The organism is Bradyrhizobium sp. JYMT SZCCT0180, from assembly GCF_018130165.1.
Lineage (GTDB): Bacteria > Pseudomonadota > Alphaproteobacteria > Rhizobiales > Xanthobacteraceae > Bradyrhizobium.
The window spans coordinates 1-57,671 of the sequence record NZ_JAFCLZ010000033.1 but is presented as its reverse complement, the minus strand read 5'-3'; the positions used below and the strand labels follow the sequence as shown (position 1 = coordinate 57,671).

At 63.3% G+C, this 57,671-nt stretch carries 46 protein-coding genes (1 of these 46 running past the window's edge); 16 read left to right on the top strand and 30 right to left on the bottom strand.

Annotated features, from left to right (window positions below; translation table 11 throughout):
* Both JQ641_RS34505 and JQ641_RS34500 read right to left on the bottom strand, forming a co-directional pair.
* On the bottom strand, positions 1–1,496 hold the 5' end (the start) of the coding sequence (locus tag JQ641_RS34505; protein ID WP_212001056.1) for an efflux RND transporter permease subunit. 1,693 nt of this gene lie to the left of the window's left edge; the window shows 1,496 of its 3,189 coding nt (coding positions 1–1,496); its start codon is at positions 1,494–1,496; the stop codon falls past the left edge of the window.
* Positions 1,497–1,630: 134 nt separating this feature from the next.
* The gene (locus tag JQ641_RS34500; protein ID WP_212001049.1) at positions 1,631–2,839 is read right to left on the bottom strand and encodes an efflux RND transporter periplasmic adaptor subunit; all 1,209 of its coding nucleotides are present in this window, start codon (positions 2,837–2,839) and stop codon (positions 1,631–1,633) included.
* Between the two features lie 179 nt (positions 2,840–3,018).
* Between JQ641_RS34500 and JQ641_RS34495 the strand changes: the two genes are divergently transcribed.
* Positions 3,019–3,621 carry a TetR/AcrR family transcriptional regulator gene (locus tag JQ641_RS34495; protein ID WP_212001047.1) on the top strand — a complete coding sequence of 201 codons (603 nt, stop codon included), beginning with the start codon at positions 3,019–3,021 and terminating at the stop codon, positions 3,619–3,621.
* Between the two features lie 170 nt (positions 3,622–3,791).
* Here the strand turns inward: JQ641_RS34495 and JQ641_RS34490 are convergent, their stop codons facing one another.
* The 9 genes from JQ641_RS34490 to JQ641_RS34450 all read right to left on the bottom strand — a co-directional run bounded on the left by JQ641_RS34490 (position 3,792) and on the right by JQ641_RS34450 (position 16,681).
* Positions 3,792–5,909, bottom strand: coding sequence for a S9 family peptidase (locus JQ641_RS34490; RefSeq protein WP_249151096.1), 2,118 nt, complete (start codon positions 5,907–5,909; stop codon positions 3,792–3,794).
* Between the two features lie 201 nt (positions 5,910–6,110).
* Entirely contained in the window at positions 6,111–7,826 is a 1,716-nt protein-coding gene (locus JQ641_RS34485; protein ID WP_212001044.1) for an ABC transporter permease, read from the bottom strand.
* Between the two features lie 140 nt (positions 7,827–7,966).
* Positions 7,967–9,034, bottom strand: a complete 1,068-nt coding sequence (locus JQ641_RS34480) for a substrate-binding domain-containing protein (RefSeq protein WP_249151094.1) — start codon at positions 9,032–9,034, stop codon at positions 7,967–7,969.
* 137 nt (positions 9,035–9,171) lie between these two features.
* A complete protein-coding gene (locus JQ641_RS34475; RefSeq protein ID WP_212001042.1) occupies positions 9,172–10,248 on the bottom strand; it encodes an ABC transporter substrate-binding protein in 1,077 nt (358 codons plus the stop codon).
* Positions 10,249–10,289: 41 nt separating this feature from the next.
* Complete coding sequence (locus tag JQ641_RS34470) at positions 10,290–11,351, bottom strand: ABC transporter ATP-binding protein (protein ID WP_212001040.1); 1,062 nt, start codon at positions 11,349–11,351, stop codon at positions 10,290–10,292.
* Between the two features lie 274 nt (positions 11,352–11,625).
* Positions 11,626–12,810, bottom strand: a complete 1,185-nt coding sequence (locus JQ641_RS34465) for a pyridoxal-phosphate-dependent aminotransferase family protein (RefSeq protein WP_212001038.1) — start codon at positions 12,808–12,810, stop codon at positions 11,626–11,628.
* Positions 12,811–13,012: 202 nt separating this feature from the next.
* Entirely contained in the window at positions 13,013–13,849 is an 837-nt protein-coding gene (locus tag JQ641_RS34460; protein ID WP_502755025.1) for an LssY C-terminal domain-containing protein, read from the bottom strand.
* 167 nt (positions 13,850–14,016) lie between these two features.
* Positions 14,017–14,712: a thermonuclease family protein gene (locus JQ641_RS34455; protein WP_502755024.1), complete on the bottom strand. Its 696-nt coding sequence runs from the start codon at positions 14,710–14,712 to the stop codon at positions 14,017–14,019.
* 232 nt (positions 14,713–14,944) lie between these two features.
* Entirely contained in the window at positions 14,945–16,681 is a 1,737-nt protein-coding gene (locus JQ641_RS34450; protein ID WP_212001034.1) for a hypothetical protein, read from the bottom strand.
* A 324-nt stretch (positions 16,682–17,005) separates the two neighbouring features.
* Between JQ641_RS34450 and JQ641_RS34445 the strand changes: the two genes are divergently transcribed.
* Positions 17,006–17,845: a caspase family protein gene (locus JQ641_RS34445; protein WP_212001032.1), complete on the top strand. Its 840-nt coding sequence runs from the start codon at positions 17,006–17,008 to the stop codon at positions 17,843–17,845.
* 118 nt (positions 17,846–17,963) lie between these two features.
* Here the strand turns inward: JQ641_RS34445 and JQ641_RS34440 are convergent, their stop codons facing one another.
* The 3 genes from JQ641_RS34440 to JQ641_RS34430 all read right to left on the bottom strand — a co-directional run bounded on the left by JQ641_RS34440 (position 17,964) and on the right by JQ641_RS34430 (position 20,882).
* The gene (locus tag JQ641_RS34440; protein WP_212001030.1) at positions 17,964–18,848 is read right to left on the bottom strand and encodes an efflux RND transporter periplasmic adaptor subunit; all 885 of its coding nucleotides are present in this window, start codon (positions 18,846–18,848) and stop codon (positions 17,964–17,966) included.
* Positions 18,849–18,956: 108 nt separating this feature from the next.
* The gene (locus JQ641_RS34435; RefSeq protein ID WP_212001028.1) at positions 18,957–19,826 is read right to left on the bottom strand and encodes an alpha/beta fold hydrolase; all 870 of its coding nucleotides are present in this window, start codon (positions 19,824–19,826) and stop codon (positions 18,957–18,959) included.
* 204 nt (positions 19,827–20,030) lie between these two features.
* Entirely contained in the window at positions 20,031–20,882 is an 852-nt protein-coding gene (locus tag JQ641_RS34430; protein ID WP_249151093.1) for a class I SAM-dependent methyltransferase, read from the bottom strand.
* Between the two features lie 254 nt (positions 20,883–21,136).
* On the opposite strand from JQ641_RS34430, the gene JQ641_RS34425 reads away from it, so the two are divergent.
* The 3 genes from JQ641_RS34425 to JQ641_RS34415 all read left to right on the top strand — a co-directional run bounded on the left by JQ641_RS34425 (position 21,137) and on the right by JQ641_RS34415 (position 23,650).
* Positions 21,137–22,744, top strand: coding sequence for a winged helix-turn-helix domain-containing tetratricopeptide repeat protein (locus JQ641_RS34425; RefSeq protein ID WP_212001016.1), 1,608 nt, complete (start codon positions 21,137–21,139; stop codon positions 22,742–22,744).
* A gap of 238 nt (positions 22,745–22,982) precedes the next feature.
* Positions 22,983–23,321 carry a type II toxin-antitoxin system RelE/ParE family toxin gene (locus JQ641_RS34420; protein ID WP_212001087.1) on the top strand — a complete coding sequence of 113 codons (339 nt, stop codon included), beginning with the start codon at positions 22,983–22,985 and terminating at the stop codon, positions 23,319–23,321.
* Positions 23,322–23,323: 2 nt separating this feature from the next.
* Complete coding sequence (locus JQ641_RS34415) at positions 23,324–23,650, top strand: helix-turn-helix domain-containing transcriptional regulator (protein ID WP_212001014.1); 327 nt, start codon at positions 23,324–23,326, stop codon at positions 23,648–23,650.
* A gap of 90 nt (positions 23,651–23,740) precedes the next feature.
* Here the strand turns inward: JQ641_RS34415 and JQ641_RS34410 are convergent, their stop codons facing one another.
* Positions 23,741–24,520 (bottom strand): calcium-binding protein, encoded by a 780-nt coding sequence (locus tag JQ641_RS34410; protein WP_212001012.1) that lies wholly within the window; start codon positions 24,518–24,520, stop codon positions 23,741–23,743.
* 965 nt (positions 24,521–25,485) lie between these two features.
* On the opposite strand from JQ641_RS34410, the gene JQ641_RS34405 reads away from it, so the two are divergent.
* Entirely contained in the window at positions 25,486–25,716 is a 231-nt protein-coding gene (locus tag JQ641_RS34405; RefSeq protein ID WP_212001010.1) for a hypothetical protein, read from the top strand.
* A 69-nt stretch (positions 25,717–25,785) separates the two neighbouring features.
* On the opposite strand, the gene JQ641_RS34400 is transcribed toward JQ641_RS34405, so the two are convergent.
* The 4 genes from JQ641_RS34400 to JQ641_RS34385 form a co-directional block, all read right to left on the bottom strand.
* Positions 25,786–26,052, bottom strand: a complete 267-nt coding sequence (locus JQ641_RS34400) for a hypothetical protein (protein WP_212001008.1) — start codon at positions 26,050–26,052, stop codon at positions 25,786–25,788.
* A 42-nt stretch (positions 26,053–26,094) separates the two neighbouring features.
* Positions 26,095–26,358, bottom strand: coding sequence for a hypothetical protein (locus JQ641_RS34395; protein WP_212001005.1), 264 nt, complete (start codon positions 26,356–26,358; stop codon positions 26,095–26,097).
* A 361-nt stretch (positions 26,359–26,719) separates the two neighbouring features.
* Positions 26,720–29,161 carry a cache domain-containing protein gene (locus JQ641_RS34390; protein WP_212001004.1) on the bottom strand — a complete coding sequence of 814 codons (2,442 nt, stop codon included), beginning with the start codon at positions 29,159–29,161 and terminating at the stop codon, positions 26,720–26,722.
* A 247-nt stretch (positions 29,162–29,408) separates the two neighbouring features.
* Positions 29,409–31,568 (bottom strand): AsmA family protein, encoded by a 2,160-nt coding sequence (locus JQ641_RS34385; RefSeq protein WP_212001003.1) that lies wholly within the window; start codon positions 31,566–31,568, stop codon positions 29,409–29,411.
* Between the two features lie 218 nt (positions 31,569–31,786).
* On the opposite strand from JQ641_RS34385, the gene JQ641_RS34380 reads away from it, so the two are divergent.
* On the top strand, positions 31,787–32,461 hold the full coding sequence (locus JQ641_RS34380) for a Crp/Fnr family transcriptional regulator (protein WP_192735671.1): 675 nt from the start codon (positions 31,787–31,789) through the stop codon (positions 32,459–32,461).
* 108 nt (positions 32,462–32,569) lie between these two features.
* On the opposite strand, the gene JQ641_RS34375 is transcribed toward JQ641_RS34380, so the two are convergent.
* The 4 genes from JQ641_RS34375 to JQ641_RS34360 all read right to left on the bottom strand — a co-directional run bounded on the left by JQ641_RS34375 (position 32,570) and on the right by JQ641_RS34360 (position 39,171).
* Positions 32,570–35,737, bottom strand: coding sequence for an efflux RND transporter permease subunit (locus JQ641_RS34375; protein WP_212001002.1), 3,168 nt, complete (start codon positions 35,735–35,737; stop codon positions 32,570–32,572).
* The gene (locus JQ641_RS34370; RefSeq protein ID WP_212001000.1) at positions 35,737–36,663 is read right to left on the bottom strand and encodes an efflux RND transporter periplasmic adaptor subunit; all 927 of its coding nucleotides are present in this window, start codon (positions 36,661–36,663) and stop codon (positions 35,737–35,739) included. The genes JQ641_RS34375 and JQ641_RS34370 overlap by 1 nt, the downstream gene beginning before the upstream one ends.
* A 157-nt stretch (positions 36,664–36,820) precedes the next feature.
* Positions 36,821–37,498 (bottom strand): OmpA family protein, encoded by a 678-nt coding sequence (locus JQ641_RS34365; RefSeq protein ID WP_212000998.1) that lies wholly within the window; start codon positions 37,496–37,498, stop codon positions 36,821–36,823.
* Positions 37,499–37,635: 137 nt separating this feature from the next.
* A complete protein-coding gene (locus tag JQ641_RS34360) occupies positions 37,636–39,171 on the bottom strand; it encodes a caspase family protein (protein ID WP_212000989.1) in 1,536 nt (511 codons plus the stop codon).
* 417 nt (positions 39,172–39,588) lie between these two features.
* Here JQ641_RS34360 and JQ641_RS34355 point away from each other — a divergent pair, with 417 nt between their 5' ends.
* Together JQ641_RS34355 and JQ641_RS34350 are read left to right on the top strand one after the other, a co-directional pair.
* Positions 39,589–40,392, top strand: a complete 804-nt coding sequence (locus JQ641_RS34355; RefSeq protein WP_212000986.1) for an N-acyl homoserine lactonase family protein — start codon at positions 39,589–39,591, stop codon at positions 40,390–40,392.
* A 12-nt stretch (positions 40,393–40,404) separates the two neighbouring features.
* Complete coding sequence (locus JQ641_RS34350) at positions 40,405–40,749, top strand: RidA family protein (RefSeq protein ID WP_212000983.1); 345 nt, start codon at positions 40,405–40,407, stop codon at positions 40,747–40,749.
* Positions 40,750–40,898: 149 nt separating this feature from the next.
* Here JQ641_RS34350 and JQ641_RS34345 read toward each other — a convergent pair whose 3' ends face one another.
* Positions 40,899–41,348: a MarR family winged helix-turn-helix transcriptional regulator gene (locus JQ641_RS34345; protein WP_349628670.1), complete on the bottom strand. Its 450-nt coding sequence runs from the start codon at positions 41,346–41,348 to the stop codon at positions 40,899–40,901.
* Positions 41,349–41,593: 245 nt separating this feature from the next.
* Between JQ641_RS34345 and JQ641_RS34340 the strand changes: the two genes are divergently transcribed.
* The 5 genes from JQ641_RS34340 to fahA all read left to right on the top strand — a co-directional run bounded on the left by JQ641_RS34340 (position 41,594) and on the right by fahA (position 47,361).
* Complete coding sequence (locus JQ641_RS34340) at positions 41,594–43,219, top strand: FAD-dependent oxidoreductase (protein ID WP_212000981.1); 1,626 nt, start codon at positions 41,594–41,596, stop codon at positions 43,217–43,219.
* A complete protein-coding gene (locus JQ641_RS34335; RefSeq protein WP_212000979.1) occupies positions 43,216–43,449 on the top strand; it encodes a DUF2783 domain-containing protein in 234 nt (77 codons plus the stop codon). Before JQ641_RS34340 ends, JQ641_RS34335 begins: the two co-directional genes overlap by 4 nt.
* Positions 43,450–43,575: 126 nt before the next feature.
* Positions 43,576–44,529 carry an MBL fold metallo-hydrolase gene (locus JQ641_RS34330; protein ID WP_192735661.1) on the top strand — a complete coding sequence of 318 codons (954 nt, stop codon included), beginning with the start codon at positions 43,576–43,578 and terminating at the stop codon, positions 44,527–44,529.
* Between the two features lie 84 nt (positions 44,530–44,613).
* A complete protein-coding gene (gene hmgA / locus JQ641_RS34325; protein ID WP_212000977.1) occupies positions 44,614–45,960 on the top strand; it encodes a homogentisate 1,2-dioxygenase in 1,347 nt (448 codons plus the stop codon).
* A gap of 129 nt (positions 45,961–46,089) precedes the next feature.
* Positions 46,090–47,361: a fumarylacetoacetase gene (gene fahA / locus JQ641_RS34320; protein ID WP_212000975.1), complete on the top strand. Its 1,272-nt coding sequence runs from the start codon at positions 46,090–46,092 to the stop codon at positions 47,359–47,361.
* Here the strand turns inward: fahA and JQ641_RS34315 are convergent.
* Both JQ641_RS34315 and JQ641_RS34310 read right to left on the bottom strand, forming a co-directional pair.
* The gene (locus JQ641_RS34315; protein ID WP_212000973.1) at positions 47,358–47,669 is read right to left on the bottom strand and encodes a DUF1272 domain-containing protein; all 312 of its coding nucleotides are present in this window, start codon (positions 47,667–47,669) and stop codon (positions 47,358–47,360) included. The two genes, fahA and JQ641_RS34315, sit on opposite strands and share 4 nt — an antisense overlap.
* A gap of 97 nt (positions 47,670–47,766) precedes the next feature.
* Entirely contained in the window at positions 47,767–48,243 is a 477-nt protein-coding gene (locus tag JQ641_RS34310; protein ID WP_192735657.1) for an Lrp/AsnC family transcriptional regulator, read from the bottom strand.
* Between the two features lie 121 nt (positions 48,244–48,364).
* Here JQ641_RS34310 and hppD point away from each other — a divergent pair, with 121 nt between their 5' ends.
* The gene (gene hppD, locus JQ641_RS34305; RefSeq protein ID WP_212000972.1) at positions 48,365–49,480 is read left to right on the top strand and encodes a 4-hydroxyphenylpyruvate dioxygenase; all 1,116 of its coding nucleotides are present in this window, start codon (positions 48,365–48,367) and stop codon (positions 49,478–49,480) included.
* 115 nt (positions 49,481–49,595) lie between these two features.
* Here hppD and JQ641_RS34300 read toward each other — a convergent pair whose 3' ends face one another.
* From JQ641_RS34300 to JQ641_RS34285, 4 genes are all read right to left on the bottom strand, one after another.
* On the bottom strand, positions 49,596–50,705 hold the full coding sequence (locus tag JQ641_RS34300) for a CaiB/BaiF CoA transferase family protein (RefSeq protein WP_212000971.1): 1,110 nt from the start codon (positions 50,703–50,705) through the stop codon (positions 49,596–49,598).
* A 157-nt stretch (positions 50,706–50,862) separates the two neighbouring features.
* Positions 50,863–51,663, bottom strand: coding sequence for an FAD binding domain-containing protein (locus JQ641_RS34295; RefSeq protein WP_212000966.1), 801 nt, complete (start codon positions 51,661–51,663; stop codon positions 50,863–50,865).
* Positions 51,664–51,677: 14 nt separating this feature from the next.
* Entirely contained in the window at positions 51,678–54,017 is a 2,340-nt protein-coding gene (locus tag JQ641_RS34290; protein WP_212000964.1) for a xanthine dehydrogenase family protein molybdopterin-binding subunit, read from the bottom strand.
* 85 nt (positions 54,018–54,102) lie between these two features.
* The gene (locus JQ641_RS34285; protein ID WP_212000962.1) at positions 54,103–54,588 is read right to left on the bottom strand and encodes a (2Fe-2S)-binding protein; all 486 of its coding nucleotides are present in this window, start codon (positions 54,586–54,588) and stop codon (positions 54,103–54,105) included.
* Between the two features lie 480 nt (positions 54,589–55,068).
* Between JQ641_RS34285 and JQ641_RS34280 the strand changes: the two genes are divergently transcribed.
* Positions 55,069–57,039 carry a methyl-accepting chemotaxis protein gene (locus tag JQ641_RS34280; protein WP_212001085.1) on the top strand — a complete coding sequence of 657 codons (1,971 nt, stop codon included), beginning with the start codon at positions 55,069–55,071 and terminating at the stop codon, positions 57,037–57,039.
* Positions 57,040–57,671: the final 632 nt, after the last annotated feature.

Here is a 57,671-nt window from a genome sequence, read left to right as displayed (position 1 = left end):
AGCAGCACGGCGGCCAGCGCCGGCGACAGCGTCAGCGAATTGAATGCCGAGATTACCGTCGAGATCGCGACCGTCAGCGCGAACTGCTTGTAGAATTGGCCGGTCAACCCGGTGATGAACGCCAACGGCACGAACACCGCGATCAGCACCAGCGCGATCGCGATGATCGGCCCGGTCACTTCCTGCATTGCCTGATACGCCGCCTCCTTTGGCGTCAGCCCCTGCTCGATGTTGCGCTCGACGTTCTCGACCACGACGATGGCGTCATCGACCACGATGCCGATCGCCAGCACCAGCCCGAACAGGGTCAACGCGTTGATCGAGAAACCGAACACATGCATGACGGCAAAGGTGCCGATGATGGAAACCGGCACGGCGATCAGAGGAATGATCGACGCACGCCAGGTCTGCAGGAACAGGATGACCACCAGCACCACGAGGGCAACGGCTTCCAACAGCGTGTGCACCACCGCCTCGATCGAGGCGCGAACGAATTGCGTGGGGTCATAGACGATACTGTAATCCATGCCGTCGGGCATGTTCGCCTTCAGCTCGACCATCATCTTGCGGACGGTGTCGGAGATCTGGATCGCATTGGAGCCCGGCGACTGGAAGATCGGCACCGCGACCGCGGACTTGTTGTCCAGCAGCGACCGCAGCGAATAGTCCGCTGCACCGAGCTCGATCCGGGCGATGTCGCGCAGCCTCGTGACTTCGCCATTGGCGCCGTTCTTGACGATGATTTCGCCGAACTCCTCCTCGGTCTGCAGCCGTCCCTGCGCGTTGATGGAAAGCTGCAAATCGAGCCCGACCTCGCTTGGCGACGCGCCGACCACGCCGGCCGCGGCTTGCACGTTCTGGGCGCGGATCTCGCGCACCACGTCGGAAGCCGACAGCCCGCGCTCGGCGACCTTCTGCGGATCGAGCCAGACCCGCATCGAATAGTCGCCGGAACCGAACAACTGTACCTGGCCGACACCTTCGATGCGCGCCAGCCGATCCTTGACGTTGAGCACGGCGTAGTTGCGCAAATAGGTCATGTCGTAGCGGCCATTCGGCGACAACAAATGCACCACCATGGTGAGATCAGGCGCGCTCTTGATCGTGGTGATGCCGAGGGTGCGGACTTCGGCGGGGAGCCGCGGCTCGGCCTGCGCCACGCGGTTCTGCACCAGTTGCTGTGCCTTGTCGGGATCAGTGCCGAGGCGGAACGTGACGTTGAGCGTCATCAATCCGTCTGTCGTGGCCTGGCTGCTCATGTAGAGCATGCCTTCGACCCCGTTGATCTGCTCCTCGATCGGCGTCGATACCGTCTCGGCGATGACCTTGGGGTTGGCGCCCGGATATTGCGCGCGCACCACCACTGTCGGCGGCGCGACTTCCGGATATTCCGAGATCGGCAACGCCGGCAGCGACAGCAGGCCCGCCACAAAGATCAGGGTCGACAGCACGCCCGCAAAAATCGGTCGATCGATGAAGAATCTGGAAAAATTCATGACATGGTCTCGCTGATATCAAGGGTTTTCGGAGCGCAAGGCTCCCGGCGCGGCCGACACGTGATCGGCCGCACTGATTCAATTCTGTTGTTTTTCGAAACTTGCCCGGTGCCCTTGCGAGCACCGGGATCAGATCAGCGTTGCGCCACCTCGGTTGCGGAGTTGGCAAAGCCCATCGCGACGACCTCGGGCGCGACCAGCGCACCGGGACGCACGCGCTGCAGTCCCTTGACCACGATGCGCTCGCCGGCGTGCAGGCCGCCGGTCACCACGCGCATGCCGTCGATCGATACGCCGAGCGCAACTTCGCGATATTCCGCCTTGCTGTCCTTGTCGACGACCATCACGAATTTCTTGTTCTGGTCGGTACCGACGGCGCGTTCGCTGATCAGCAACACCGGCTCGGCCTTGGGTTGTCCCATCAGCAGCCGCGCGAACTGGCCGGGCATCAGGCGTCCATCGGCGTTGTCGAATACCGCGCGCACGCGCACCGTACCGCTGCGCGCATCGACCTGGTTGTCGATCAGCTGCATCCGGCCCTTGTAGGGCGTGCCGTCGGAGGTGCCGGTCCCCATCTGCACCGGGATGCGCCCGATCTCGGATGGCGTCGATTCATCCGCCAGCGTTCGCAACGCCCGCGTCACCACCTGTTCATCGGCATTGAAGCTGGCGTAAATCGGATTGACCGACACCAGCGTGGTCAGCACCGGCGTGCCGGGTCCGGCGGCAATCAGATTGCCGACGGTGATCTCGAGCTTGCCGACCCGGCCTGTGACCGGGGCCCGTACTTCGGTATAGCCGAGATTGAGCTTTGCCGTTTGCAGCGTCGCCTCGGCCGCCTTCAGATTGGCTTCGGCTTCGCGGTAGGCGTTGACGCGACCGTCAAAATCCCGCTGCGAGATCGTGCGCGAATCCGCCAATTGCTGGCCGCGCTCGAAATCGCTCTTGGTGAGGATCAGGCGCGCCCCGGCCGCGGCGACCTGGCCCTCGGCGCGCGCCACATCTGCCGCGTAGAGCGACGGATCGATCAGGATCAACAGGTCTCCCTGTTTGACCAGCGCACCCTCCGTAAAGTGAATTTCCTGGATGGCGCCTGCGACGCGGGAGCGGATTTCGACCCGTTCGACGGCTTCAAGCCGGCCGGAAAATTCGTCCCAGGGCACGGTCTGCCGGGGTGCCACGACGGAGACCGAGACTGGCAGCGCCGCCGGGGCTGCTGCGGCCGCCTCTGCCTGCGCGCTACCGCCGCGACCGCTCAGGAAGGTCGCGCCGGCGGCGATCGCCAGCGCGGCCAGCACCAGTCCTGTTCCAACCAAACCTTTGTTTTTGATAATATTTTTCATGATGACCCCAGACATTCGGCGCCGTTCCCCGATTTGAACAGACTGGAGCGGGCACGACACCCGATCCATGTCTACGTTGCAGCGCACACATTCATAACGCTCGGTATAGATGGGCCATCGACATCCTCTGTCAAGTCACTTATCTAACGATCGGTAGGAAATTGGAGGAGGACCCCATCATGGCCATGGGACGGCCCCGCGAATTCGATGTCGACAAGGCGCTCGACCTGGCGCTCGAGGTGTTCTGGAGCAAAGGCTATGAAGGCGCGTCGATCGCGGATCTCACGGAAACGATGGGGATCACCAAGCCGAGCCTCTATGCCGCGTTCGGCAACAAGGAAGAACTGTTTCGCAAGGCGCTCGACAAGTATGTCGACGGCCCCGGCGGTTACTTTCAGGTCGCGTTGGCCAAGCCGAACATCCGCGCCGTGGTGGAGCACATGCTCTATGAAAGCGCCGACGCGGTCACCGGCCCCGACCACCCGCCGGGATGTCTGGCGGTGCAGGGCGCGCTGACCTGCGGCGATGCGGCCGAATCCATCAAGCAGGAATTGGTGGCGCGCCGCGCCAAGGGCGAACAGGATTTGCGCGAGCGCTTCGAGCGCGCGATCGCCGAAGGCGAACTGCCGCCGGGATCCGACGCTGCCGATCTCGCGGCCTATCTCTCCGCGATCCTGCAAGGCATGGCGGTGCAGGCGGCCGGCGGCACCACGCGCGAGCAAGTGCGCAAGATCGCCGAGATGGCACTGCGCACATGGCCGCCGCCACCCAGTTCTACATGACGGTGAATCCGTTCCCCGGACGCATCGCAGCGTGAAACGGTGCGCTGCAGAGCCGGGGTCCATATGACGGTGACGCAAATTTGGGTCCCGGCTCTGCGGAGCCATAGCGTGTCGAAGACGCGCGTAAACGCGCTAATGGCACGCTGCACCGCGTCCGGGACACGGCCTCCTCACGCCTCCGCGCTCTCGGCCAATCCCACCGCCCACAGCGCAAACGCATACACGATTGCGATTTCGTCGAGGCGGTTGAAGCGCCCCGACGCGCCGCCATGGCCGGCGCCCATGTTGGTCCGGAGCAGCACCGGGCCGCCGCCCTTCATGGTCGCGCGCAATCGCGCGATCCACTTTGCCGGCTCCCAATAGGTGACGCGCGGATCGGTCAGCCCGCCCATCGCGAGGATCAGCGGATAGTCCTTGGCTTCGATGTTGTCGTAGGGCGAATAGGACAGGATGGTGCGGAAATCCTTTTCGCTCTCGATCGGGTTGCCCCATTCCGGCCATTCCGGCGGCGTCAACGGCAGCGTGTCGTCGAGCATCGTATTCAGCACGTCGACGAACGGCACTTCCGCGACGATGCCGGCGAACAATTCGCAGGCGCGGTTGGCGACCGCGCCCATCAGCATGCCGCCAGCGCTGCCGCCATGGCCGACGATGCGCTTTGCGCTGGTGTATTTGGCCTCAATCAACGCACGGCCCGCCGCGGCAAAATCGTCGAACGTATTGGTTTTCTTTTCGCGCTTGCCGTCGAGATACCAGCCCCAGCCCTTGTCGGCGCCGCCCCGGATATGAGCGATCGCATAGACAAAACCGCGATCGACCAGCGACAGCCGGTTGGCCGCGAACGAGGCCGGCATCGCCATGCCGTAGGAGCCGTAGCCGTACAGCAGCAGCGGCGCGTTGCCGTCGCGCACGAGATCCTTGCGATGCAGGATCGAGACCGGCACTTTGGCGCCGTCATGCGTCGTCGCCATGATGCGGGTGGTGACGTAGTCGGCCGGGTTGTGGCCGGACGGAATCTCCTGCCGCTTGCGTAGAATTCGCGTTCGCGTCGCCATGTCGTAATCATAGACTTCCGACGGCGTCGTCATCGACGAATAGGAAAACCGCAAGTTCGTGGTTTCGAATTCATAGCCGCCCATGGTGTCGAGCGAATAGGCCGCTTCATCGAAGGCGATGGCGTGTTCTTCGCCTGATTTGAGATCGCGGATGATGATCGCGGGCAGCGCGTTGGCACGCTCCAGCCGCACCATGTGGCCGGCGTAAAGCTCGACATCGAGCACATAGATGCCCTCGCGATGCGGGATCAAGTCGCGCCAGTTGGCGCGCTCCGGCGCCGCCAGCGGCGCGCTCATCACCTTGAAGTCGATCGCGTCATCGGCGTTGGTGAGGATGAACAGCTCGTCGCCGCGGTCGGCGATCGAATATTGCACGCCTTCCTCGCGCGCCGCGACCAGCCGCGGCGGCGTCTCGGGATTGGCCAGGTCGATCAGGCGCTGCTCGGACGTTTCATGGTCGCCGCCGGCGATGACGCAAAACCGTCCGCTGGAGCTTTCATGCAGATGGGTGAACCATCCGGAATCCTGTTCCTCATAGATCAGCGTGTCGTCCGCCTGCCGGGTGTCGAGGCGATGCCGCCACACCTGCATCGGCCGATGATTGTCGTCGAGCTTGACGTAGAAGAAGCTTTGTCCGTCCGTGCTCCAGACCACGCCGCCATCGGTCTCCTCGACGAGGTCGTCAGAGTCCTTGCCGCTGGCCCAGTCGCGCACGCGAATTGAAAAATATTCCGAACCCTTGGTGTCCGCGCTCCAGGCCTGCAGCTTGTGGTCGGGCGAATGCCGCGCGCCGCCGAACTTGAAATAGCTGTGGGATGCCGCCAGTGCGTCGCCGTCGAGCACGATCTCAACGTCGCCGCCATCGCGCGAGGTGCGGCCGAACATCTCGTGCTGGCCGCCCTCGCGAAACTTGCGCAAATAGGCAAACGGGCCATCCGGCGATGGCACGCTGGAATCGTCTTCCTTGATGCGCCCGCGCATCTCCGCGACCAGCATTTTCTGCAGCGGCGAGGTGTGTCCGAGCAGGCTCTCGGTGTAGTCGTTTTCGCTTTCCAGATACTGCCTGATGTCGGCATCGAGGATCGAGGGATCGCGCAGCACTTCCTGCCATTTGGCGTCCTTGAGCCACGCATAATCGTCCGTCACCGAGATGCCGTGGGTGGTGAAGGAATGCGGGCGGCGCGGCGCCACCGGCGCCTGCAGTGAACGGCCTTTGGTCGTCGGTTGGGTCAAGCGATCCTCGTTTCAGTCGGCATTGCCACTTGCTCTATTGTCATGCGCGGGCTTGACCCGCGCATCCATCAAAAGAAAGCCTTCTTCAAGCTGATGGATTGCCGGGTCAAGCCCGGCAATGACGGCAAGAGGCTGTTGGGCATTATATCGGGTCGAAAGCGCCAATTGCCAGACGGGATTGCCTTGGTCAGGCGTTGTCGGTTAGCTATTCCTGAGCCTTGCAGCGGCGTTGCCGCCCGGGATGCGGTTGACGGCGAGCACCACCGCGAAGGTGATGATCAGCATCGCGATGCCGAGCACGGCGATCGCGGCAAGGTCGCCGCTTTCGTTGAGGTCGTAGATCAGCACCGACAGCACCTTGGTCTGCGAGGTAAACAACACGATCGCCGCCGACAATTCGCGCATCACGCCGATGAAGATGAAGCACCATGTCGCGATCACGCCGGTGCGCAGCAGGGGCGCGGTGATCTGGCGCAGCGACTGCAGCCGCGTCGCGCCGAGGATGCGGCTGGCGTCTTCGAGTTCGGGGTGGATGGTTGCGAATGCCGCCTGCAATTGCTGATAGGCCGACGGCAGGTTGATGGTGAGGAACGCCAGCAGCAGGATCCACAGCGTGCCGTACAGCACGAAGGGCGGCCGCGTGTAGCTCAGGAACAGGCCGACGCCGAGCACGATGCCGGGCACCGCGATCGGCGCGGTGGCGAGAAAGCCGAGAAAACGATGCCCCGAGATCACGCGCCTCGTCGTGACATAGGCGATGACCAGCGCCAGTAACGTTCCGATGGTCGCGGTCGAGGCGCCGAGGATCACGGTGTTCTTGAGCGCGAGCTGGGTCGACGACAATTCGGTGAACACGAACACGATGTTGTGCAGCGTCGCGGTCGCCGGTGTCACCAGCGTGGTCGCGTTCGGCGAAAAGGCGGCGTTGAGCAGCGCCAGATAGGGCAGGAACACGGGGTTGAGCAGCACGATCAGGCAGAACGCCAGCGCCACCCAGCGCCAAGCCTTCATTTCGATCGGGCGCGGCGCGCCATATTTGCCGCCCACCACAGAGTAGCCGCGGCGGCCGAGCAGGAATTTCTGGCCCTGCAGCAGCAGGATCGTCAGGAGCAACAGCGGCACCGCGGCCGCCGCGGCGAGTTCGGGCTTGGGCGGATACTGGAACAGGCTCCAGATCTTGGTGGTCATGGTGTGGAAACCGGCCGGCAGCGCCAGGATCGCCGGCGATCCGAACAGCGTCATCGCCTGCAGGAAGGCAATCAAGGCGCCGGCGACCAATGCCGGCAGCGCCAGGGGGATCGTGACGCGCCGCGCCGTGGTCCACGCCTTGCCGCCGAGAATGGCGGAGGCGTCCTCAAGTTCGCCCGGCATGTTGTCGAGCGCGTTGGCGACCAGCACGAACACGAACGGAAACGTGTAGCAGGAGATCACGAAGATGATGCCGGTCAGCGAGTAGATGTTGAACAGATGCACGTCCGATTCGGCGCCGGTCAGGAACCGATAGAGCTGGTTCAATAGCCCGCTGTTGGGCGCGGCCAGCAATTCCCAGGCTACCGCGCCGAGAAACGGCGGCGTCACGAACGAGGCGGTGACCAGCGCGCGGATGGTCTGCCGTCCCGGCATGTCGGTGCGCGACACCAGCCAGCCGATCGGGGCGGCGATGATGCAGCAGATCGTCGCCGACGTGGTCGCGATGATCGCGGTGGTCGCTAAGGGATCGAGGAAGTCCGGATCGGTGAACAGCTTGACGAAATTCTGCAGCGTCGGGTTGCGCGCCTTGTCGGTGAAGGCATACACCGCCAGCCACGACATCGGCATCACGATCAGCACGATCATGACGGCCGCGAACAGCCACAGGATAGGTTTGGTCCAGTCGAGTTTGGCTTTGGTGGGGGCGATGTCGGCGGCGAGGGTCATTTCAAACTTTCTCCGTCATTCCGGGGCGCGCGTAGCGCGAGCCCGGAATCCATTCATCAGCGAGTAGGCGGCGCAATGGATTCCGGGCCTGCGCCAAGAGGCGCATCCCGGAATGACGGGGTGAGAACGGTTACGCAAACTCACACCCTGAACAACTTCGCATATTTCGTCTTGATCTCTTCCGTCATCGCCTCGACGCCGACAGCATCCTCCTTCATCAGCTTGATGTCGGAAAGCTTGCGGCGTCCCGGCTTCGATTGCACCTGCGGATGAACCGAATATTGCGCGGTGTAGTCGACGAAGAATTGCTGGGTCTCGCGCGTGTGCAGCCAGGCCTGGAACAGTTTTGCCGCGTTCGGATGGGGTGCGGTCTTGAAGATTGCGGTCGGCCCCGAGATCGTCGGCGTGCCCTCGGTTGGATAAAGCGGCTCGACCGGCTGGCCGGCCTCCTTCAGAAGCACGACGCCGTATTCATTGCCGTCGGCCATGACCGCACGTTCGCCGAGCGCGAGCTTCTTCGGTGGATCGGTCGAGGATTGCACCTGCATCACGCGCTGCTTCGAAAGTTTTTCGAGATAGCCCCAGCCCAGCTCACGCACCAGCTGGAAGGTCGCGGTCATAATGGTGCCGCTATAGGACGGATGAGCCTTGACCATCTTGCCCGCCCATTTCGGATCGAGCAGGTCCGCATAGCTCCTCGGCGCGTCCTCAGGCTTTACGAGGTTGGTGTTGTAGGCGATCGACGACAAGTAGATGCGCGAGGTCGCGGACATTCCGTCGGGATCGCGATAGTTTTCCGGAAAATGCTTGGCGACTTCCTCGGGCACGAACGGCATCAGCCAACCGTTCCTTTTCCAGGTGATGATGTGCGAGGCGTCCGACGTGTTGATGATGTCGGCGGCGCGGATGTTGCTGGCGAATTCCTGGTCGACCCGCGAGAACAGCCGCTCCGAGCCGGAGCGCTCGATCTGCACGCTGATGCCGGGATATGCCGCCTCGAACGCCTTGCCGAGCTTTTCGCCGACCGGCAAGTCCATCGAGGAATACAGGACGACCTTGCCTTCCTTTTTGGCCGCTTCGATCAGGCCAGCATTGATCGCGATCGGTTCCGGCGCCTGGGCGCGAACCGGCGACGCGAATACGGTGCCGAGCGCGAGTGCCGCCGAACCCTTTAGGATGCTGCGGCGGTTGATGTTCCTGTGCATCATTTCGGCTCCCTCTCCGTCATTGCGAGGAGCATAGCGACGACTTGTCCGCCGAAGCTCGCAGAGCGAAGGCGGAAGCAATCCATCTATCCCTTATGCCGCGAGATGGATTGCTTCGCTGCGCTCGCAATGACGCCGCTCTACACACGGAAAATCTTCTGATAGCGCGCCTTGATCTCGTCGCTCTGGGCCTCGGCGCCCGCGGCGTCTTCCTTCATCAGCTTGATATCCGCGAGCGGCTTGCGGCCGGTATGTTCCTTCACCTGGGCGTGCAGCGACCGCAGGCCGCCGGCATCGATGATGATCCGCTGTGCGTCCGGCGTGAAGCAATAGTTCTGGAACAGCTTTGCCGAATTGGGATTCGGCGCCGCCTTGAAGATGCCGTTGGGTCCGACGATGAACGGTGTGCCTTCGGTGGGGTACACCACCTCGACCGGCTGGCCGGCCTCCTTGAGCAGAAAGATATTGTACTCGGTGCCGTCGGCCATCACGCTGCGCTCGCCGAGCGACAGCTTCTTCGGCGGGTCGGTCGCCGATTGCACCTGCATGATGTTCTGCTTGGCGAGCTGCTCGTAGTACTCCCAGCCGATGTCGCGAACCATCTCGAAGGTCGCGGTCAGGATCGTGCCGCTATAGCCGGGATGCGCCTTGACGATCTTGCCCTTCCATTTCGGATCGAGCAGGTCCTTGAAGCTCGCCGGCGCGTCTTCGGCCTTCACCAGTTTGGTGTTGTAGGCAATCGGGCTCAGCGTGGCGCGAAAGCCGGCAAACGTGCCGTCGGGATCGCGGTGCTCGGGCTTGTAATGCCTGGCGACGTCCTCCGGCACGTAAGGTAACAGGATGCCCTGCCGCTTCCATGCCAGGAGATGCGCGGCATCGGACGAGTTCGCGATATCGACGGCGTGCACGTTGCTGGCATATTCCTGGCCGATGCGCTGGAACACCCGTTCGGCGCCGGTGCGTTCGACGCGCACCTCGATGCCGGCGAACTTCGCCTTGAACGCGGCCGCGATCTTCTCGGATACCGACAGATCGATCGAGGTGTACCAGACCACCCTGCCTTCTTTTTTCGCGGCCTCGATCAGTTGCGGCGTGATGGCTTCCGGCGGCGGCGCCTGTGCGCGGGCGGCGGAGGCGAACACGGTTCCGAATGCCAGCGCCGTCGAGGCTTGCAGCGAGCCCTGCAGCACCTCGCGCCTTGAGAGTTTTCGCTTCATTGCATCCTCCGCTTCTTGTTCTTTGTCCGGCTGTTGGCTCGTTATCGGCTGAGCGCCCGGCAGCGGTCGGGCGGCAGCGTGAGCCAGACTTCGGTTCCCTTGGCGACATTGTTCGCGGTCGGCGTGGTGACGCGCAGCGAGGTGCCGTCGGCCACCTCCACCATGTAGTCGCGCGCCACGCCGAGATAGACCTGCCGCGTGACCGTGGCCTTGATCGCATTCAGCGCCGCCGCCGGCGTCTGCGTCGAAAGCTGGATATCGTGCTGACGGATCGCGACCGGCGCGCTCTGGCCTGATGTGAGCGGCGCACCGACCACCTGCAAGGTCGCGCCCGCGAACGAGACATGATTGCCATCGCGTGCGGTGCCTTTGATCACGTTGCTGGCGCCGATGAAGCGCGCGACGAATTCGGATTCGGGACGCGCGTAGATATCCTCGGGCGTGCCGAGCTGGTCGATCTTGCCGCCGTTCATCACCGCGATCATGTCGGCCGTGGTCATCGCCTCCGATTGGTCATGGGTGACGTAGATCGTGGTGTAGCGATATTCGTCGTGCAGCCGGCGGATCTCGAACCGCATCTCTTCGCGTAAGTTCGCGTCGAGATTCGACAAGGGCTCGTCGAGCAGCAGCGTTTCCGGCTCCACGATCAGCGCGCGTGCCAGCGCCACGCGCTGCTGCTGGCCGCCCGAGAGTTCACCGGGGTAACGCTGCGCCAGCGCCTCGAGTTTCGTCGTCGCCAGGATCGCGGCGAGTTTCTTCGCGATGATATCGCGGTCCAGTTTGCGCAGGCGCAAGCCGTAGACGATGTTCTCGGTCACCGTCATATGCGGCCACAGCGCGTAGCTCTGGAAGATCATCGACATCTTGCGCTGTTCGGGCGGCAGCGTCCGCGCCGTCGACGACACCAGCCGGTCGCCGACATGGATCTCGCCGTCGGAGGGTTCTAAAAAGCCTGCGATCAGCCGCAGCGTGGTGGTTTTGCCGCAACCCGATGGTCCGAGCAGACAAACCAGTTGCCCGTGATCGATCCGCAGCGAGACGTTATCGACCACCGCCAGCGACCCAAATCGCTTGGTCAGGCCGCGCAATTCGACGGACGCCAATCGGAATCCTCCAACGTTTCTTGCGCCGGAGTCTGCGCCCGGCTTTCACTGGCATGCAGTATAAGCACTAAATGCGACGCGCGGGAAAGCCTTCCGCTTCAGAAGTTAGTTGGATTGAATCAAGCGCATGGCCGGGCTTAGCCGTCTGAAGGACGGCGTCGCTTCCGCTAGCCTATGTCCCGGCCATCCACGTCTTTCGTGCTTTGGATGAAGCTAAGACGTGGATGCCCGGCACAAGGCCGGGCATGACGACGCGTTGGATATTGGACGTCCCTTACGCGCTCACGCTTTCGCCGAGCCATTCGATCGCGGCTTCGGTTCCGCCCTTGCCGTGGGGGATGTTGAGGGCGTTGAGGCCGACTTCGATGACGCCGAGCGTGCCGAGGACCATCGGCGCGTTGACGTGGCCCATATGCGCGATCCGGAATGCCTGGCCGGAGAGGTCGCCAATGCCGGTCCCAAGCACCACGCCGCATTTTTCCTTGCAATAGCGCTGCAGCGCGGCGGGGTCATGGCCGTTCATCGTCACCGTCGTCACGGTGTTGGAGCGCTCGTTTGCTTCCGCGATGTTGAAGCCGATGACCTGGCCCTCGGCCCAGACCGCAACGGCGCGGCGAACCGCTTCGGCGAGCAGCCGGTGGCGCAGGAAGGCATTTTCCAGACCTTCGGCGTGCAGCAGATCGATCGCCTTGCGCAGCGCGAACAAGAGATGCACCGGCGCGGTGCCGGCATATTTGCGGTAATGCTCGCTGCCGTCGCGCTCGGTCCAGTCCCAATAGGGCGTGCGCAGGTTTGCCTTCTTGTGCACCTCGCGCGCGCGGTCGTTGGCGGCGACGAAGCCGAGGCCCGGGGGCGTCATCAGGCCCTTCTGCGAACCGGACATCGCGACATCGATGCCCCAGGCGTCCATCTCGAACGGCACGCAGCCGAGCGAGGCAACCGTGTCGACCATGAAGAGCGCGGGATGTCCCGACGCCTTGATCGCCTTGCCGATCGCTTCGACGTCATTATAGGCACCCGAAGCGGTATCGATCTGCACGGCGACGATGGCCTTGATCTTGTGCTCCTTGTCCAGCTTGAGGCGCGCCTCGACCTCGGCCGGGCGGATCGCGCGGCGCCAGTCGCCCTTCAGCACCTCGACTTCAGCGCCCATCGCGGCCGCGGCATTGCCCCAGCCGATCGCGAAGCGGCCGCTTTCCAGCACCAGCACCTTGTCGCCCCGCGACAGCACGTTGGAGAGCGTCGCTTCCCACGCGCCATGGCCATTGGCGATGTAGATGTAGGAGTGGCCCTTGGTCGCGAACAGCTTGGAGAGATCGCCGAGCAGGCCGTGCGTCAGGTCGAGCATCTCTTTTGAATAGATATCGAGCGCCGGACGGTGCATCGCCTGAAGCACTTCGTCGGGCATGGTGGTGGGTCCGGGGATGGCCAGAAATTCCCGGCCCGCGCGAACGGTCATTTTTCTTATTCCTTATCGGTGGAACGCGGAATCAAGGCGCCCGAGGTTTGGTAGGACTGGAGCATGACAATAATCGATTGAAACCGTCATTGCGAGCGCAGCGAAGCAATCCAGGGCCGCAAAAAGACTTGATCGCTTCCTGGCGTTGCTCCCTCGCGCAATTGCTCCGAGTTTGTCGCGGACAATGGCGGCAAATGGCAGCTTATTTTCCCATTGCCCCCGCGATCGCATGCCAGATCTGATCCTTCAGCTCGGTCGCAGGCGGGCTCGGGATCGTCACCGCGGGGCCGTCGCGCTTCCGGCACGCCTCGACCAGCCGCAGCACCCAGATCTCGCCGTCGGTGTAATAGAGGTCGCCGCCGCCATTATAGCCCGCAATCGTCGGCCCGATGCCGGTGACCTGGTATTTCGCGGTCACCATGCCGGCATTTGCTAGGTCGGTACTGAGCCGCGCGCGCTCGGTGTCGAGATCGGCGCTGATGTGATGCGTCACCGCGCCGGTGTATCGGCTGACGCCGACGCCGCGGTCTTGCGTCGCCGCGCCGAGCCACACCGGGCGTTTTTCCTCGCCCTGGTCCAGCACCTTCCAGTAACGCACGTGGTTACGGCGGTCGGCGCTGGCGCCGATCGGCTTTTCGTACGCCAGATCCTCGCGGCGTTCCTGATAATAGAGATTGCTGACCGGCGCATCCTTGTAGGGGCGGTCGAGCAGCACGGAGCCTATGATCTCGATCGATGATTTCAGCGTGATCGGATCGGCCGGATACCAGCCGGCCTGATGCATTGCGCAGATCACGTCACGCTGGTCTCCGATCAGGCCGACATTCATCGGGTCGCCGGGAATGCCTTGTCCCGTGCGCGTCACCATCGGCAGATCGGCGAGGCCTTTCTGGTGCTCATAATGCGTCCACAGCCCGGGCAGGATCAGATAGGCGAGCAGGCCATAGCCGCAAAGGATGAACAGGGTGAGCGTAACCGCGCGGCGCAGCCCGCCGCGATGCTGTCGGGGTGGGAGATTACTGGGTTGGGTGCCGGGCACGCGTCGTGCACTCAGTTGCACTTCTCCCTCTCCCCGCACTTCGCGGGGAGAGGGTTGGGGTGAGGGGCTCTATCCGCGAGTTCAGTGATCATGGAAATACCTGTACCCCCTCACCCGACGCTTCGCGGCGACCTCTCCCCGCAAGCGGGGCGAGGTAAAAAGAAAGCCTAACGTTTGGTCTCGCGGCAGCCCGCGGCTTCTGCCTCTTCGACCGAGCAGAACCAGCGCGTGCCCTTGCTGATCTTCATCTCGATCTTCGCATACCAGCGGCTGGTGGGCTGGTGGAAGATGCACTCCCCGGAGCGGTTGACATTGCCCTTGATGGTGCAGTCGGGCGACGGCGCGACCGAGCCGGAGGCCGATGCCAATAGGATGGTGATGGCGTTCTCGGGCGGCTTGGCGGCGCCGAGAATGGCGGTCTTCTTGTTGCGGGCGCGCCAGTCCCACGGCGCGATGAAGGCGCCCTGCCACATGCCGGCCTTGGCCTCGCGCGCGGCCTTTTCATCCGCCTCATAGTCGCGGGAAATACGCGTGAACGCCAGCGCCCAGCCGTTGGCGACCAGCCATTTCTGGACGTCCTCGCCGCCAACCTCGCATCGCGCCACGGTGCGGCCGCGGCGATCGATGCTGCGGGCCCGGCAGGTCCAGCTCTTGTTGCCGAAATGCTTGATCATTTCGTCACGCGCGGCGACGCCGCAGGTCCAGCGTTCGCCCTTGTTGTTGAGGCAGAGCTGGTCCACCGCCGGCGCGTCGATGCCGCCGAGCCGAATGCGGGTATTGCCGATCTGCAGCTTATCGCCTTCGCGTATTTTCGGGACGCCGCTGATGTCGGCGGCGTGCGCCATCGTGGACGGCAACAACATCAGAACGGCGCAAAGCCAAATCCTTGATTTCAACAGTGTTGATTTCATCGGCAATCCCGTCGCGCAATGGCGTACAACAATTGCGCGGATTGTGCGGACATTGAGGCTGGCTTGCCAGTGTTCTGGGGCCGCATGGCTTTCAACTTCCCGTCAGAAATCGGCGCTCTTGGCGCTTCATGAGCTTACGATCTTGCGTCGTGCAGGATATCCCTCTTTCGTGGGGTATGAGCGGTTAAGCGCCTCTACCCCGCATCATCACTCCCCGTGCCAGCGCCAGCCCCATCAGCACGAAGGCCGAGGTCACCTCGGGGCCGCCGACCAGGATGCGCGTCGGGGTCTTCATCTTGTTCCACTCATAGGCCTTGAAGGGACCATGGCGACCACCTTCGCCGGTAGCGGCGACGATGCAATGCAGCGCAGGCGCAAAACTCGAAGCGTCGGCGCCGAGATGCGCCAGCGCCATCAGGGCCAGCGCCGCGTCGAAGGCGTTCATCTCGTGGGTGATCAGCTCGCCCTCGACATAGGCCAGCACGCGGCTGCGGATGAAGTCGAAGGTGTTTTCGGGATCGATCGCCAGCCGCGCCGCCGGCGGCAGCGCGATGAAGGCCGCATAGCAGCGGCCGAAATAGGCGCAGTACAGCTCCGGCAGATAATAGATATGCGAGCGCGGATTGCTGAACGCGCCGCTTTCCACCAGCCGCTTTTGGAAGCCGATGATGCGGTGAACCGTCTCGAGCCGTGACGGCGTCTCGATGATCTTCCAGCGGCTGAGGTTGCGGAAGCTGACCTCGAGGATGTCGAGGTTGAGCGTGGGATCGAGGTCGTTGCCGTAGGGCCGGTCGCCGGCGAGGTTGTCGATCCAGGTAACGACGCCGCCCTCGTACTCGACATTGTCGTTCAGCGGCACCGTCACGCGCGGCTCGTTGGCGCCGCTGCGGACCTGATAGCCGGCGTAGAAATCCAGTAGCGGCTGGTCGAGGATCGGATCGGTCGAGCCGGCCTGCGTCGCCGCCGAAAACGAGCAGGCGGTGGTGTCGCAGTCCGGCACGTAGATGCCGAAGCCGAGATCCTGCTTGATCTGGGAAAAGAACTTTGAAAAGCGCGGATGCGGCAGCGGCGCCAGTGCGGTGATGACGCGCACGGTGGAGCCGTCATGCGAGGGCACTTCCTCGGCGCTGGTGGCGAGGCAAAAATCGACCATCTCCGAGATGGCGCGGCGCGACGCCGCCGTCTGGTCCCCGGAGGCCAGGCCGGTTTCGACGAAGCTGAGCAGCGCCTCGGTGAAGAAGGCGTCGTAATAGGCCGAGCGGTGCCGGATCTGCATCGGCTCCCACATCGGCTCGGCGATGCCGGTCCAGGGCGGGTTGATCAGCGCGCGGGCCGGCGAATGCGCGATGAAGATCCGCGCCAGGCTGAACAGCAAGGTCGAGTTCTTGTAGCCGCGCGAATTGAGCCCGGTCAGCGCCATCAGCATTTCGCGCCCGCCCATATCGGCATCGCCGAGCAGGTTGAACGCGGCATAGGTCGGAATGAAGCCGTTCTTGGCAAACGAGCGCAGCAGATGCGACCCGCAGGTCCGGATCACGCGCTCGATCTCGGCGAGGTCAGGCGCTTTTGCCGGCGCCACGGCCGGTGCCGGCTTGGGATGACGGATCTCGATGCTCTCCATCAGTTCGGCAATGGGTGTACCTACCGCTTCCCAGTCGGGCGCGTCGTCGTCGCGGGCGCGGGTCAGTGCCTCACGCAGCGACTGCAGCCGGCCTTCGTCGCGCAGTTGCGGCAAACCGGTCCGGCGCAGCAGCGGGCGCAGCGCCGGGTTGCCGAGCGCGGTCCGATAGAATTTTCCGAGATGGGGATCGCCGCCGGCATAGTTCAGCAGCAGGGGGTCGCAGACGTCATACAACGACGGCCCGTCCTTGCGGGCGGTCAGCGCGCGGTAGGCGGCGCCGGCGAAATATTGAAAGCCCATGCAGTCTCTTTTCGCCGGAACCGTGAACCGAGGGCCGTCGAATCCACCGCCGGCCTGCAAGCCATTGAAAATGATACAAATCAGCGGGAAATACAAATGTGACTGATGTCACGTAAAATGTCCCGATTTGGTACCATCATTCTCTTGGGGAACGTCATGCGCCAAAGGAGGTTGCCCGCAATGGCCGTGCGGGTTAAGGGTTTCTTTGTTGCGGTGCCGCAAATTGCCATAATTCGACGGCACACCAATTCGCAACCCCTCAAACCTAAACGGCACTGGCGCGACTAACTGGCGCGCCCTGGTCAACGATTGGGAATTGAAACAATGGACGGTAGCAAGCCAAGCATCTCTCGCCGCTCGATCACCGTGGCCGCCGCTTTGGTCGGCCTGGTGTCACTGGCGATCGGCGCCCATGCTGCGCTCAACAAGCGTTCGCTCGATGCCGCCAAGGCGATCGCGACCGAACAGAATTCCGACGTCGCCACCAAGACTTCCCGCGTCGCACTGGTCATCGGCAACGGCCACTATCCCGACGCCTCGGCGCCGCTGGCGCAGCCGATCAATGACGCGCGCGGCCTGACCGCGGCGTTGCGCGGCAAGGGCTTTGACGTCGACGTGGTGGAAGACGCCACCAAGGACGACATGGCCCGCGCCATTGGCCGGCTCAAGTCCAAGATCAAGCCCGACAGCGTGGTGATGCTGTTCTTCGGCGGCTACGGCGTCCAGGTCGGCCGCCAGAGCTACATGATCCCGGTCGATGCCGCGATCTGGAAGGAAGCCGATGTCCGCCGCGACGGCGTCAGCATCGAGGCCGTGCTCGACGCGATGAAGGAGCAGGGCGCCAAGGTCAAACTCGTCGTGGTCGACGCCTCCCGCCGCAACCCCTATGAGCGCCGTTTCCGTTCCTACTCCCACGGCCTGGCGCCGATCTCGGCGCCCGAAAACGCGCTGATCCTGACCTCGGCGACGCCGGGCAAGGTGGCCGATGATTCCAAGGGCCAGTACAGCGTGCTGATGTCCGAGCTGCTCAATAACCTCGACGCGCAAGCGGGCGTCGAAACCGCCTTCAACAAAACGCGCGCGACCATCTCCCGCGCCAGCGAAGGCGAGCAGGTTCCCTCGGTGTCGTCCTCGTTGCTCGAAGACGTCAGCATCGGCGGCTGATTTCAGACCTAGGGTGGGCAAAGGCGCACTTGCGCCGTGCCCACCATCTCTCCCGGAATCATTGACTTGAATGGTGGGCACGCTTGCGCTTTGCCCACCCTACGATTCCAGCCAATCCTTACTTCGCGTCCGAGGCCACCATCACCGGGCGCACCGGATCGCCTTCGCGCAGCAGGGCACCGGCGCGGGCGACCACGATATCGCCTTCGACGATGCCCTCGCGGATCTCGACCTGGCCCTGTGACATCAATCCGGTTTCCACCCGCCGCGTCTCGACGCGCTGGCGCTTCACCACCTGCACCACGGTGCCGGCATTGCCATAGAGGATCGCGGTCAGCGGCACCGAGATGCCGCAGCTCTGGCCAGTCTTGATCTGCGCCCGCCCGGAGGAGTTGACCAGTAGCCGGCGGTTGGTGGTGACCGCGATGAAGACCTGGGCGAGCTGGCTGTTGGGCTCGACTGTGGTCGACAGCCGCCGCACCCTGCCATCGACTTCGCCGGCGCCGATCACCTTGATCCGTGCGTTCTGGTTGATCTGAAGTTTTGCGATGTCGCGGGTCGGCACCAGCCCGACGAGGTCGAATTCGCTGCGGGCGATGATCGAAAACAGCGCCTCGCCCTTGCCCGACGCCATGGCGCCGACCGCGGCGGTCGAGGCCGAAACCAGCCCGGCGACGGGCGCCTGCACCAGCACCGTGCCGCCTTCCGGCAACGTCAGCCGGGCCAGCGTCTGGCCAGCGGTGACGGTATCGCCGGCATCGATCAGCACTTCGGCGACCTTCAGCCCCATGCGCTCGGGCCGCACCTGCGTTTCCTCGCGCGCGATGATGGTGCCGGACACCTCGACATTGTTGCCGAAGCAGGATTTCGCGGCCTTGAACACGGTGACCGCCGCGCCCTTGGGCGCCGTTTCCTCGTCGGCGGCAAACGCCTGTGGCGCGGCCAGGCTGAGTGCCCCCGCAAGCATCAGGGCAGGCAGCTTGAGGTCGCGCGCGGTGATCATCGGCGTTTCATTTCCAGTTTCGGGCCCATAAATACCAGAAATGGATACCAGATGCCCGACCGGCGCGCCAAGCGGCAAGAAGACCACCAAGATGGTCCAAATCGCCGTTCAACCGCCTGCCAGGCTGACCAGCTTCGCCGCCGGCTGACCGGCCGCCAGCGACACGCCGGCGAGTTCATCGGCGCGGGCGATGTGGGCCGCGATCACGGGGTTGATGATGGCGGCATGGGTCATGGCAAGCATATGGCCGGCATCCGGCAGATGGCGCAGTTCGGCGCCGTCGATCACCGCGGCCAGCCGGCGGACGATGCGCTGGGTCAGGTTCGGCGATTGCCCGCCGGACAACAGCAGCGTCGGTACCCGTAGCGAGGCCGCCGCCATCGTCACGTTCTGTTCGGCGAACGCGGCAGCGAAATCGTACGGTAATCTTTCCGCATGTTCGATCATGCGGATGCGCGCGGCCACTGACAGCTCCTCGCGCGGGCCGGAGCCGAACCAGAACTCGGAAAACTTGTCGATCGCCTCCAGCACTGACCCGTTCCAGATATCCTCTCGCACCTCGGCGGCAAGACCTTCGAACTGGTCGTGCAGCCGCCGGTCCGGCGCGCTTTCGCGCAGCAGCGTCGGCAGCACCGGCTCGATCAGCGTCAGACTGCGAATGCGATGCTCATACGCCGGATCGGTCGCGATCTTGAACGCGATGGCGCCGCCATAGGAATGCCCGACCAGATGGATCGGGCCATCAACCGGATCAAGCGTCTCGCGCAGGCACGCCACTTCCTGCGCCAGCGTCAGCGGCAGGTCGAACGTGCAGACCTTACTGCCATAGCCGATCAGGTCCGGCGCGATCAGCTTTGTGCCGGGCCCAAATTCGGCGGCGAGTTTTGCCCATTGGCGTCCCGCACCGAGTGAGCAATGCAGCGCGACGACGCAGGCGGTAGCGCTTTTGCGTGAAGGTACTTGAGTCAAAACATTCATCGAACTCATCCTGTATGTTCTTTCGCGCAATCTCCCTCTCCCCGTTCTTTACGGGGAGAGGGGCGGGGTGAGGGGCTCTCACCGCGAGCGCTTGGGCCAATGGAGAGACCTGTACCCCCTCACCCGGATCGCGATGCGATCCGACCTCTCCCCGCAAGCGGGGAGAGGTAAGAAGAGGCGAGCGGGGAGTCTGGAAGTGAATCGTCATCGCTTCGTGATCACCACTTCGAGATATTCGCTCGGCACCACCATGCTGCCGTTGGTGGCGCGGTTCATGCGGACGATCAGCGCGTGCAAATCGTTGTGCAGCTCTTCCTGTTTTGTGGGTTCGAGCGCGGCGAACGCTTTCAGCACCGGGCCATAGAACGTCTTGAACACGTCGAGGAAATGCTCGGCCGATCGGTAGCGGAAATTGAACAGCCGGGATTCCGCCTTGATCGAGGCCGCGCCGGCGTCGAACATCTCGGTGAGCCGCGCGCGCGTGCCCCACATCGCCGGCGATTTTGCGCCCGCGGGCGGCGGCAGATGCTTGCCGAGCGTCTTGAACACCTGGCCGATAAAACCGTCCGGCGTCCAGTTGGCGAGCCCGATCTGGCCCTTCGGCTTGCACACGCGCAGCAATTCTGCCGCCGCCTTGTCCTGGTTCGGCGTGAACATCACGCCGAAGGTCGAGAGCACCACTTCAAAACTGTTGTTGTCGAAGGGGAGGTTCTCCGCATCGGCCTCGCGAAACTCTATTCCCATGCCTTCGGCATTGGCGCGCGCCCGGCCGCGTTCCAGAAGCGCCGGCACGTAATCGGTCGAGGTCACGTCGCACCAGCGGCGCGCGGCGGCGAGCGAGGCCATGCCGTTGCCGGCGGCGACGTCCAGCACCTTGGCGCCGGCCTTGAGGTCCATTGCTTCGCACAGCTGCTCGCCGACGATCTGCAGTGTGGAACCGACGATGGCGTAGTTGCCTGACGACCACGCTGCCTGCTGCCTGGTCTTCAGCGCGGCAAGATCGGGGGCGGGGGTGGCGGTTGAAGCCGGCATTGTGGCGGTAGCTGTGGTGGCCATGCAGTTTCCTCCTCTGTGGCATGCGGTCACGGGGGTGACAACGCTGAACCGAACATGCCGCTCGGAGGACCTAAAGACTCTGAGACGGGGCTGATTTTGCCTTGAGGCCACCCTGATTTTTCTGTGAGGCGGGAATCTGTGAGGTAAGACACGTCATGGCTGACTTGAGCGCGCTAATTGAGCGCCCCCGCCAGCAAAACCCGGCAAAACCGGGCGACAAGCGGGTCCGATCAACCGGTCACGGGGATCCTCGCGTGCAGTTTCACTTCTCAAACCATGTGCTCGACGGCGCCGTGCGCGAATTGACCCGCGATGGCCAAATTGTCGCAGTCGAGCCGCAGGTGTTCGATCTCCTGATGTACCTGGTCGAGCACCGCGACCACGTCGTTACCAAGGACGATCTGATCGAGAGCATCTGGCACGGCCGCATCGTCTCCGAATCCACGTTGACCAGCCGCATCAACGCCGCGCGCACCGCCATCGGCGACAGCGGCAAGGACCAGGCGCTGATCCGCACCATCGCGCGCAAGGGTTTTAGGTTTGTCGGTGACGTCAGCAGCGGCAGCGGCGCTCTTGCGGCGCGACCCGCGCTCAGCGGCGCCCTTGCGCCGCAAAGCGCGACCACTGCCTCCCCATCGCCCGCGCCCGAACCCGCCGGCGCGTCCCTGCCTGCGCTCGATCGCCCCGCCATCGCTGTGCTGCCGTTCACAAACATCTCCGGCGAGCCCGAGCAGGAATATTTTTCCGAAGGCATTTCGGAGGACATCATCACGGCGTTGTCAAAGCTGCGCTGGTTCTATGTCATCGCCCGCAACTCCTCGTTCGTCTATCGCGGCCGTCAGGTGCATCTGAAGCAGATCGGCGAGGAGCTCGGCGTCGACTATGTCGTCGAGGGCTCGGTGCGCAAGGATGGTGACCATGTGCGCATCACCGCGCAGCTCAACGATGTCGTCACCGGCAGTCATTTGTGGGCCGAGCGCTACGACCGCAATCTCGCCGACGTGTTCGCGGTGCAGGACGAGATCACGCAGGCCGTGGTCGCCGCGATCGAGCCGCAGCTCTATGCCGCCGAGAATTTCCGCAGCCAGCGCAAGACGCCGGACAACATGGACGCCTGGGATCTCGTCATGCGCGCGCTGTCGCATTACTGGCGGGTGACGCGGTCGGACAATCTGGTGGCGCAGGCGCTGCTCGAAAAAGCCATCGCGGTCGATCCCGGCTACGGCCAGGCGCTCAGCCTGCTCGCGGCCTGCCACATGTTTGCGGCCCATATGGGCTGGGAGGACATGCCGATTGCGGTGCGGGCGGCGGAACGCGCCGCCCTGGCGGCGATCCGCGCCGACTCTGAGGATGCCTGGGCGCATTATGCGCTGGCGAGCGTCTATCTGTTCAACCGCCGCTTTGACGATTGCATCGCCGAGTTCGAGCTGGCGCTGCGGCTCAATCCGAATTTTTCGCCGGCGCGCGGCATCTATGGCGTGGCGCTGTCCTATCGCGGGCGCTGGGAGGACGGCGACGCCGCCGCCCGGCAGGCGCTGCGCTTTTCCCCGCGCGATCCCTTTGCCGGCATCTATTGCGGCGTCGCCGCCTATTGCCAGTATGTCGGCCGCAACTACGAGGAGGCGATCCGCCTCTCCCGCGAATCCCTGCGCCAGCGCCCCGATTTCGTCGGCGCCCACCGCGTGCTGACGGCCTCCCTCGGCATGTCCGGCTTCACCCAGGCGGCCGCCGCCGCGCTGGAGGGGCTGCGGAACGTACAGCCGAATATCTCGCTGGCCTGGCTAGGAAGCGAGATGCCGTATGAGCATGAGGTGGAAAGGGAGCATTATCTGGAGGGGTTTAGGCGGGCGGGGCTGGGGTAGGCGGTAATTCCAACGTCTGAGCCCATAGTCTGCCCAAGCTTCGTCTTCTCCAAATTGTTTGCTATTCCAACCTGCGCGTAATGCAATCGAGGGTTGGAATGTTGACCAGGGGGACTTCGCTCCAAGGATCAGCTTTTTGATGCCGAGAAGGTCACGCAGTTGTTCACGAAAATCAAAGCGATCAACGACAGCGGCGTGGCGTTCGGCTTGCCATATGGTAACATAAGAGGTACCATTGATCCTCGTCGAGGAATTCGTCACAGATGAGGATGTCAGCCCCTTCAGGCGTTGGTTCGATGATCTCGACGATCAGGCCGCGGCTTGGGTCACGATTGCCATCGATCGGCTAGGCGAAGGTAACACTTCGACCGCGAAGTCGCTCGGCGAAGGTGTCTCGGAACTGCGGATCAATCGTGGCCCCGGTTATCGGGTTTACTTTGGCTGGGACGGCAAGCTGCTCGTCATCCTGCTCGGCGGCGGCACCAAGAAACGGCAGCAGAACGATATCCAGAGCGCGTTACGCCACTGGCGCGCGTACAAGGCGCGCAAGGCGGCCGGACGGACAAGAAGGAACTGACCATGCCCTTGACGCGAAGTTTTCGCGAGACGGTGCAGGCGCGGGCGCGCCGCGACGTTAAATTTCGGCAAGCTTTGCTCGCGGAGGCGATGCAGGCGCTGCTCGATGGCGATCTGGAGGAGGGGCGCGCCGCACTGCGCTCGTGTATCAACGCCACGGTCGGCTTCGAAAAACTTGGTGACGCGCTTGGCAGGTCGCCGAAGAGTCTGATGCGCATGTTCGGACCGTCGGGCAATCCGACGGCTGAGAACCTACTCGGCGTCATCAGCCTGCTGCAGGACGAGACGGGCGTTCGTCTGCGCGTGCGCGCGGTGGCCGACGCAGCCTGACGGAAGCCCCTAATACAAAGACCGCCAGCCCGACTAAGCTGGCGGTCCATGTCTACGCATCCGGCACTCACCGCACCGAACAACCTCACCTCACAGAATAAAGTCCGCCGTCGTGAACTGGTGGCTGTTGGTCGAGATGATTTCCATGTCGGCCGCGCCGCCGTTGATGTTGAAGAACACGTGCTGGCCGTCGTCGTGGGTCTCGAACCAGAACTTGCCGGCCTGGGTGGTCGCGCCGCTGGACGAGAACGTGAAGGTGCTGTTGCCGTTGGCGGAATTGCCGTCGGCGTCCATGAAGGACACGTCGATCTTGTCGCCCACCTGGAAGTCGGTGATACGGTCCGCGGCGCCGACCGCGCTCTCGTTCTCAGTGCCCAGGCCGACGAAGTAGACGAAATTGTCGTTGCCCGTGCCGCCCGACATCACGTCGGCCTTGCCGCCGCCGTAGAGCGTGTCTTCGCCGCTGCCGCCGAACATCGTGTCGATGCCGTGCAGGTTGGACGCAACCGCGTCATTGTCGCCGACCAGATAGTCGTTGTCGCTGCCGCCGCTGATGCGGTCCGCGCCGGCGCCGCCGAAGATGTGGTCCTCGCCCGACTGGCCGTTCAGATTGTCGTCGCCTGCGCCGCCGTCGATCGTGTCGTTGCCGGAGCCGCCGAACACCTTGTCGGCGGAGTTGCCGTCCAGGATGATGGTGTCGTTGCCGCCCTGGCCGTTGACGTTCTTGGTGGCGGTGCCCGTCAGCTGGAAGTGAAAGTTGTTGCCGCTGCCGAGATTCAGAAAACCGTCGCGGGCGTCGTCCTGGGTCAGTTCGGATTGTTGTTCGGCGTAATCCAGCTTGTTGAAAGGCTTCCAAGGAAAGATCGGCATGGTCGTGTTCCCTCTGTGTCGGCCGCCCGGAATGGGCTTGCCTGTGACCGAGAACATCGCAGGGAAGGCCGGCCGGCGCTGTTCCCTGGGGAACAGGCGGCGCATGGGGTGGTTCGCGGCGCGATCGAGGTGTCGTGGTGCGTTCGCAATGACGGTTGAGTGCGACAAAACAACCCGACGGGCAAATCAGTTCTGATTTACGGAAGTTGTGTCAAGCAGAAAATTTCTGTAAATCAAAATATTTCTGTTGTCGGCCGACCCAAATCAGTGCGCATCTATCGCCATCCCGTCCCACTCAGAGGGCGTCGGCCGTCGTCACGGACGTTGGACGGGTTGCGGTGGACGCTGGTTCACGTCTGACGACGGCGTGGACGGGCGTACGGCAAAACCGTGTGGTCCTGGCGCCCGTTGCTGGCGTCAAGCCGTCGGCTAGGCGCAAGCTGAACCGGTGGTGACGGAGTCAACCAAGAACTCGTCTCCGGGGAGAGCACGGCATAAGCCGTAAAGCCATTGCGCAGGGAAGGCCGGGTGTTCTCCGCTGCCCTGTATGCTCGTGTGCAGCATTTCTTGTGCTAACCGCACACGGGACCGCGGGTGCAGCGCGCACCCGGTCTTCCCTGCGCCCTCTGTATTCGAGGGCGGGAAGTTTCTGGCAAAGCTCGGGCCAATGCGTCGCGAGAATGTCGAAGTGTGTGTCACACCCACATGTGTGTCACACCCACAATTGTCGTCCCCGCGAAGGCGGGGACCCAGTATCCCAGAGACAGTAGTGATTGAACCGAGAAACCGCGGCGTACTGGATCCCCGCATGCGCGGGGATGACAATCCAATTTGGAATGAACAGAGCGGGCGATAACGCGCGACACACGCATTGGATGTGACTCCACGCACAGTGTGACACGGCAGAAAATCTTAACGTCGCGCTGTCTCCGATGGGGAGATTTCAACACGAAAGGTCTTCAACAATGTTCCGCTCAGCTCTCATCCTCACCGCCGCCGTCGCCGTTGCGCTCACCGCTTCCTCGGGCGCTTACGCAAGGGGCAAGCACCGCATGGCGATCTACGATTCGAACGGCAAGAAACTGTTCGATGACGGCAAGCTCGACGGCAAGGGTTGCGTCGTCGGCAAGCAGGCCAAGTTCGATCCCAAGACCGGTGGCATCAAGGTCGTCAACGCGGCGAAGTGCAACTTTTGACCTTCGTCACGACGGGCCGGCGACGACATGGAGCTTGAACGTTCCATGTCGCTCGTCGTCCTTAATCGTTTAGTGGCAAGTGGTGGCCATCACGGGGTGGCCCGGATTGGTGGTCCGATCGACGTATTTGTGACAATGCAGCTTGAGATTCGATTTGATCGTCGGCAACGGCGTCTGAACGCGGGGCGGCGTCGGCAGCGGACGGTTGATCACCGTTTTCGAGCCGGCGAAGTTGGAATTGCCGACCATCCCGGCCTGCGCGACCGAGGCGGAAGCAATGGCGGCGACGGCGCTGGCAAGAGTGATCATGGATACGTACGCGGTGCGGGAAAACATGGGGTGGCTCCTGGTTGTTGGGTGTTTGTCGTCTTGGGACGCCTAGCGGCAACGGTAGGAAGCAAAGACGTTGCCCGCCGCGTCCCGATCGCGGTATGCGCGGCAATCCAGCTTGAGATTCGATTTGATCATCGGCAGCGGCGTCTGAACGCGGGGCGGCGTCGGCATCGGGCGGTTGATCACGGTTTTCGAGCCGGCGAAGTTGGAATTGCCGACCATCCCGGCCTGCGCGATCGAAGCGGAAGCAATGGCGGCGACGGCGGCGGCAAGGGTGATGACGGATACATAGGCGGTGCGGGAAAGCATGGGGGCGGCTCCTGGTTGTGGGCGTTTGAACTGTCCAGGCCGCAACCTCTATGCGAACTGACCGCCGTTGGTCGCATCCAGCGGGCAACGGGTTCTATGCGATGTGGGTGCGGAACCGTGTTTTTGTGTGAGAAATCAAATATGTCGCCCGGGCACTCTGCTCTCTCCCCCTTGCGGGGAGGGAACGCAGCGTCGCCCGTCATTGCCTGCGACAAACGCGAAGCGTTTGCGCAAGGGAGCGCAGCGACGCGGCAATCCATCGCTCCCCGGGGCCGCTATGGATTGCTTCGCGGAGCCTGTCATCGGGCGCGCATTCGCGCGACCCGGTGGCTCGCAATGACGAGGAGGGACCGTCGCCCGGCTACGACTTCTTCTGCCTTCGCGCGGCCGACGCCGCATCCACGACATTATCCACCTCTTCCCGCCAGCTCGTAATTTCCGCTGCAAGAATCGGATGGTTAAAGCCCTTCAAATTGAGATCATCGATCGGCCGGCCCTCGACCCATTGCTCGACCATGCCGTAGACGCGCCTGGACACCACGATCTGGTTGGCCTTGGCTTCGTCGCACAGCCGCGAGGCGAGGTTGGTGACGCTGCCGATCGCGGCGTATTCCAGCCGCTGCTCGAAGCCGATCTGGCCGAGCGTCGCATAGCCCAGCGCAATGCCGATGCCGAAGCCGAGATTGTGGCCGCGGTTGCGCCACTTCTCGGTCAGCGCGCCCACCGTGTCGCGCATCTCCACGCTCATCTTCACCGCGCGCTTGACGTGGTCCTCGAACTGGATCGGCGCGTTGAACAGGATCATCACGCCGTCGCCGGCATAGCGGTCGAGCGTGCCTTCGTATTTGAAAATCAGCGCGCCGAGCGCGGCGTGATACTCGCGCAGCACGTTCATCGCCTCTTCCGGCTCGGTGGTCTCGGTGAACGAGGTAAAGCCGCGCATGTCGCAAAACACGACGGTGACTTCGCGGCGGTGGCTGTCGAGCAGGCCTTCATGGCCGTCGCCGGAGGCGATCAGCTGGGCCACCTGCGGCGCCAGGAAACGCTCCAGGCGGCGGATGCGTTCGATCTCGCCGAGCTGGGTCTCGACCCGCTCCTCCAGCGACCTGTTCCAGTCCTTGAGCTGGTCGGTCTGCTCCAGCAACTTGTCGGCCTGCTCGCGCACCGTGGTGTTCGCCATCTCCAGTTCGCGGCTCTTGTGATCGACTTCGCTGAACAGCCGCGCGTTGCGCATCGCCAGCACGCTCTGGTGCGCAAAGGTCTTCATCAGGCCGATCAAATTGTCGGAAAACTCGCCGGCGTTTTGCCGCAGCACCACCAGCGATCCCAAAATGCCCTGCTGGTCGACCAGCGGCACCACCAGCACCGAATGAAAACCGGCCTCGACCACGACGTCGCGCAACGGATGATCCGCCGTCGCATCGAGGTCGGGGATCGCAATCGGCTCGCCCCGCGCGGCGGCTTCGCCGAGCGGAGAGTTGTCGGCCTCGATTGCAAGGTGCTTGCCTTCGGCCGCCTTGTCGATGCCGATCGATTCGGTGAGGTTGAATTTGCGGTTCGCGGCGTCATAGCCGTAGATCAAGACCGCGTCGGCATGGGTGATTTCGAGCGCGCGCGCGGCGACCGTCGGCAGCACGGCGTTGAGGTCGAGCGAGGACGACACCGCGCGGCCGACCTCTTCCAGCACTTTCAGCTCGTTGATCGACTGCGCCAGATCCCGCGTCCGCTCCTTCACCTTGGCCTCGAGGCCGGAATAGGTTTCCGCCAGCTGGCTCGCCATGCCGTTGAACTGGTCGGCGAGTTCTTCCAGTTCGTCCGATGTTTTCACCTCGATGCGGTGGCTGAAATCGCCGCCGCCGAGCCGGTGCGCGCCGGCGCGCAGCGCGTTGATCGGCACCAGCATCCGCCGCGCCATGACGGTGCCGGCGATGATCGCGGTCACGAGGCCCATCGCGATCAGAAGCGCGATGCGCAACAGTTGCTCGCGGATCGGCGTCAGCGCCTGCGCCGTCGGCTGCTCGAAGAACACGAACCAGCCGATCCGCGGCACCGCGCTCACCGTCGTCAGCACGTCGTTGCCGGCAATGTCCGTGCCCTCCGACAGCAGCGAGCCCTTGATGGCGGCGACCTGCGGCAGGCTTGAGACGTCCTTGCCGATTTCGGGGCCCTTCGACGAACTCGCCAGCACCTGGCCCTTGCTGTCGACGATATAGGCAAAACCTGTCCTGCCGACCTCGGTATCGCCGAAGAAATCCTGCAGGAAGGTAAGGTTGATTTCGGCGACCGTGACCTGGGAATCCGAATGCGGCAACGAGATCGACGTGAACGGCCGCCCGTCCCGGAAGTAGGGCGTCGCAAAGCTGGTGCCGCGGGAAGCGGACTCGGTGAAGCGCAGGTCGCGGGAGAAATCGGCGTTGCTGCCGTAGTGGACCGTCTGGCGCGTCAGGCGGAGCTGCTCGCGGCCCTGGGCCGAGAGCAGCGTCAGCTGGCTCACATAGGGCACCTGGGTGAGCAATTGCGCATAGTCGGCGCGGCGGTCCTCGATCTTGTAGGAAGAGGTCCGCGTCACCCAGTTGATCTGCCGTTCGAGGTCCGACATCGATTGCTGGATGCGCTTGGCGGTGGCTTCCGCCTTCTCCGACATGCCGTCGGTCAGCGAGGACTTGATGCCGCGATAGCTGATCCAGATTTCCATCGCGCCGTTGACGGCGAGCACGAACACGACAAGGCCGACCAGCGCGACGACGTATTTCGCGAACAGGCCCTCACGCAGAAACCTGACTTTCTCCTTGACGGCGCTCACATCCACAACCCTCGAGCGTCACGCATCTTGCGCGCGCATCGGTTTTGCCGTTGGCGGCATTCCCCGGCCGGGAGCCGCCGCGGTTGGGCCTGTTTAGCACGATTTGGGGGGCCGAGCAGGTGGCCTATCCCACACATGGTTAGCCCCGACTTTGGGCGGATATCCCGGGATTCTCGTCATGCCCGGGCATGGGCGAGCGGAAGCGACGCCGTCCCTCGGACGGCTATGCCCGGCCATGACGGACAACTCAGCGATTAAACAGCTGTCGCAAGACGTCGTTCATCGGCTGGCTGTCAGCTTGCGGAGCACCGTCATTTTGCGCCAACGGGGCGGCGGGCGCCGCGGGCTCGGCATCAGCGGGCTGCTGGCCGGGAATCGGAATGCTGCGCGGGCTGTTCGGCCGCGGGGCGGCCTGGCCGGCACTCCCTTGAGCGGGTCTGCCCTGACCGCCTTGACCGCTATTCAGGCCTTGCTGCAGCAGATTGCCGATGGCCTCGCCCAGCTGGCCGCCGAGCGGGTCGTTAGGCCTGCCGCCGCCTTGGCCACCTTGGCCACCCTGTCCCCCCGGCTGGCCGCCGCCGAGCAGTCCACCCAGAATCCCCTCAAGCCCGCTGCCTTGCTGGCCACCCGGTCCGGCCGGTTGTCCCCCCGGGACACCCTGTTGTCCGCCGAGCAGGCCGCCGAGGGCGGAGCCGAGGCCGCCACCATTGGGACCGAACAGGCCCTTGCCCATCTCCTTGAGCTTGGCATAGGCGGCGTCGGGATTATCCAAAATGCCCTGCATGTCCGGATAGATTTTCGGCGCGCCCCACGGCCCCTCGATCATCACGGGAATACCGAACCCGACCGGCTCGTTGGCGCGGCCCTGGCCTTCAGTGGTCATCACGAGCTTTGGTTCGACGCGGAACCCGATCTGCTTGGTGTCGAGCGCAATGGTGCCGACGCCCGTCATCCGCACCAGCGGGCCGATCAGATTGAGATCGGTGGTGACGGCCTGCCCCTTGTCGATCTTGAACGACGCCGAAAGCTGCGACAGATCCGTCTTCAGCTCCTGCCCCTCCTGCCAGCCGGACAGGGTGCCCGAGGTTAGCGAGCGGATCATCTGGGCGACGTTGAGGCCCTTGATGGCGCCGTCCTGGAACACGACGAACGCCGTGCCCTGCAAGCCCGCCATGATCGCGCGCTGGCTGTTGCCGGTGGAACGCACACTGATCTTGGTTTGCATCTTGCCGTCGAGCTTGTCGAAATCGGCCAGACTCCTCAGCAGCGGCAGCGCGCGCACGCCGGTGAGATCGGCGCGCAGCGCAAACGAAGGATTGGCGGTCGAAGCATCGATGGTGAGATCGCCATTGGTGTTGCCGTCATAAGCGCCGAGGTTGGAAACCTGCGTCTTCAGCACGCCGCTGCTCAGCGTGACGTCGATAGCCGCCGGCGCGAAACGCGCGTCGCCGATATTGAGCGCCGCCGCGGAGATCCGCGCCTGGGCGTCGACATAATTGAGGCCATTGAGATTGATCGTGGCGTTGCTCCAGGGCTGCGCCGCCGAACCGCTGTCACCACGGCCCATCGCGACATCGAGCCGCTGGAAATCGAGATCGAGCTTCACCAGCGGCTTGCTAGCGGTATCGACCGAGGCCCAGCCATTGAACGCGCCGTCGCCGAGCGTGCCGGTCAGGCCGTTGATCATCACCACCGGGCCGTTGAGCCGGACTTCCGCCTTGCCCGACAGCTGCCCGTGCAGGATGCCGGGCGCGTCGATCTTGAATTCGGTCGGGATGTTCTGCCGTTCGAGCGGCGGTGCGGGGGCCACCGCCTTGATGTCGAATTTCAGCGCGTGCTCGCCGGCGCGGGCATTGCCGGTCGCCCGGATCTTGCGGTCGGCATCGATCGTCATGTCGGCGTTGATGGTCTCGATCCTGTTCTCGACGCGGTCGCGCAGATTGGAAAACACGATCGTGCCGCCGGTGACGCTGACATGCTCGATCGTAAAGGCCTCGCCCTTGATCGCGGCGGCCGGCTTCGACGGCGGATTGATATCCTTGATGCGTTCGCGCTGCAGCGGCAGGTTCAGCACCGGACGAACGATGACAAGTTCGGTAACCTGCGGTTTGCCGGACCACAGGCTCGCCAGTGTCACGTCGGCCTGGATGCTGACCGCGGTGAGGCGGTGGTTGATGTCGCGGTCTTTCGGATCCTGCAGCGCAACGTCGTTCAGCGTGATGTTGAGCGACGGCCAGAACCCGACCCTGGTTCCGCCGTTGATGGTGAGCTTGTAGCCGGTCTCGCGCTCGACCCGTTCCTGGATCTGCGACGTCATGAAGCCGGACGGGATGCCGATCACGAGCAGCAGCCCGATGATGACGATCACGGTGCCGATGGCGGCCCCGGCGAATTTCAATGCTCTCATTTCGACTTTCCAGGCCGGGCAAACGGCGTCGGTTTCGGCCGCGCCCGATGGGGCACAGCCGGACAAGCGAGCTTATCCCGGAAGGGGACATCGCTCAAAGAAGCCAAAATTATTCCAAGCCTGCTGCAATGCTATGTGACTTATGACACACTTCGGTCGGGGTGAATCTTGCTAGGGCCTTTGGGGACGGTTTTGGGATCGAACTGGAAGGCAAACCAATGAGCAAACAGGCCGAATTTGCGGTCATTTTGAAGATGAACCCGATGTTCGCGGACCTTGGCGCCGACGAGCTGCAGCGAATCTCCGGACTCTGCCACACCCAGCAATTGGGGCTCGGCGAGATGCTGTTCCAGAAGGGGGACCCCGGCGACGCCCTTTACGGGGTCCGCCGCGGCCAGATCCGGATCGAGACCGGCGCCTCCGACGGCAGCCGCTTGACCCTGAACTTCATGGGTTCGGGCGATCTGTTCGGCGAAGTCGCCGTGCTCGACGGCCAAAGCCGCACCGCGGACGCTACCGCCGGCGAGGCGACGGAACTGTTCGTGCTCCGGCGTGAGGACTTCCTCGCCTTCCTCGAACGTGAGCCGAAGGTCGCCATCAAGATCATCACGCTGCTGTGCCAGCGCATCCGCTGGCAGAGCGAGCGGATGGAAGAATCCATGCTGCAGCCGCTGCCGGTCCGGCTGGCGCGAAGACTGGTGGCGCTGGCTGCCGATTTCGGATCGGAAGTGCATATTTCGCAGGAGCAGCTCGGCGTGTTCGTCGGCGCTGCGCGCGAAAGCGTCAACCGTCAACTGCAGGCCTGGCGCAAGGACGGCATTCTGGATCTGCAGCGCGGGCGCATCCTGCTGCAGAACCTGAACAAGCTGACGACGGTGGCGCGCAACGAGTAAAGCGTTTTCCAGCGAAGTGGATTCCGGTTCGCGTCAAGAAAACGTGTCAAAAGAAAGATAGAGCCCCGTTCCGATTCAAATCGGAACGGACAAGGCTCTGGTCGCGCCTCACTTCGCCGCGGGTGACATCGCCGGCGGGACCGGGGGCGGTCCCTTGGCTGGAGGTGGTGCGGTGTGATGGCCGCCCGGCGGAACATCGTCGCTCTCGGCTTCCGAGGCCAGCAGCAGCTTGCCGTAGCGCCAGATCAGCGCGCCGAGATCGTCCATCATCATGAACATCGCCGGCACGAACACCAGCGACAGCACCGTCGAGAACAGCAGGCCGCCGATCACCGCGAGCGCCATCGGCGAACGGAACTCGCCGCCGGCGCCGAATGCCAGCGCTGACGGCATCATGCCGGCCGCCATCGCGATGGTGGTCATGATGATGGGGCGGGCGCGCTTGATGCCGGCGTCGATGATCGCAAAATCGCGCTTGTTGCCTTCGCGGATCGACTCGACCGCGAACTCCACCAGCATGATGGCGTTCTTGGTGACGATGCCCATCAGCATCAGGATGCCGATCCACACCGGCGTGGTCAGCTGCTTGCCGGTCAGCAGCAAGGCTGCAATCGCGCCGCCGATCGAAAGCGGCAGCGAGAACAGGATGGTGATCGGCTGCAGGAAGGTGCCGAACAACAGCACCAGCACGGCGTAGACCATCATCAGGCCGGCGGTGATGGCGGTGGCAAAACCGTCCGACAATTCAGCCAGGCTTTCGGCGTCGCCCGACGGGCTGACCTTGACGCCCTTGGGCAGGCTCTTCATCACGGGCAGGTCGTAGATCATCTTGGTCGCATCGCCCAGCGCCGCGGTGCCGACGAGGTCGGCTGCGACGGTGGCCTGCCGTTCCCGGTCGTAACGGTTGATGCTGGTCGGGCCCTGGTCGAGCTGGATGTCGGCGACGACGGACAGCGGCACGCCGCCGCGCTCGCCGCGCTGGCCGAGCGGCACCCGCAACTGCTGCAGCATCTGCAGGTCGCCGCGCGCGCTGTCCTCGAGCTGGACGCGGATCGGCACCTGGCGGTCGCCGGCATCGAACTTGGCGAGCGCCGGGCCGACGTCGCCGATGGTGGCGACACGGATGGTTTGCGACAGGCTTTCGGTGGAGACACCAAGCCGTGCCGCCAGTTCGGCCCTTGGGCGAATCCGAAGCTCCGGCCGGTCGAGCGAGGTTTCCGAGATCACGTTGGCGATGATCGGAATCCGCTTCATCTGGGTCGCGAGTTCGTTGGCGACGTTGCCGACGATGTTGCTGTCGATGCCGGTTACGACGAGCGAAATCGCACGCAGGCCGTTTTCATCGAGGAACCAGAACCGGATGTCCGGGACGTTTTCCAGTTCCTTGCTGATATCGAGCTCGAGCAGGCGCTGGGTGTGCTTGCTGTCGCGGTCCTTCTTCGGCGTGTAGTTGATGATCAGCGCGGCACGCCGCACTTCCTGCGTTCCCGGCGGCACCCTTCCGCCATCGACGAATATGCTCTTGATCTCCGGGCGCTTGCGCAGGCGCTGGACGATTTCCTCCGTCACCTTCTCGGTGTAGGCGAGTTGCGAGCCTGGCGGCAGCTCCATCGCCAGCAGCGAACGCGCGGTGTCCTGCGCCGGCAGGAAGCCCTGCGGCAGCAGCGTGATGCTCCAGATCGAGGCGGCGAATATCGCAAGTCCGGCCAGCACGGTGATGAAGTAGTGTCTCACCGACCATGTCACGAGCCTGGTGTAAGCCTTCAGCAGGCGACCGGGCGGCGGGTCCTCATGCGGGTGATCCTTGAGGAAGTAGGCCGCCAGCACCGGCGTGACGAAGCGCGCCGCCAGCAGCGAGAAGAACACCTGCACCGACACGGTGATGCCGAATTGCTTGAAGAACTGTCCGGCGATCCCGGACATGAAGCTCGCCGGCGCGAAGATCGCGATGATGGTCAGCGAGATCGCGATCACGGCGAGGCCGATTTCGTCGGCGGCTTCCAGCGCGGCGCGGTAGGGCGTCTTGCCCATGCGCATGTGGCGGACGATGTTTTCGATTTCGACGATGGCGTCGTCGACCAGAATGCCCGTCGACAGCGTGATGGCGAGGAAGCTGACGAGGTTGAGCGAAAAGCCGAGCAGATCCATCACCCAGAATGCCGGGAAGATCGACAGCGGCAGCGAGATCGCGGCGATGATCGTGGCGCGGATGTCGCGCAGGAAAAGCAGCACGACGACGACGGCGAGAATTGCGCCCTCGAACAGGGTCGAGATCGCCGCCTCGTAATTGCCCTTGGTGAAATCGACGGACGTGTCGATCATCTTCAGGTCCACGTCGGGATAGGCCGCCTTCAGCGCATCGATGCGTTTTTGCACGGCGGCGGCGACCACCACGTCACTGGCGCCCTTCGAGCGCTTGATGCCGAGGGCGACCACCGGCTCGCCATTGAAGCGGGCAAAGGTCCGGCGATCGGCGATGGTGTCGGTGACGGTGCCGAGGTCGTCGAGCCGCACCTCGCCGCCGCCGAACAGCGGGATCATGGTGCCGGCGAGTTCGTTCAGCGTCTTGGCGCCGGCCAGGGTGCGGATCGCCTGGTCGTTGTTGCCGATGCCGGCGCGGCCGCCGGCGAGGTCGACATTGGTGCCGCGCAGGATCTGGCTGACATTGACGGCGGTCAGCCCCGAGGCCTGCAACCGGTCGGGATCGAGCGAGACCAGAATCTCGCGCTCGACACCGCCGATGCGCTCGACCTGGGCGACGCCGCGGACGCCCTGCAGCGCGCGTTTGACGACGTCGTCGACGAAATAGGAGAGCTGCTCCGGCGTCTTGCCCGGAGAGATCGCGGCATAGGTGACGATCGGCAGGCCGATCACGTCGACGCGCTGGATCAGCGGCTCGGTGACGTTTTGCGGCAGACTGGCGCGAACGCGGGTGACGGCGTCCTTGATGTCGTTCAGCGCGCGGTCGGTGTTGGTTTCGAGCGCGAACTGGATCGTGGTCAGCGACAGGCCGTCGGTGATCGACGACGAAATGTGCCGCACGCCCTCGACGCCGGATACGCCGTCCTCGATCGTCTTGGTGACCTGAGATTCAAGCTCCGAAGGCGCCGCGCCGAACTGCGAGACCGCCACCGAGATCACGGGGATGTCGGCGCTCGGCAGCCGCGTGACCGCGAGCTTGGTGAAGCTGACCCATCCCAGCACCAGAAGGATGATCGAAAAGACGATGGACGGAAGCGGGTTCCGGATCGACCATGCCGAGATGTTCAAAGCCATTATCGTGTCCGCGTGCGCTCGAGTTCGTCGGCAAACATGGTCTTGATCTGGTCACCGTCATGCAGCGAGGTTCCAGCATCGGCCACGACGGTTTCGCCGACGGCGAGGCCTTCAAGAATTTCGGTAGAGGTGTCCGACGTCAGGCCGACCCGGACTTTTCGCGTCTCGATCCTGTTGTTCTCCTTGACCACTTGCAGGGTCAGGCGGTCGATGGCGGTACGCGGCACCGCGACGCCACAGCTGCGCTTGGCGTCGATATTGGCGCGGGCGAACATGCCGACCTTGAGCGAGGGATTGTTGTTCAGCGAAATCCTGACCTTGCCGAGCTGGGTCGCGCGGTCGATCTGCGGCGAGATTTGCCTTATCTTGCCGACCAGATCGGGCGCGTCGTCGCGGCTGATCCGCACCGTGGCGCCGGGATTGAGCTTGAGCAGGTGGACGCTCGGCACTTCGGCCTCCAGCTCGATCTCGTTGTTGACCGAAATCCGGAACATCGGTCCGGCCTGCGGCGAGGCCGGCGCGCCGACGGCGGTCCTGACTTCGGTAACGAGACCTGGGCCAGGCGTGCGCAGCGATATCGGTCCGCCCCTGCCGCCTGGCGCTCCCGGCTGCTGCGGCGGCGCGGTCAAGCGTGCCAATTCCTGATTGTCCGTCACCATGTCGCCTTCGCGGACGAAGACATCGGTGACCCTGGAGCCTTCCTGATCGACGCCAACCTGCGCTTCGCGGCGCGGCACGATAAATCCGGTGACCCGCACCATGTCGGAGAAGCAGGCATTGGTGGATTTGGTCACGATCACCAGCGCCTGGCTGGGCGCATCCTTGGGCTCGGGACGGGAGCGGTGCTCGAACCAGTAGTAGAAGCTACCTACAACAACAACGAACGCTACTCCGAGCGCAGGTTTGAGGTATTCGGAGAGTTTCATCGCCGGATCAGTCCAGACTGGAAGTCAAATGAAGCGGGGTGCATCCGGTTCACCGAAAAATCACAATGAACCCAAAACAAAATGCGTCCCGCAAGGGTGCTGCGGGACGCATTGTAGCCGGAAAATCTAGGTCAACGCCACGGCCTACTTGAACAGGCTATTTCGACGCAGTGGCCTTGTTCTCCATGTTCACAACCTGCACGCGGCGATTGGCTTCGGCCATCGGCTGGTTCGCGTCCTTCAGCTTGCTCTTGCCGTAACCGACGGTCACCAGATCGGTGCCGTTGATGCCGTATTTGTCGACCAGATAGCGCTTGATCGCGTCGGCGCGCCGCTCGGAAAGGTCCTGGTTGTAGCCTTCGCCGCCGGCTGCGTCGGTATGACCAGCGACCACGAAGGTCGAGCCTTTCAGGTCGGAACTGGACAATGCGCGGCCGAGCGCCTGAACCGATGCCAGCGATCTCGGGCTGATATCGGCCGAGTTGTAGTCGAAGTTGATTTCCAGATCGATCTTGGGCTTGTCCTTGACGATCGCGGCGATCTCTTCACGCTCGGTGAACGTCAGCGAGCGCGTCGAGCGGCCGCGGATCTTCTGGACGAACTGCCCTTCGGCGGCGGCTGCGGCCTGGTCAACCTGCTGCGGACCGACCGACAGGCCGCGGGTCAGCGGCTTCTTCTCCGGCGCCAGCGCGCGGAGGATCTGATCCTCGGTCACGTTCTTGTCCTTGGCCTTCTCCTCGGCAACAGCGCCCGTCATGCCAAAGCAGAGGGCGGCGCCGAGCGTCGCGATCGAAAGGAGTCCGGTCAGGGTCTTTGTTCCAGAGCTCTGTGACATTACCAGTCCCTCCTGCGCGTGGTTCCAAAACGTGATTCAAAATGAGCTGCCGGACCAATCCGGTCGCGGCCTATTACGGTTAGTCTAGCCGCCCGCCTGCCGGTTCGAGGGGGCCGCCAATTAGCGTCAAATAATCGTCACTGTACCCCGTAATCGGCGAATTCCTTAACGATATTCGGATCCATCGCCTTGGCGTTGCTGATATCCAGATCGCCTTCCGGGATCGAGCCGTTGCGCTTCTTGGCAATGCCCCTTCCGTACAGCGAAGAGGTCAATCTCGGGTTGATCTTCAGCGCGGCGTCGAAGTCAGCAATTGCATTCTTGGTCTGTCCGCTCTTGAGGTTGACGAGGCCGCGGCTGTCCAGCGCATCGACGAAATTCGGCCGCAGCCGCAGCGCCTCGTTGCAATCCTTCAGCGCGGCCTGCAGGTCGCCGATCACCGTGCGGGCCCAACAGCGGTTGTTGTAGGCTTCCACATCCTTCGGGTTGAGCCGCAGCGAATTGTTGAAGTCCTTGATCGCGAGTTCGTAGGCACCCTTGCTGGCATAGACCTGGCCCCGCCGATACAGCGCGGCGCCATCGTCGGGGTTGTCGTTGAGCCTGGCGGTGAGGCTCTTGATGGTCGGATCATCGGCGAGCGCCGCGATCGCCGTGTTGCCCTCGGGCGGCTTGGCTGGCGGTGCGGGTGGCGGAACCGTGACTTCGATCTGTTTTGGCGGTGGCGGTACTACGGTCGGCGGCGGTGCGGGCGGCGGCGGTGCCGGCGTCGCAATGGCCACCTGGGCGGGCGGAGGTGACGGAGCGGGTGTCGGTGTTGGCGTGGGTGGAGCCGGAGGAGCGATGGCGACCGGAGGCGGAGAGGGGGTGACAACCGGAGGCGGGGCCGGCGGGGGCGGACTCGAAGGCTTCGGCCCTGCGCCACCACCCGGGATGAAGGAGAAATCCTCGGCCAGCGACGACGAAATCCACGGCACCTGTTCCTGGCGCGAGGCGCGGGTGACGCCGACCCGGGTGCGATTCAAAGTTTCCTCGGCCATCAAATCGGGGGTGCGGATTTCCTTGAGCAGTTCCCGCACAAACAGGCTGCGATCGCTGCCATTATCCGAAATGACCGACGAAAGGGCCGCCGAATACATCACCAGAGAGCCGTTCGGCGCAATGACCGGCGCAAGTCCGGCGGAAAAACTGCGGAACCGGCGCTCGAACGGATTGCGCCGGGAGGCGTCGACCAGGGCGATCTTGACGCCGGCGCCGCGGCTGTTGATCTCGCCCAGCACCATCTCGAGGCTGAAGCCGTCGCGCCGCACGTCGGCCTCGGCCCAGATCTGCGCGTCGACCGGGATCATGTAGCTCTGGCGGTTCGCCTGGATGCCGAAACCCGAGAAGAAGATCAGGGCGACCGAGCCGGGCTTGATCTTGCCGTACAGGCGCTCGAAGGCCCGGCGCATGCCGTCGCCGGTGAGGTTTTCGCCGATATCGACGTTGAAGCCATCGCGCTTGAGTTCTTCGGCGACATCGCGCGCGTCGTTGATCGGCTCTTTCAGCGGCGCTTCGGCATCCGGATATTTCGAATTGCCGATCACCAGCGCAAAGCGCTCGCCGGCCCCGAACGACGGGGCGATCGACGCCACGGAAAAAATCACTGTGAGCAGCAATGCAAGGCGGATTTTCATTATCACCGCAGTCCAGCCAAAAAAGCGCCGATCCCAGCTTGCGCCGCGGCGACCATACTCCACGCAAACCGCATTATCAAACGAGCCCCGCAGGCCGTCAACCACTTGCGAAGGCGACGTTAATTGCGACAATTCACCGCGATGAACCTCTGGGGATTCCTTGGGGATTGAGGGGGAATAAATCCCGTTCGTCGTGAAATTGCGGTGCGTGATCATCCGGTGGTTGCGTGAACCCTTTCCCAAGGGCCAGCCGTGGCCCTGGTGCCCGGCCAGCCACCGGCGGTGTAACCGGTCTCACATTGGGTGCGCCCGCCCAGTCATGTGATGGTCATTCGCACTGGAGGTTTGACCTTTGCGGATGGCGATGGCTTGTTGTGGACGTCGGCCAAAACTCAAACCTCAAGAAAAGTGACACCGATGGGAAATGCCTACGAAATCTACGCACTGCGCTATGCGACGATGTCGCCGCGCACCCCTCATCTGAACTTCCTGATACCGGATCCGCACGACACCACGGCGCAGGACCTCGACTACTTCGTCTGGCTGATCCGCGGCCACGGCCGCGAGATCCTGGTCGATACCGGCTTCAACGCCGAGGAAGCCAAGGCGCGGTCGCGCAAGCTCAACCTCAATCCGGTCGACGCGCTGGAGGCGTTTGGCGTCAAGGCCGACAGCATCAAGGACGTCGTCGTCACCCATCTGCATTACGACCACGCCGGCAACCTCGACCGCTTCCCCGGTGCCCGGTTCCATCTGCAGGATCGCGAGATGAGCTACGCGACCGGGCGCTGCATGTGCAACGGCCTGATCCGGCACCCGTTCTCCGTCGAACACGTCACGCTGATGGTGCGCCATGTCTATGGCGAGCGCGTCACGTTCCATAATGGCGATGGCGAGATCGCGCCCGGCGTCACCGTGCATCGCGTAGGCGGCCATTCCGATGGTTTGCAGGTGGTGCGGGTCGAGACCGCGCGCGGGCCGGTGGTGCTGGCCTCGGACGCCGCGCATTACTACGCCAACCTGCAGAAGCGCAGCCCGTTTCCGATCGTCTACAATGTCGGCGACATGGTGCAGGGCTGGGAGATCGTTGAAAAGCTGGCCGGCCACCCCGATCGTTTCATTCCTGGCCATGATCCGATCGTGAGCGAGATCTATCCGCGGGCCAGCGACAAGGTCGATGCATTCGCCTTGCATCTGGCGCCGTCGCGATCGTTCGTGTAGTAGGAGCAAGCCATGATCGAGCGCTTTCCCGGCCTCACGCCAACCCGCAGCCGCGCCGTCGTTCACGATGATCTGGTGCTCACCGTGGCGGTCGCGCCCGATCCTGTGACGCCTTCGATGTACGAGCAGAGCGTCAAGGCGCTCGCACGTATCGACGAGAGCCTTGCCCTGTGCGGTTCAAACAAGAGCAAGATCCTGTCGGCGATCGTCTACATCTCCGACATGAAGTGCAAAAGCGAGATGAACCGCGCCTGGGACGAATGGGTCGACAAGGCCAACCCGCCGATGCGCGCCTGCCTCGGCGTCGAACTCGAACCGCCGCATATCGTGGAAATCGTGGTGACGGCGGTGAAGTAGGCGGAGCGGTTGAAAGTTCGCGCTGGCATGCTGACAGATCCTCATCCTGAGGAGCCGCGAAGCGGCGTCTCGAAGGATGCAGGCCCGTCTGTGGCCTCATGGTTCGAGACGGCGCTGAAGAAGCGCCTCCTCACCATGAGGGTTGAAGACTAATACGCTTCCTTCGCGTCGGCCTCGGCACTGGTCTGCACGAGATCCAGACTTGCCTCGATCTTGCCGAGCAGCGCGGCCAGCGCCTTTCGCTCCGGCGCGGAGAGGCACGACAAAATCTCCTGTTCCCGGCGCAGCAGGCGCGGGATCAACTCCTCATACAGCGCCTTGCCTTTCCCGGTCATGCGCAGTCGGAATTCGCGGCGGTCCTCTTCGTTCTCGACGCGCTCGATCATCTGCCGTTTCATCAGCGTGGTGACCGCGCGGCTGATGGTCGATTTATGAGTGCGGGTGCAGTGGGCGATGTATTGCGCGCTGCAGGGCTCAACGCGGAAACCGAGCGTCGCCAGCACGCGCCATTCCGGAATGTCGAGCCCGTACCGCACCTGATATTCGGCCGAGAGCGCCGAGGAGACTTCTGCCGCCAGCCGGTTCAGCCGGAACGGCACGAACTTGAAGAGGTCGAGACGTCCGCCGTTTTTTGCGACCTTTGATGGCGTTCCGTCCTTATCGCCGTCTTTGCGCGCGTCGCTGTCGGGCGCGGATCGGGATCGGGCGCTGTTCTCGCTGGACGACGCGTTGGCCAAAATCGCTCCAATTTCAGTTGACGCCGGGGGCGCCAGCGGGTTTAAGATAGTTGCAGATGCGACTAATTTAGCAAGTCCGCGCACCCTTGGCCAGAGTAAACCTTCCAATGGTCCAGACCAAAACCCAATTCGGCTACCGCAGGCACCCCGACCAGAATCGGGCGGGTGCTGATGTGGCCGAACATCCCGTCGTGGTGGTCGGCGCCGGGCCGGTCGGGCTGTCGCTGGCGATCGATCTGGCGCAGCGCGGCCAATCCGTGGTGCTGCTCGACGATGCCGACCGGATCGGCGAGGGCTCGCGCGCGATCTGCTTTTCCAAACGTTCGCTGGAATTCTGGGACCGGCTCGGCGTCGGCCAGCGCATGGTCGACAAGGGCGTGGTCTGGAGCGTCGGCAAGATTTTTCACGGCGCTTCGCAGCTCTACCAGTTCAATTTGCTGCCGGAGGAGGGCCACAAGCGGCCGGCCTTTATCAACCTGCAGCAGTTCTATGCCGAGGCCTATCTGGTCGATCGGGTCCAGGAGCTTTCCGGCATCGACCTGCGCTGGCGCAACAAGGTGATCGGCCTCGAACAGCGCAACGACCATGTGCTGTTGACGGTCGAAACGCCTGACGGACCGTACCGGCTGCATGCCGGCTTCGTCGTCGCCTGCGACGGCGCCCGCTCGTCGTTGCGGCAGATGGTGGGTGCGGAATTCGCCGGGCAAGTGTTCGAAGATCAATTCCTGATCGCCGACGTCAAGATGACGGCGGCGTTCCCGACCGAGCGCTGGTTCTGGTTCGATCCGCCGTTCCACGCCGGACGCTCCGCGCTGTTGCACAAGCAGCCGGACGACATCTGGCGCATCGACCTGCAGCTGCATCCGGATGCTGATCCTGTCGTCGAGAAGCGCCCGGAAAATGTACGGCCACGGATCGCGCGCATGCTTGGCCATGACAAATTCGATTTCGAATGGATCTCGCTGTACAAATTCCAGTGCCGCCGGATGGACAAGTTCTTGCACGGCCGGGTGATCTTTGCCGGCGATGCCGCACATCAGGTCTCGCCGTTCGGCGCCCGCGGCGCCAATTCAGGCCTCGAAGACGCCGAGAACATCGCCTGGAAACTCGATCGCGTGTTGCGCGGGTCGTCGCCGGAAGCGCTGCTGGAGAGTTACCACACCGAACGCAGCGCCGCGGCGGACGAGAACATCCGCGAGTCCACGCGCTCGACCGATTTCATGGCGCCGGTATCGCAGCAGGAGGCGCGGCTGCGCAAGGCGGTGCTGTCGCTGGCCAAGGAAACCGAATTCGGCAAGCGCATGGTCAATGGCGGACGGCTGTCGGTACCTTCCACCTATGACACGCCGCTATCAACCGCCGATCGCGATGCGTGGCGCGGCGGCCCGCGACCCGGCGCGTCGATGCCGGATGCGCCGATTGCGGCAGCGAGCGGTCAGTCGATGTTTCTGACCGAAGCCTTCGTTGGCAAGGGAGCGCAATTCACATTGCTGGAATTTGGCAACGGTGCCGCGATCGATGCGCCCGAAGGCGTGGAAACCATTCGCATCGGCGGCGGCGACGGCCTTGCCGACACCAGGGGCCTTGCGGGTACGCGCTACGACGCCGAGCCTGGCACCACCTATCTGCTGCGGCCCGACGGCTATGTCGCCGCGCGCTTCCGGCATCCGACCCGGCCGGCGCTGGATGCGGCGTTGGCGCGTGCGGCGGGTCTCAATCGAGGACTGTCATGACGCTGTCCACCAGTTCGAATTTCGCAAAACCCGACGACGCCTTCCGCGCCATCGTCGAGGCGCATCGGGGCTTAAGCGATGCGCAAAGCGCCGATCTCGACGCCGCGCTGGTTCTGGTGCTCGCTAATCATATCGGCGACATCGCGGTCTTGTATGAAGCCATCGCGCTCGCCAAGCGGCGGATGCTCGATGCCAGCCAGCAGCAACAGCAGCAACAGCAACAACAGTAGAAGTATGAACATGCCGTCATTGCGAGCGCAGCAAAGCAATCCATCCCTCCACAGGCGAGGTGACAATGGATTGCTTCGCTACGCTCGCAATGACGGGGATAGAGCTAGCGCAAAAGGATTAAATTGATGGCCAAGGGTTTCGCGTCCACCACGGACATGGCAGAGAAGAAGATCACTTTCTCCGAGATCGGTACTGATCTCTACGCCTTCACCGCTGAAGGCGATCCGAATTCGGCAATCATTGTCGGCGACGACGGCTGCCTCGTATTCGACGCGCAGTCGACGCCGGCGATGGCGAACAAGGTGATCGAACGGGTGCGCACCGTCACCGACAAGCCGATCAAATATGTCGTGCTGTCGCATTACCACGCCGTGCGCGTACTCGGTGCCTCCGCCTACAAGGCGCAGGGCATCGTGGCCTCTGCCGAAACCCATCGCCTGATCGAGGAGCGCGGCCAGCAGGATTGGGATTCCGAATATGGCCGCTTCCCGCGCCTGTTCCAGGATGCTCAGAGCATTCCCGGGCTGACCTGGCCGACGCTGACCTTCGAAGGCGAGATGTCGATCTATCTCGGCAAGCGCGAAGTGCGCCTGATGCAGCTCGGCGCGGGGCACACGTCCGGCGACATCGTGGCGTGGGTGCCCGATGCCGAAGTGATGTTCTCCGGCGACCTGATCGAATATCATTCGGCCTGTTATTGCGGCGATGCGCATTTGCGCGAATGGCCGACGACCCTTAACGAAATCCGCGCCTTCAATCCCAAGGCGATCGCACCCGGCCGCGGCGATGCGCTCAAGGGGCTGGCGACCGGACGCGATGCGATTGCGATGACGCGCGATTTCGTCACCTCGCTCTACGGTGCGGCCGAGACCTCGGTCGCCCGCGGCCGCAACCTCAAGGAATCGATGGCGGCGACGCGCGAGGTGATGGACCCGAAATTTTCCAGCTTTGCGATCTATGAGCACTGCCTGCCGTTCAACGTCTCGCGCGCGTTCGACGAGGCCTCGGGAATCGACGACCCCGTGATCTGGACCGACAAGCGCGATCAGGAAATGTGGGCCGCCCTGCAAGGCGCATGATCCCGAAAAAGCCTGCCCCGCACTTGATGCGGGGTGGGTACCGGTTTTCGGACAAGATCATGCGCAAGATGAAGGAGGATGACCATGAATATCAACACCTCGCCTGATACGATTTCCCGAGGCACCGTTGGGGTCACGCCGGGCTACATGTCCGGCTTCGGCAACAGCTTTGAGACCGAGGCGCTGCCGGGCGCGCTGCCAATGGGTCGCAACTCGCCGCAGCGCTGTGCCTATGGCCTCTACGCCGAGCAGCTTTCCGGCTCGCCGTTCACAGCGCCGCGCGGCGCCAACGAGCGGTCGTGGCTGTATCGCATTCGCCCCTCGGTGAGGCATTCGGGACGTTTTGAGAAGGCTGATGCGGGATTGTGGCGTACCGCGCCGTGCCATGAATATGAACTGCCGATCGCGCAATTGCGCTGGGATCCGGCGCCGATCCCGAAGGAGGACACCACCTTCCTGCAGGGTGTGCAGACCATGACCACGGCGGGCGACGCCAACACCCAGGCCGGCATGGCGGCGCACGTCTATCTCATCACCAGATCGATGGTCGACCAGCATTTCTACAATGCCGATGGTGAGATGATGTTCGTGCTGCAGCAGGGCAAGCTGCGCCTTGTCACCGAGTTCGGCCGCATCGACGCCGAGCCCGGCGAGATCGTCGTGATCCCGCGTGGGGTCAAATTCCGCGTCGAACTCACCAACGGCCCGGCGCGAGGCTATCTCTGCGAGAACTATGGCGGCGCCTTCACGCTGCCCGAACGTGGTCCGATCGGCGCCAATTGCCTGGCCAATTCGCGCGACTTTCTGACGCCGGTGGCGGCGTACGAGGACAAGGATACGCCGACCGAACTGTTCGTGAAATGGGGCGGTTCGCTGTTCAAGACGACCTTGCCGCATTCGCCGATCGACGTGGTGGCGTGGCACGGCAATTACGCGCCCTACAAATACGACCTGCGCACCTTCTCGCCGGTCGGCGCCATCGGCTTCGACCATCCGGATCCCTCGATCTTCACGGTGCTGACCTCGCCGTCGGAAACCGCCGGCACGGCGAACATCGACTTTGTGATTTTCCCGGAGCGCTGGGCGGTCGCGGAAAACACCTTCCGTCCGCCCTGGTATCACATGAACATCATGTCGGAGTTCATGGGGCTGATCTACGGCGTCTACGACGCCAAGCCGGAAGGCTTTGTGCCCGGTGGCATCAGCCTGCACAACATGATGCTGCCGCACGGCCCGGATCGCCAGGCCTTCGATCATGCGAGCAACGGCGAGCTGAAGCCGGTGAAGTTGACAGGCACCATGGCCTTCATGTTCGAGACCCGCTACCCGCAGCGCGTCACCGCGCACGCGGCGAAGTCGGCGACCTTGCAGGACGACTACGCGGATTGCTGGCAGGGACTGGAAAAGCGATTCGATCCGAACAAGCCGTGACTTCGTTGCGCTCTAATTTTTCGTCATGCCCGGGCTTGTCCCGGGCATCCACGACTTTCTTCTCTGTCGCCTAAGTCGTGGATGGCCGGGTCAAGCCCGGCCATGACGATGTTCAATCGGAGAAACACCGTGCCCCACCCCAACGACCCCAAATTGAAATCCTTCATCCCGGTCGATCCCGCGTCGGATTTCCCGATCCAGAATCTCCCCTATGGCGTGTTCTCCGCCAAGGACGGGCTCGCCCCGCGCGTTGGCGTCGCGATCGGCGACTATGTGCTCGATCTATGGCAGCTCGCGCAGGATTGCCGGATCGACGTCGTCGAGCCCGGCGTGTTCGCGAACGCATCGCTGAACGCCTTCATGGCGCTCGGGCCAAAAGTGTGGTCGCGGACGCGGGCGCGGATCAGCGAGCTGTTGCGCCACGATCATCCCGAACTGCGCGACAATGAAAAGCTGCGCCAGCGCACGCTGGTGCCGATGGCGGACGTCACGCTGCATCTGCCGATCGCGGTGTCCGGCTACACTGACTTCTATTCCTCCAAGGAGCACGCCACCAATGTCGGCGTCATGTTCCGCGGCAAGGACAATGCGCTGCAGCCGAATTGGCTGCATATGCCGATCGGCTACAACGGCCGCGCATCCACCGTCGTCGTCAGCGGCACCAGGGTCCGTCGGCCGCGCGGGCAATTGAAGCCGCCGACCGCCGACGTGCCGAGTTTTGGGCCGTGCAAGCGGCTCGATTTCGAACTGGAAATGGGAGTCGTCGTCGGACAGGCGTCAGCGATCGGCGAGATGCTGACTGAAAAACAGGCCGAAGAGATGATCTTCGGATTCGTGATCCTCAATGACTGGAGCGCGCGCGACATCCAGCAGTGGGAATATGTGCCGCTCGGCCCGTTCCAGGCCAAGGCGTTTGCGACCTCTATCAGCCCGTGGGTCGTGACGCGCGAGGCGCTGGAGCCGTTCCGCGTCCAGGGACCTGCGCAGGATCCGCAGCCGCTGGAGTATCTGCGCCAGGCGCAGCCGAACAATTACGACATGCAGCTCGACGTCGCCCTGCGCGCCGGCTCGATGAACGAGGCGGCAAATATCTCGCGGACCAATTTCAAATACATGTACTGGTCGTCGGTGCAGCAATTGGTGCACCACGCCTCGTCCGGCTGCGCCATGAATGTCGGCGATCTCTTAGGGTCCGGCACCATCTCCGGCCCGGAGAAGGATCAACGCGGCAGCCTGCTGGAGATCAGCTGGAATGGCACAGAGCCGGTTGAATTGCCCGGCGGCGTCAAGCGCACGTTCCTCGAAGATGGCGATTCGCTCGTGATGCGCGGCTGGTGCCAGGGCGACGGCTACCGCGTCGGATTTGGTGAGGTCGAAGGCACGATCACGCCGGCGGGTTAGCGATCCTCGGGACGAATATCCTTCAGCCGCGCCGAATGCGCCGCGCAATCCTCGACGCTGAACTTCAGATGCACGCGCTTGTCTGACGGCGCCTGCTTTACAACGCAGACGCCCGGCCGCCATTCCTGCGCGGGGCGGATCGGCCGCGGCACAAAACCGCCGCCGCAGTTCGGGCACACATTGTCCAGCTTGTTGTCGGCACAGTCGGCGCAGAACGTGCACTCATAGGAACAGATCCGCGCGTCGATCGCGTTCGGCGGCAGGTCCTTGTCGCAAAATTCGCAGTTCGGCCGGAGTTGCAGCGCCATGATCGTCTCTTCGCGTTGGTTCGAACGGGATCATCGCAAACTGGCTGTCGAAAGCGAATGGCGAATACCCCTCGATTTCGGCCATAAGCCTCAAACTCTATCGCGCCAATTCCTTTAGCGGCAGCTTCGCGCTTTCCTTCAGCCGGTCGAGCACGATCGACGAGCGTACATGCGCCACGCTCTGGTGCGGCATCAGCACGTTGTTGACGATGTCGGACAGGCTCTTGAGGTCGCGCAGCACGGCCTTCAAGAGATAATCGGCATCACCGGTCAGCGAGTATGCCTCCTGGATCGCGTCGACGCGGCCCACCAGCGCACGGAACTTCTTGGCGTTGTCGGGCGAATGCGTCGCCAGCGTGATGTGGATGAAGGCGATCAGGTTGAAGCCGAGCGCCTCGGAGGCGAGGTCGGCGTGATAGCCCGCGATCACTTTCTCTTCTTCGAGCCGCATCCGCCGCCGCGAGCATTGCGATGCCGACAGGCCGACCAGATCGGCCAGTTGCTGGTTGGTCAGCCGGCCGTCGTCCTGCAGCGCGGCCAGCATTTTTAGGTCGAAAGCGTCTACCGGAATCATGCGCGAAATGTCCATTTGATGCACGAACTGTGCATGACTATAGCCAATTCCGTCGCCATTTGCATGCACATTGCGCCTGATCTGGCGGAAACTCCTGACATCAAATCAGGGAGATTCCGCCATGGGTCCATTTCCGCACGACGCGCCGGCCGCTACCATCAGCGCCGACAATCCGATGGGCACCGACGGTTTCGAGTTCGTCGAATACGCTCACCCAAAACCGGAAGAACTGCACGCGCTGTTCAAGCTGATGGGCTATGTGCCGGTCGCCCGCCACAAGACAAAGAACATCACGGTCTATCGCCAGGGCGACATCAATTACCTCATCAACGAGGAGCCCGGCACGCACGGTTTTAATTTCGTGGCCGCCCACGGCCCCTGCGCGCCGTCGATGGCGTTCCGCGTGGTCGATGCGAATCAGGCCTATGAACGCGCGATTTCGCTCGGCGCGGAGCCTGCGGATGTCCCGTCAGCGCAGAAGACGCTCGACGTTCCCGCCATCAAGGGCATCGGCGGCAGTCTGCTGTATTTCGTCGATCGCTACGGCGCCAAGGGCTCGGCCTATGCCGCCGAGTTCGAATGGCTCGGCGCCAAAGACCCGCGGCCCGCCGGCGCCGGTCTGTTCTATATCGACCACCTCACCCACAACGTTCATCGCGGCCGCATGGATGTATGGACCGGCTTCTACGCAAAACTGTTCAATTTCCGCCAGATCCGTTTCTTCGACATCGAGGGCCGCGCCTCCGGCCTGTTCTCGCGCGCGCTGACCAGCCCGGACGGCAAGATCCGGATTCCGATCAACGAGGACGCAGGCGATTCCGGCCAGATCGAGGAATATCTCAACATTTATCGCGGCGAGGGCATCCAGCACATCGCCTGCGGCGCGCGGGACATTTACGGCACGGTGGAGGCGCTGCGCGCCGACGGTCTGCCGTTCATGCCGTCACCGCCGCTGACTTACTTCGAGAAGATCGATGCACGGCTGCCCCGGCATGGCGAGGACGTCGCACGGCTGCAGCGCGACGGCATTTTGATCGACGGCGAGGGCGTCGTCGAAGGCGGCCACACCAAGGTGCTGTTGCAGATCTTCTCGGCGAATGCGATCGGGCCGATCTTCTTCGAGTTCATCCAGCGCAAGGGCGACGATGGATTCGGCGAGGGCAACTTCAAGGCGCTGTTCGAATCGATCGAGGAGGATCAGATTCGCAGGGGCGTGTTGAAGGTGGACGCGGCGTAACTCGTTCGTCGGAACTCAGATGCGTAGGGTGGGCAAAGCGAAGCGTGCCCACCATTCCTTGCGTTGCTCGTGATGGTGGGCACGGCGCAAAGTGCGCCTTTGCCCACCCTACCGCTCATCGCTTGGTCCACTCTTTCGTCAGCTCCCCAATATCAGCCTTCTCCGCATCCCGGATCGCCGATGGTGTCCGCGAAAAACGCGGCGCCGGCGCGGGCTGCGTAACCCCGTGGCGCTCGACGAAGATCTTCCGCGCCGCGTTGTGCGGATGCTTCGGCGCTTCCGCCATGGTCAGGATTGGCGCGAAGCAGATGTCGGTGCCTTCCATGATCTTGCACCAGTCTTCGCGGCTCTTGCTCTTGAACACTTTTGTCAGTTTTTCCTTCAGTGCCGGCCAGGCGTTGCGGTCCATCTGAGCGTCGAAATCGGCATCGGTAAGCGCGGCATGCTCGCGCAGCAGCGCGTAGAATTGCGGCTCGATCGATCCGATCGAAATGAAATTGCCGCAGGAGCATTCATAAACGCCATAAAAATGCGCGCCGCCGTCGAGGAAATTCTGATCGCGGCCTTCGGTCCAGCGGCCGATCGCGGTCATGTCGAAGAACATCGACATCAGCGATGCCGCCCCGTCGCACATCGCGGCATCGACCACTTGGCCCTTGCCGGATTTCGAGGCTTCCAGCAGCGCAGCGAGGACGCCGACCACGAGATAGAGCGCGCCGCCGCCGAAATCGCCGACCAGATTGAGCGGCGGCACCGGCTTCTCCTTGGTGCCGATCGCGGCGAGCGCGCCTGACACCGAGATGTAATTGATGTCATGGCCGGCGGCCTGCGCCAGCGGGCCTTCCTGGCCCCAGCCGGTCATGCGGCCGAACACCAGGCGCGGATTGCGCGCCATCACGATTTCAGGCCCGAGGCCCAGCCGCTCCATCACGCCGGGACGAAAGCCTTCGATCAGCGCGTCGGCATTGGCGAGCAAATCGAGCACGCTTGCGACTGACGCCTTGTCCTTCAGATCGAGTTCGACGACTTTGCGGCCGCGGCCCGCCACCGATTTCAAATTCTTTTTGGCGCCGACGCGGTCGAGCGTCACGACCTCAGCGCCCATGTCGGCCAGCATCATGCAGGCGAACGGCCCGGGGCCGATGCCCGCGAACTCGACGATGCGAAAACCGGCGAGCGGGCCGGAGGCGCGAACTGCGGATTGGGCGGCGGGTTTGTCGAGCACGTCTTGTTCTCCCACAGAGGTATTTTTAATTAGCTGATTAGCTAAATTGTCTCGCCTCCGGCTGCGCGTGGCAAGCATTCTTTGCCCAAGAAACTGACCAAATGCAGAGCGGCGCGCATCGCTGCGCGCCGCTGGCATAGGAACTTGTGTCTAGAAGCTAGCCCGCCGCGGTCACCGCGCGCTGCGCCATTACCTTGACCAGGTTGGCACGATAGGCCGCGGAGCCGTGGATATCGGCGAGCATGCCGCTGTCGGAGACTTTGATGCTGTCGAGCGCGCCGGCCGACCAGTTCGCCTTCAGCGCGGCCTCGATCACCGGTACCCGCATGACGCCGTTTTGCGATGCGCCGGTGGCGGCGACGCGAACGTCACCTGCGGGGGTCCTGGCGACGAACACGCCGGTCAGGGCAAAGCGCGACGCCGGGTTGTTGAACTTGGAATAGCCCGCCTTGGCCTGAACCGGGAACGACACGGCGGTGATGATTTCGCCGTCGTCGAGCGCCGTCGAGAACAGGCCCTTGAAGAAATCATCCGCCGATATCGACCGCTTGTTGGTTTTCACGGTGGCACCGAGCGCCAGCACCGCCGCCGGATAGTCGGCCGCGGGATCGTTGTTGGCAAGCGAGCCGCCGATCGTGCCGCGATATCGCACGGCCGGATCGCCGATCAGCGAGGCGAGGTAAGCCAGCGCGGGGATCGCCTTTTGCACGGTTCCGCTCGTGGCCACGTCGTAATGGGTTGTCGCCGCCTTGATCATGATGCCGTCGCCGGTTGGCTCGATGCCAATCAGTTCCTTGATCCTGGCGACGTCAATAACGTCGGATGGTGCAGCTAGACGCTGCTTCATCACCGGAAGCAGCGTTTGTCCGCCAGCCAGGAACTTCGCTTCTTTGCCCTTGCCGAAAAGCGCCACGGCTTCGTCGACCGAGGAGGGGCGATGATAAGTGGTCTCGTACATGATGGTGCTCCCTCTCAACCGTGAATGGCGTGCCAGACGCGATCGGGCGTCGCCGGCATTTCGATTTTGTTGTTGCCGATCGCATCCGTGATCGCGTTGATCACGGCGGCCGATGCACCGATCGCCCCGGCTTCGCCGCAGCCCTTGACGCCGAGCGGGTTGCCCGGACACAGCGTCGTGGTGTGGTTCAGTTTGAACGACGGCAGATCGTCGGCGCGTGGCATGGCGTAATCCATGAACGACGCCGTCAGCAGCTGACCCGAACTGTCATACGCTGCGCCTTCCAGCAGTGCCTGGCCGATGCCCTGGGCGAGCCCGCCATGGACCTGGCCTTCGACGATCATCGGGTTGATCAGCCGGCCGAAATCGTCCGCCGCCACGAAGTTGACGAAGGAGGTCTTGCCGGTGGCGGCATCGACCTCGAGTTCGCAGATATAGGCGCCGGCCGGGAAGGTGAAGTTGGTCGGGTCGTAGAACGCGCCCTCCTTCAGGCCCGGCTCCATGCCGTCGGGCAGATTGTGCGCGGTGTAGGCGGCGAGCGCGACCATCGGCAGCGCGATCGACTTGTCGGTGCCGGTGACTTTAAACTCGCCGTTCTCGATCACGATGTCGCTTTCGGAGGCTTCGAGCGCGTGGGCTGCGATCTTCTTCGCCTTGGCCTCGACCTTCTCCATCGCCTTGAGGATCGCGGTCAGGCCGACGGCGGCCGAGCGCGAGCCGTAGGTGCCCATGCCGAACTGCACCTTGTCGGTGTCGCCATGCACAATCTGCACCTGGCTGATGGGAACGCCGAGGCGCTCGGCGATCAGTTGACAGAACGTGGTTTCATGGCCCTGGCCGTGGCTGTGTGATCCGGTCAGGACTTCGATCGTGCCGACCGGGTTGACGCGGACCTCCGCGGATTCCCACAGGCCGACGCCGGCGCCGAGACTGCCGACCGCTTTCGACGGCGCGATGCCGCAGGCCTCGATGTAGCAGGACAGGCCGATGCCGCGCAGCTTGCCTTCGGACTTGGCTTTCGCCTTGCGCGCCGGGAAGCCGGCGTAATCGATCGCCTTCATCGCCGAATCCAGCGAAGCGCCGAAATCGCCGACATCGTAGGCCATGATGACCGGCGTCTGATGCGGGAACTGGGTGATGAAGTTCTTGCGGCGCAGTTCCGCCGGATCGACCTTCAACTGCCGCGCCGCCGTCTCCAGCAGCCGTTCAACTACGAAGCTCGCTTCGGGCCGGCCCGCGCCGCGATAGGCGTCGACCGGGGTGGTGTTGGTGTAGACGCTGATCACCTCGGCGAAGATGTTGGGGATGTTGTACTGGCCCGACAACAGCGTTGCGTAGAGATAGGTCGGCACCGACGACGAGAACAGCGACATATAGGCGCCGAGATTGGCATAGGTCTTGACGCGCAAGCCGGTGATCTTGTTGTTGGCGTCGAGCGCCAGTTCGGCATTGGTCAGGTGATCGCGGCCATGGGCGTCGGTCAGGAAGGCCTCGGTGCGATCGCCGGTCCACTTCACCGGACGTCCCACCTTCTTGGAGGCCCACAGCGCCACCATCTCCTCAGGGTAGATGAAGATCTTGGAGCCGAAGCCGCCGCCGACGTCGGGCGCCACCACCCGCAGCTTGTGCTCGGGGGCGATGTTATAGAACGCCGACAGCACAAGACGGGCGACATGCGGATTCTGCGAGGTCGTGTAGAGCGTGAAGTGCTCTTCCGCCTCATTATATTCGCCGATCGCTGCCCGCGGTTCCATTGCGTTCGGCACCAGCCGGTTGTTGGTGATGTCGAGCGAAACCACGTTGGCCGCCGCTTTGAACGCGGCTTCGGTCGCGGCCTCCTCGCCGATCGTCCAGTCGTAGATCACGTTGCCGGGCGCTTCAGGGTGAAGCTGCGGCGCGCCTTGCTTGATGGCCGCGCGAATATCAGCGGCGGCCGGGAGCTCTTCGTAATTGACGACGACGGCTTCGGCGGCGTCCTTGGCCTGGTTCTTGGTCTCGGCGATCACGACGGCGACCGCCTGGCCGACAAAGCGCACGGTCTCCGGCGCCATCGCCGGCCAGGCGCCCATCTTCATGCCGGTGCCATCCTTCGACGTGATGGCCCAGCCGCAAATCAGATTGCCGACCTTGTCGTCGACGATCTGCTGGCCGGTCAGGACGCCGACCACGCCGGGCATGTCCTTCGCCGCCGAAATGTCGATGCTCTTTACCTTGGCGTGGGCGTGCGGGCTGCGGATGAAGTGTGCGTGGGTAAGGCCCACAATCTTGATGTCGTCGACGTAACGGCCTTTGCCGGTAATGAAACGGCGGTCTTCCTTGCGCACAACGCTTGCGCCAATGCCTTCAACGCCCATGTCCTGTCCTCCCGACCGGAGTTATTGTTTTCCGCCATTTCCATCGAAACGCGGTCTTGGATTCAGTCTTGGTGGCCTGCGGCAGCTATTCGGCCGCCTGTGAGACCTTCATGCGTCCGGCGGCATCGAGCACCGCCTTGACGATGTTGTGGTAGCCGGTGCAGCGGCAGATGTTGCCTTCCAGCTCCTGCCGGACGGTTTCCTCATCGAGCTTGCCACCATGGCGATTCACGATGTCGATCGACGACATGATCATGCCCGGGGTGCAATAGCCGCACTGCAGGCCGTGATTGTCGCGGAACGCCGCCTGCATCGGGTGCAATTCGTCGCCCTTCGATATGCCCTCGATGGTGGTGACGTTGGACCCGGCGGCCTGGCCCGCCAGCACGGTGCAGGATTTGACCGCCCGGCCGTCGATATGGACGACGCAGGCGCCGCACTGGCTGGTGTCGCAGCCGACATGGGTGCCGGTCAGGTTCAGGTTTTCGCGCAAGAGATGGACGAGGAGGGTCCGGTCCTCGACGTCGGCTGAGACAGCCTTGCCGTTCACCGTCAATTTGATGGTAGACACGCGTGATACCTCCCGATGTTTTATAATTATTCCAATTAGAAACACGGGCGAGGGAACTTGCAACTAGGATTTTGGTCGCCCCTGTCATTGTGATGACATCCTCGCGGCGACGCGGCGTCGATCAGCCGATTCTTCGGCCGTCTTCCAGCGGGCGAGTCGAGCTGCGGCCAAAGCGCTGCGCGTGGCGATTGACGGGATGAGGTCTCGTCCACCCCGCACCGCATCATACTTTCGGAGATCGTCCGGGCCCCCAGGGGACCAAGACAAAAAAAGCATGCTTCCAGCCCTGCAACCCAAGGGGAATGCGGCCGGAATTTACGCACCCTTATCCATTGTGCCTTAGTTTTGCGCACTGGATCGGGGGCAGGGCCTGCCGATACGGGTTTTCAGAATGAAAACGGGGGGCTTGAGGTGGGATTGAAGAAACGTACGGGCTTGTTCTCGATCAAACTCCCAACCCTTCGATTCCGCGCCAAGATCATGCTTGGCTTTGCCGTGACGCTGGCCATCTCGGCGGTCAGCATGGGCATTGCCTATATGGGATTTGAGCACGTTTCCGGAGGCGTGGACGCCTACCGGCGCAGCGTGCTGGAAGCCGATCTGGCGCGCGACATCGACCGCGAGCTGATTTCCTATAGTTCGCTCGCCCGCTATTTCGTGGTCACGGCCAAGGAAGAGGATGGCAAGGCGGCGCTGGCGGCCGAAGCCAGCCTGAAGGCAGCCATTACTGCCTCGATGAAGGGTACCACCGATCCAGGCCGGCTTGAACAGCTCGCCAAGCTGGAGCGGGAATTCCGCGCCTTTGCCAAGATCTTTGCCGATGTCGTCAAGGTCAAGGACGAGAGCGCGCGGATCACCCAGAACCAGCTCACACGCAGCGGCATGTCGCTGCACTACAAGCTCGACGATCTCCCCAGCAACGCCGAGGAGTCCGAGCAGCAGCTCATCAGTCTCGGCGCGAAGAAGGTCTACGAGCAGTTTCAGGCTGTCACCGCACTGGTCAACACGTTCGTCATCAATTCGGATAAGGCGGTGGCCGCCAGCGCGTTGGCGCGCCTGAAATTCGTCGAGAACTCGCTGAAGTCGATTTCCTCGAAGACTGAAAAGGTCGTGGCTGACCTCAAGGATTCCGCCGGACTTCTGGAAGCCTACCGCGAGGCGCTCGCCAAGCTGATTCACAACGCCAAGGAAATCGATGATCTGACGCTCGACATGACGGATTCCGTCACCGCGATCAGCAAGGGCGCTGCCGTCATGAAGTCCAGCCTGCTGGCCGATCAGAAGCGGCTCGAGGCCGAGTCGAACGCGAGCATTGGCGAAACCGAACGGCTGATCCTGATCCTGGCGGCCGGCGGCTTCCTGCTCGGCTGCATCTGGGCGTTTTTCCTCGGCAAGGGCATTTCCAAGCCGATGACCGCAATGTGCAAGGCGATGCGTGAACTCGCCGCCGGCAATTTCGACGTCGTGCTGCCCGGCCTCGGGCGCAAGGACGAACTCGGCGAGATGGCCAGCGCGGTCGAGGAGTTCAAGGTTCAGGCGGTCGCCAAGGCCGAACGCGACGCCGCCACGCAGGAGGCGCAGAACAAGGCGAGCAGCGCCGCGCGCCGCACTGAGCTGATTCGCTTTGCCGACGAATTCGAGGCCGCTGTCGGCGCCATCGTCTCCAACGTCTCGGCCTCGGCCGTGCAGCTGGAAGCATCGGCGGGAACGCTGACGCGAACGGCGGAAACCACCCAGAGCCTGTCGAGCCAGGTCGCCGGCGCTTCGGAACAAGCGTCCGGCAACATGCAATCGGTGGCATCCGCGACCGAGGAGCTTTCGGCGTCCGTGGACGAGATCGGCCGCCGCGTCAAGGAATCCAGCCAGATTGCGGAAGCCGCGGTGCGCCAGGCCGAACAGACCGATAACCGCATCGGAAAACTGTCGCGCGCGGCACAAGAGATCGGTGACGTGGTCAAGCTGATCACGGCGATTGCCGAGCAGACCAACCTGCTGGCGCTGAACGCGACCATCGAGGCGGCTCGTGCCGGCGATGCCGGCCGCGGCTTTGCCGTCGTCGCCTCCGAGGTCAAATCGCTCGCCAGCCAGACCGCGAAGGCGACCGACGAGATTTCCAATCACATCTCGGGCATGCAGGGCGCAACCCAGGAATCGGTCGCCGCGATCAAGGAAATCGGCGGCACCATCGGCAAGATCTCCGACATCGCCACGACGATTGCGGACGCGGTCGAGCAGCAGAGTTCGGCGACGCAGGAAATCGCACGCAGCGTCCAGAACGTCGCGCAAGGCACCGAAGAAGCCGCTGCCAGCATCATGCAGGTCAACCGCGGCGCGACCGAAACCGGCACGGCCTCGGAAGAGGTGCTGCACTCGGCGCGCACGCTGTCGAGCGAAAGCACCCGGCTGCGCGAAGAGCTCGACCGCTTCATGGCGAACATCCGCGCGGCGTAGTTCTCTTCGTTTGTACTTCGCTCCGTCATTCCGGGGCGCGCGTAGCGCGAACCCGGAATCCATCGGGCCGCGCACGCTGCCGCTCAATGGATTCCGGGCTCTCGCTACGCGAGCCCTCAGATGCGCAATTGCGCATCGGGGAATGACAGCTTGATTTGGATGTCGTTCTCTCCTCGTCATTGCGAGCGCAGCGAAGCAATCCATATTGCTCCCGACCGCGTCGTAGATTGCTTCGCTCCGCTCGCAATGACGGTTGAGTGCGACAAAACAACCCGACGGGCAAATCACTTCTGATTTACGGAAATCATGTCAAGTAGAAAAGTTCTGCAAATCAAAAATATTTCTGTTGTCGGCCGACCCAAATCAGTGCGCATCTATCGCCATCCCGTCCTACTCAGAAGGGCGTCGGCCGTCGTCACGGACGTTGGACGGGTTGCGGTGGACGCTGGTTTACGCCTCGACGACGGCGTGGACTAAGCGTACGGCAAAACCGTGTGGTCCTGGCACCCGTTGCAGGTGTCAAGCTGTCGGAGAAGCGCAAGCGGAAACGTCAGTGACGGAGTCAACCAAGAACTCGTCTCCGGGGAGATCACGGCATAAGCCGTAAAGCCATTGCGCAGGGAAGGCCGGGT

Bases quoted from the DNA above. Each gene is read 5' to 3' on its own strand.
- JQ641_RS34480 (WP_249151094.1), bottom strand. From the start codon at position 9,034: ATGATGCACAGGAACATCAACCGCCGCAGCATCCTAAAGGGTTCGGCG.
- JQ641_RS34430 (WP_249151093.1), bottom strand. From the start codon at position 20,882: ATGGCCACCACAGCTACCGCCACAATGCCGGCTTCAACCGCCACCCCC.
- JQ641_RS34365 (WP_212000998.1), bottom strand. From the start codon at position 37,498: ATGTCACAGAGCTCTGGAACAAAGACCCTGACCGGACTCCTTTCGATC.
- JQ641_RS34350 (WP_212000983.1), top strand. From the start codon at position 40,405: ATGATCGAGCGCTTTCCCGGCCTCACGCCAACCCGCAGCCGCGCCGTC.
- JQ641_RS34310 (WP_192735657.1), bottom strand. From the start codon at position 48,243: ATGATTCCGGTAGACGCTTTCGACCTAAAAATGCTGGCCGCGCTGCAG.
- JQ641_RS34405 (WP_212001010.1), top strand. From the start codon at position 25,486: ATGTTCCGCTCAGCTCTCATCCTCACCGCCGCCGTCGCCGTTGCGCTC.
- JQ641_RS34475 (WP_212001042.1), bottom strand. From the start codon at position 10,248: ATGAAGCGAAAACTCTCAAGGCGCGAGGTGCTGCAGGGCTCGCTGCAA.
- hmgA (WP_212000977.1), top strand. From the start codon at position 44,614: ATGAATATCAACACCTCGCCTGATACGATTTCCCGAGGCACCGTTGGG.
- JQ641_RS34290 (WP_212000964.1), bottom strand. From the start codon at position 54,017: ATGGGCGTTGAAGGCATTGGCGCAAGCGTTGTGCGCAAGGAAGACCGC.
- JQ641_RS34400 (WP_212001008.1), bottom strand. From the start codon at position 26,052: ATGTTTTCCCGCACCGCGTACGTATCCATGATCACTCTTGCCAGCGCC.
- JQ641_RS34495 (WP_212001047.1), top strand. From the start codon at position 3,019: ATGGCCATGGGACGGCCCCGCGAATTCGATGTCGACAAGGCGCTCGAC.
- JQ641_RS34335 (WP_212000979.1), top strand. From the start codon at position 43,216: ATGACGCTGTCCACCAGTTCGAATTTCGCAAAACCCGACGACGCCTTC.
- JQ641_RS34315 (WP_212000973.1), bottom strand. From the start codon at position 47,669: ATGGCGCTGCAACTCCGGCCGAACTGCGAATTTTGCGACAAGGACCTG.
- JQ641_RS34500 (WP_212001049.1), bottom strand. From the start codon at position 2,839: ATGAAAAATATTATCAAAAACAAAGGTTTGGTTGGAACAGGACTGGTG.
- hppD (WP_212000972.1), top strand. From the start codon at position 48,365: ATGGGTCCATTTCCGCACGACGCGCCGGCCGCTACCATCAGCGCCGAC.
- JQ641_RS34410 (WP_212001012.1), bottom strand. From the start codon at position 24,520: ATGCCGATCTTTCCTTGGAAGCCTTTCAACAAGCTGGATTACGCCGAA.
- JQ641_RS34380 (WP_192735671.1), top strand. From the start codon at position 31,787: ATGAGCAAACAGGCCGAATTTGCGGTCATTTTGAAGATGAACCCGATG.
- JQ641_RS34465 (WP_212001038.1), bottom strand. From the start codon at position 12,810: ATGACCGTTCGCGCGGGCCGGGAATTTCTGGCCATCCCCGGACCCACC.
- JQ641_RS34375 (WP_212001002.1), bottom strand. From the start codon at position 35,737: ATGGCTTTGAACATCTCGGCATGGTCGATCCGGAACCCGCTTCCGTCC.
- JQ641_RS34395 (WP_212001005.1), bottom strand. From the start codon at position 26,358: ATGCTTTCCCGCACCGCCTATGTATCCGTCATCACCCTTGCCGCCGCC.
- JQ641_RS34360 (WP_212000989.1), bottom strand. From the start codon at position 39,171: ATGAAAATCCGCCTTGCATTGCTGCTCACAGTGATTTTTTCCGTGGCG.
- JQ641_RS34370 (WP_212001000.1), bottom strand. From the start codon at position 36,663: ATGAAACTCTCCGAATACCTCAAACCTGCGCTCGGAGTAGCGTTCGTT.
- JQ641_RS34280 (WP_212001085.1), top strand. From the start codon at position 55,069: ATGCTTGGCTTTGCCGTGACGCTGGCCATCTCGGCGGTCAGCATGGGC.
- JQ641_RS34295 (WP_212000966.1), bottom strand. From the start codon at position 51,663: ATGTACGAGACCACTTATCATCGCCCCTCCTCGGTCGACGAAGCCGTG.
- JQ641_RS34330 (WP_192735661.1), top strand. From the start codon at position 43,576: ATGGCCAAGGGTTTCGCGTCCACCACGGACATGGCAGAGAAGAAGATC.
- JQ641_RS34440 (WP_212001030.1), bottom strand. From the start codon at position 18,848: ATGATCACCGCGCGCGACCTCAAGCTGCCTGCCCTGATGCTTGCGGGG.
- JQ641_RS34450 (WP_212001034.1), bottom strand. From the start codon at position 16,681: ATGGGCTTTCAATATTTCGCCGGCGCCGCCTACCGCGCGCTGACCGCC.
- JQ641_RS34415 (WP_212001014.1), top strand. From the start codon at position 23,324: ATGCCCTTGACGCGAAGTTTTCGCGAGACGGTGCAGGCGCGGGCGCGC.
- JQ641_RS34435 (WP_212001028.1), bottom strand. From the start codon at position 19,826: ATGAATGTTTTGACTCAAGTACCTTCACGCAAAAGCGCTACCGCCTGC.
- JQ641_RS34445 (WP_212001032.1), top strand. From the start codon at position 17,006: ATGGACGGTAGCAAGCCAAGCATCTCTCGCCGCTCGATCACCGTGGCC.
- JQ641_RS34455 (WP_502755024.1), bottom strand. From the start codon at position 14,712: ATGTTGTTGCCGTCCACGATGGCGCACGCCGCCGACATCAGCGGCGTC.
- JQ641_RS34340 (WP_212000981.1), top strand. From the start codon at position 41,594: ATGGTCCAGACCAAAACCCAATTCGGCTACCGCAGGCACCCCGACCAG.
- JQ641_RS34355 (WP_212000986.1), top strand. From the start codon at position 39,589: ATGGGAAATGCCTACGAAATCTACGCACTGCGCTATGCGACGATGTCG.
- JQ641_RS34485 (WP_212001044.1), bottom strand. From the start codon at position 7,826: ATGACCCTCGCCGCCGACATCGCCCCCACCAAAGCCAAACTCGACTGG.
- JQ641_RS34385 (WP_212001003.1), bottom strand. From the start codon at position 31,568: ATGAGAGCATTGAAATTCGCCGGGGCCGCCATCGGCACCGTGATCGTC.